This is a genomic window from Acinetobacter ursingii DSM 16037 = CIP 107286, assembly GCF_000368825.1.
Classification (GTDB): Bacteria; Pseudomonadota; Gammaproteobacteria; order Pseudomonadales; family Moraxellaceae; genus Acinetobacter; species Acinetobacter ursingii.
The window spans coordinates 179,458-237,128 of record NZ_KB849715.1 but is presented as its reverse complement, the minus strand read 5'-3'; the positions used below and the strand labels follow the sequence as shown (position 1 = coordinate 237,128).

The following is a 57,671-nucleotide window of genomic DNA, read 5'->3' as shown; positions in this document are numbered from 1 at the left end:
TACCGAGACCATGACGGCCGCCGATACGGTTTGCTTCTAGGATAAACTCAACAGGATCTTCGATACGCTGTCCATTCAGTGCAACAGGCATACCTTCTTCAAAAGTCACAGAAACCAGTTCAGGCTGAATCTCAACTCCATCTTTCCAGAATGCCACGCCCATGATTGGATCAACGATTTTGATACCTGCATCCAGATACTCAAGATCTTTGGCTTCATGCGTTGCACCGAGCATGTTTGAGTCAGTTGAATAGGCTTTTTCTTTTGACATTTTATAGTCAAAGCCGTTATCAATCAGGAATTGTGACATTTCTGCACGGCCACCCAACTCATCGATAAATTGTTGATCTAACCATGGTTTATAGATTTTTAAATTTGGATTTGTGAGCAAACCATAACGATAGAAACGTTCAATGTCATTCCCTTTATAGGTAGAGCCATCGCCCCAGATATTGACATCATCTTCTTTCATGGCAGTCACCAGCATGGTTCCAGTGACCGCACGACCAAGTGGCGTCGTATTGAAATAAGGAACACCGCCAGTGCTGATATGAAATGCGCCGCATTGAATCGCCGCAATTCCTTCTAAAGCCAGTTGTAAACGACAGTCTACAAGACGGGCTTTGACTGCGCCATATTGTTCAGCCTTCTTTGGAATGGCATCGTAGTCATCTTCATCAGGCTGGCCCAGATTTGCAGTATATGCATAAGGCTCTGCACCTTTTTGTTTCATCCACAATAAAGCTGCTGAAGTATCCAGACCACCAGAGAAGGCAATACCCACTTTTTTGCCTACTGGTACATGCTGCAAAATGGTTGCGTTATCAGTCATTGCTAATCCTAACTAACATTTGTAAAAAGACCTAAACCGATGGTCTTGAGAATTCAGAATGGCAGATATTGTAGCACTTTTTTCATTTTATTTTTTCTGATCGTTCAATATCCATCCCGAAAAATAAAAAATCGATGTCGATATTTTTAGAGGCGCTAAATTTTTCAATTTTAGTTTTTTAAGCCACTTTAACCTGATGGAAGCTTTGACTGTTTTGAAGAGTATCATTTAATCCAATAAATTGTTTCTCAATCGGGGTAAAGATATGGTCGCTACGTGCGATCAGATATAAACCAATATTGCGATATTGTTCAGGTATTTCCCGATAATATTGAATCTTATATTTTTCAATCAGTGATTTGGCCAGCATAGAAATGCCCATTCCAAGTTGCGTGAAATGAATCAAAGCTTCATGATCATAAATGTGGGTAAACTCACCTTTAGTTAAACCATAGTCTGCATAAATCTGATCCAGTGTTGTGGCATAACAGCATTCTTCAGATGCCAACAGAATATTTTGCTGATTCAAACAATCCTCAAGCCGTTCATGATTAATCACATTTTTTCCGATAATCACTAATTGGTCTTCAGCTTTTTGAATATACTGAATATTTTTTTGCTTAGGATGACCAAGCACATAAGCGATATCCAGATTTCCAGCTAATATTTCATCCTCAATAAAACCTGTTGCACCAGTTTTCATGGTAATCGAAAGCTCAGGGTAGGCCTGATAGAGTTGACTAAAAGAGGGATAAAAGCGCATGCCACCTAAACTGGTATTGGTGCCAAAGCGTAAGTTATTGTCTTGTTGATCGATTTTGTGTTCTGTTTCTTCCCATGTAAAAATCATTTTTTTGTATTGACTATAAAGATGTAATCCAGATTCAGTTAACTCAACGCCTTTGGGCTTGCGAATAAAAAGTTGACGTTTGTAATGGTTTTCAATTTTCTTGATTTTGGCGGTCATGTTGGATTGTAAATAATTAAGCTTATGCGCCGCTGCGGTAATGCTTTTTAATTCGGCAACCGTAACAAATGACCGGATATCGCTAATGTCAATATTCATAGAGATGCCTCAATCTGTGCAAAATAGCCAATTTAATCAGATCAATCAGACTCTTTTAAAAAGGCATTAAAAAAAATGATGTATCTATTAAAACATAGCATTATTCATGATGTCATTTGTTTTATACACTATCACCATATTATTTGATTTGTTGAGAGACGCTCGTGAATATTCGGGTCATCAGTGCGATCGCATTATTATGTCTGGTATGGGGATCTTTATGGGGACTGGTCAAACATAGCTTGCAGGTTTTTCCACCTTTTTTATTTACTTCGCTCCGTCTGATTTTGGCTGCTGTGACTTTAATGCTGCTTCAGTTGATTTTGAAGAAGTCGATTCTGCCTAAACGTGGCGAATGGAAATCCTTAATCATTTTAAGTGCGCTGGTGTGTCTGGGTTTCTATGCGACACAAATCTTTGCCATGCAATTTGTAGATTCTGGCTTGTCCGCCGTGTTGGTGTTTACCATGCCTATTTTTATTGGGATTTTGGCACACTATGTTTTACACGAACATTTAAACAGACAAAAGATCTTAGGATTAATTTTAGGAACATTAGGCCTGATTGCGATTCTTTGGCCACAACTGTTACATTTGAGCTGGAATTTGTCTTTAGCAGGTGAGTTACTTTTGATTGGATCGGGTTTTTTCTGGGCAATGGCAACGGTGTATATCAAAAAAAATTTTGCAACTTATGACAAAATTAAGCTAACAATCTGGCAAATGCTCATCGGTGGGATTGCGATTCTGATAGGTGCTTTAATATTTGAGCCTGTAGATATAACGGTATGGATGAATCCTTTAAACCAATCATTGCTTTTTTATATTGCTGTCATTGGAACTGGTTTTGCATTTGCCCTGTGGAACTGGATTGTGAGTCAGGTCGATACCTTTATCGCTTCGATTTCGATTATGTGTATACCTGTTTTAAGTTTATGTTTTGGTGCGTTAATCTGGCATGAACCTCTCACGATGAATATTCTGATGGGAGCTGCCTTGATTTGTTCAGGGATTGTGATGAGTTCGTTGAAATTAAAATCAAAAAATGCCCAATTTAATTATTGTTCTAAACAATCTCGATAAGAATGACCATTTCATATTGAAAGAAAGCGTTTTAACTTGGAAGCCATTTTTTTATGGCTTTTTTATTTTTTAGATTCTCAGATGAAGTACAGCAGAGATTCATTTAGGATAGGAATAAGATGGAATAACATTATTTAAGGATCGACCAAAGTCAAAGTTGTTCAATGAACTATAGTCATCATAACGGTATGGAGTTCATTAGAATTCCAGAATGAATAAACGCGTTGTTTCAGCAATTCATCTTTTGTAGAGAAAATAAGATATGCTTTAGTGATGATTGACAATTTCAACAGCTAAAAAAACATAACAAGCCATCCCAACCTATAAAAAAAGTATTAAAGTATTATGCAACAAGTTGCACCGCCAAATTCAACAAGGATTTCCTATGACTAGCTATGCACATATTTTAAAACCATTACATTTGGGTTTTACCACAATTAAAAATCGAGTTGTGATGGGATCGATGCATACGGGGCTAGAAGACCGTTTTTATAATTATCCCAAGTTAGCTGCTTATTTTGGCGAGCGGGCCAAAGGGGGGGTGGGCTTAATTATTACGGGAGGGATTTCACCGAATCGTCAAGGCTGGTTGTTACCTGCGGGTGGAACCATGAATTCATTGGCAGATATACCGCACCATCGACTGGTCACTCATGCGGTGCATAAACATGGCGGCAAGATTTTGATGCAAATTTTGCATGCGGGTCGTTATGGATATCAGCCTTTTGTGGTGTCAGCGAGTCCGATTAAATCCCCTATTTCTCCGTTTAAGCCTCGTCAAATGTCGGAAAAGAATATCCTTGAAACCATTGAGGATTATGCGCGTTGTGCCAGTCTTTCCAAAAAGGCAGGCTATGATGGTGTAGAAATTATGGGTTCTGAAGGTTATTTACTGAATCAATTTTTAAGTCGCCATGTCAATCAACGTACAGACCGTTGGGGTGGCTCAGTCGAAAATAGAATGCGTTTTGCAGCTGAAATCGTCAAAGCGATTCGTGAAAAAGTAGGCGAAAAATTTATCATTAGCTTTCGTTTATCCATGCTTGATTTGGTGCACGATGGCAATACCATGCAAGAAGTGATTACCATTGCTCAAGCATTGGAAAAAGTAGGCGTAACCATTTTAAATACAGGAATTGGTTGGCACGAAGCACGTGTTCCCACGATTGTAACTTCTGTGCCACGCGCTGCCTTCGTGGATTATACGGCGTATGTTAAACAGCATGTTTCAATTCCTGTGATCGCGTCAAATCGTATTAATATGCCTGATACTGCCGAAGAAATTTTGGCAGCAGGTAAAGCGGATATGGTCCAAATGGCACGTCCACTCCTTGCTGATGCATTTTGGGTCACTAAAGTCGCAACCAATCGTGTCGATGAAATTAACACCTGTATTGCGTGTAATCAGGCTTGTTTGGATCACACCTTCAAAAATAAACGAGCCACCTGTCTGGTTAATCCACGGGCAGCCTATGAAACAGAATTGGTTTATGTCAAAACAAAAAAACCGAAGAAAATTGCGGTTGTCGGTGGTGGTGTTGCAGGCATGTCTGCGGCAACAGTTGCGGCAAGTCGTGGTCATCAGGTGACGTTATTTGAAGCAAATTCTGAAATCGGCGGCCAATTTAATCTGGCGAAAGTGGTGCCAGGCAAAGAAGAATTTCATGAAACCATTCGTTATTTTAAAGTTCAAATTGAAAAAACGGGTGTGGATTTACGCTTAAACACACGAGTCAATCGTGAGCAATTAGAGCGTGAGGGTTTTGATGAGGTGATTGTTGCAACGGGTGTGATTCCTCGTCAGCTTAAAATTGAAGGGAGTCAATTACCACAAGTTTTATCTTATGCAGAAGTACTCAAAGGCGCTCCAGTCGGAAATAGTGTAGCGGTGATTGGTGCAGGTGGGATCGGTTTTGATGTATGTGAGTTTTTATTAAAACCAATACATCAACCTCAGCCGCAACCGTTAGTTGATTGGCAACGTGAATGGGGCATCGATCCTCAACCAGATTATATGACCGAAGGTGGTTTGCAAGCTCCGCAAATTGAAGCACCCATTCGTCAGGTTTATCTATTACAACGTAAAACGACGCCATTGGGTATCGGTTTAGGCAAAACATCTGGATGGGTACATCGTGCACAGTTGAAAAAACATGCAGTGCGTATGATGCGCGGTGTGCAATATAAAGCTGTGACTGATGAAGGACTGTGGGTTGAGCTTAATGGGTATGATCAGTTATTACGGGTAGATACTGTTGTCGTCTGCGCAGGGCAAGAATCGATTAAGGATTTGATGCCAAGTGAAAATGAAGCGACACTTGCGAATTATCATATTATTGGAGGTGCAAAATTGGCTGCTGAGTTAGATGCTAAACGCGCAATTCGCGAAGGTGCAGAATTGGCTGCCCAGCTTTAATTTTTGATGAAACAATATCCAATTGAATATCAGGCACTCAAATTTTTCTTGAATAAAATGAAGTGTCTTTGTATTCTTACGCACATGGAAGCGTGGCAGAGCGGTTTAATGCACCGGTCTTGAAAACCGACGAGGGTGCGAGTCCTCCGTGAGTTCGAATCTCACCGCTTCCGCCAAATATCAATGACTTAGCCCCGAATATCGGGGCTTTGTTGTTTTTGGGGTTTATGCAACGTAAGCCTGTAGTAAGCAATAAAGATAATTAGGAGGGGTAAATGGCATTAAATGAAAATTATATTCTTGAGGACTCAGATGCCTTGGGTAGCTTCGGTTTTATAACTTATACAGTTTCCTTAAAAGCTAAGGATAGAAGCTTCTTAATGAGGTTGAGAAATAAAGAAGACTTAGCGACTTTTGAAGAGTCGCTAACGACCTATTCTACAGCTATTCATGAGTATAGACATTATTATGATATGACCCATACTACTTATGGGATAGAGTATTTTTATAATTTAGACCAAGCACTTAGACAAAGATTTAAGCAGGAAAATGGTGATGAATATCATTTTCATAAAATTAAAAAGTTTGCAAATGAACTAAAAAAAATTAGATATCCTTCTTATTACAACCAACTTTGGCAAGATGATGATAGTAAAAAATGGGACTTAATACCTTCTATTGGTAAAGTTTTTGATTCATATGGTAATGTATCAGACAGACCAATTTTATTTGCACGTTATTTTAATGCTCAAGGTGAATCTTTAGCTAGACATCCTTTCTCTATGGTGAGTTTGCTTGAATGCTCAGCAACAATTGATGAATATATTAATTCAATGGGGAATATCGTTGGTTTACTTAAAGATGATGAAACGCAAAGAAATTTTTTAGCGACTAGGTTCAAACAAAATAGTTTAGATTATATCTATAATATTTATTTAACAGAATATTCAACTTGTTTTCATCTAATAGCAAACCATTTTAGAATTGAAAATTTAGATGATCTTTTTGATATAGCTAGAGTGTTACTAGATATCTGTTTGAACTTTACAGAAAAACATTTTGATTTATTTAATGATAGTAATGTTGTAGATAAATTATTTAAGCCCTCAGAAGGGTTTACGACAGAACAGTTAAATGATTATATTTATTTCAATGCTTCATTAAAAAATGGTCTTAAGTTTTTAGAAAGACCAATTTTATTCTATGTTTTGTTACAGCTAATGGAAAAGAAAAAATTTGAAAATAAACAAGAAGTAATTCAAGAAATTGATAGGATATTAAGTTCATGTGGTTTAAGTTGTAAAAGTATTATCATAGACGCAAGAAAATTAGTTAAAGATAAAGCAAATCTAATTATTCACTCAGATATAAATTATTTCGCAAAAATATCTCAAACAATTGGTTCTAACTTAGACAGGATTAGCAGGGCAGAAAATATTGATTCAGGATTTAATTTTTTCTTGAAATTTATTCAACATTTAGATTTACCTCTTTTAGAAATGGAGTCTGGTTTTGAAATCTTACTTCCTAGAGATGGTAATATATTGGCAGAGGTTAATTATCCTCAGGAAACAAAAGCAATCTTATTACTAAAAAATTGGGTGGATCAGTATGATGATGCATGTATTTTTTAAAAACAAAAGAAAGATAAACTTTTAATTCCTAGTATCGTCAACTAATTGTTGTTGATGTGGTACAGCAATAGCTTCCCACTCATCATAAGACAAAATAGGTGGAAAAGCGGCTACTAATTTAATAGTAGTCGCTTTGTTCTTTCTGTGGGTTTCGACTTTAGCTAAACGCTTTTGAAAGTCTTTTAAAACCTTAGCCATTATCGGTATGACCACAATTAGGGTTAGGGTATTGTACCCACGGTTGCCCCTGTAGCATGGTTTTAACCGTTACTGGTACTGTAGGAGGTACATAGTCGTGTTTGACACAGGTTTCAATAAGCGCAATACGTTTAAGGTTTAGAACAGAAAATTAATTATTTGTCGGAGGTTTGAACTGAATACGAAGACGTACTCGAATGCGCTTGTGCTTCAAGCCATGCCATTAAGGTTGAACGTAAATAGCGGACACGTGACTGGGTATCTGATCCCACTTTAATAAATTGTGGTCCTTTACCTTTAGTACGCCATATTTCAAGGGTGTTCTTTTTAAAGCCAAGTAATGAAGCGGCTTCTTTAGTCGTCAGTAAATCTTTATGATTGTTTGCTGAAATAGTCATGTCAAAAGTTCCTTTAGCAATGAGCTATCTGACATGCAATAAAAAAGGGACAGATAGCTCAAGTTTAAATTAACCTTGAAGCCTCTATCCCATGATAGATACAAGCTTAATAATGTAACCCATGTTACGTGAATATTAAGCGAGGTGTTTGCAGTTAAAAACAACTATATTATGTTTTATGTTAATGCACAAATGATTTTTTATGATTTACTTTTATTAATCCAATCAGCTACTTGCTGAACTTCGGGACGTAAATATTGCAAGTGTGTAGTTTCTAAATAATGAATTGCTGTAACCCCTTTAGGCACATGGTTTGTCAGCAATTCAACCTTGTTTAAATCAATACCACAATGTGCCACTCCTATTGTGGTAAACGTTCGTCTAAGGTCATGTGCTGTAATTGGTGTTCCAGCAACTTCACTCATACGTTTCAATGAATCTCTAGGGTCAATAATGTGTCCTGACTTTGACCATGAAGCAAAAACAAAAGGTGAGTCGTCTGTTCTTGGTCTAGCTTTGAGCAAGTCTATTGCTTGAATTGATAAGGGTAAATAGACTGGATTGTGGTTTTTAGGGTCGGGTATATGCCACCATGCTTCCTCTAAATTGACCCTATCCCAAGTTAAAGAACGAGCTTCGCCTAATCGTGCGCCTGTGAGCATTAAGAAAATGATTAAATCAATGCTTGCTAGAGTTTCACGGTTAAAAGCGGTTTCCCTTGTTGACCACAGATATTTCCAAACATTATTTACCTTAGAATCAGGAATACGACTGGTACGAGGTTTTAATTTCACCATTTTCTTTTTAAGAATATTAACTGGGTTCTCTTGGATTAATGGTGTGCCATCTTCCTTTCTATATTCGTCCATTGCGTAATTAATTAATGCTCGTAATACACTGAATGCTTGATTAGCTTGGGCAGGTGCAGGGGCATTACCACGTAAACCATGTTCTTTAAGTTGGTTGTAGCGTTTATTCACATCCTCACGGTTTATGGCTGCAATAGGAGTATCCTGCCATGCTTCAAAACTTGTGGTCACATGTCTACGAATTTCACTTTGCGAACTTGCTTTAAGCGACCTATCTTTAATGTAAGAGTCGCAGACTTCGCGTAACGTAATAGACATTAATGCATGTGCTTTTGCCTGCGCTGTTGGGCTTGTACCCATGCGCATTGTGCGTAAATGCTCGCGGGCAATGTCACGTGCTTGGTCAGGGGCAAAGACACCATACTGCCCGATAGTAATACGCTCCGAGCGACCATTAACACGGTTTTGCACAATAAAGCTAACGCGACCTTTAGGGGTAACTCGAATACCGAAACCTTTTAATTCAGTATCCCATTCAAATTTATCTTTGTTGATTGGTGCAGGGTATTTGTCGATGAAGCTCTTAGTCAACTTAGGCATGATAGAACTCCTCACCGACATTGTAGTTGGTGATAAATGTAGTATGATTCATTTGTTGTTTCCTAGTAGGGATATAACCACAGGCAAGGGCTATTGGCGTAGTCGCTTGCCTTTTTTGCACTGTAACTCGTAAGCAATTTGTAAGCGATACAGGGAAAGCATAAACAAGCTACATAAAACAAAATATAGCTTCAAGGCATTGTTTTGTAAAGGAATGTATGGCTTACTAAATGTTAATAAAGCCTAGTAAAGTGTAAGTCCCAATAACTTGAAAACCGACGAGGGTGTGAGTCCTCCGTGAGTTCGAATCTCACCGCTTCCGCCAAATATGTTAAACGGGATCAAATATATAGTTTGATCCCGTTTTTTATTCCAATTTTGTTATTCTCAATTTGAGTCATTATTTTCTCGTTCTTTCTTCTTTTATAATCCTATTAAATAAAATCTATAAACATCAACTTAGTATTGGTTTAATACTGAGATATATGCGATATTTTGATAAAACTTTGACCAGGAAAAGGTGAGATGTTTACAGCGTCTTGTTTATGCGGCGGCATTCAATTAAAAATATTGGCTCCTTTAAATTCTATCAATGTTTGTCACTGTAAACAGTGCCAAAAAGCCCAAGGCAGCGCATTTGCTGCAATTATACAGGTTGAAACCAAAGATCTGGAAATTGTGCAGGGTGAAGAACTTTTACAAGCTTATTTTGCAACACCAAATAAAAAGCGGGTATTTTGTAAACAATGTGGTTCACCAATTTATAGCGCACGTTTGGATAAACCTGAGGTCATTCGCTTACGTGCAGGATTGATCAACGAACCAGTCAATGTCAACGTGATTTCACATGCCTATATCAACTCGAAAGCGACATGGGACGTCATTGGTGATCAGGCTCCGCAATATCCAGAAGCTTTGCCTGCTACATTAGTTAAATAAAGGTATTTCTGGGTCAACAGCCTGTTTGTGATCCAGATCTAAACTTTCCAGAAGTGACTCGAGCAAATGATTATCGCGGTCGCTACGCCATGCCATGGCGGTAGTAATAAATTCTAGATGTTCTGCTAAAGGTAAAATGACGACATTGGGATATGAAAAGCGTGTAATAGAGTAGGGAACCAATGCAATGCCTTGTCCACATCCCACAAACGCAATTTGTGAGGCAACCGAGCGCACTTCATGAATGACTTTTGGAAAAAAACCTTGTTTACGGCACATTCCTGTCAAAATATCATAAGATAAAGGGCTAATTTTGCGCGCAAACATAATAAATTGTTCTTGGCTCAATTGAGAAAGAGAGACTTCCTGATGTGCTGCCAAAGGATGCTTTTCGGGGAGCGCAACGGCAAGATGTTCACGAATCAGGGGACGAGATGCAATATGATTCCCCAAATCACCTTCTAGACGGGCGAAAGCCAAATCAATATCGCCATTTTCCAGTGCGGGAATTGCTTCCACTGTATCAATTTCTTTGACATGAATGGTCAGATTGGGAAAATGCAATTTGGCGTGTTCAATAAATTTAGGTAAAACCTCAATAATCGAAGCACTAATTGCCCCAACAGTAATGGTTCCAATCTGACCTTGCGCCGCTTCTCGAACTGCAATTTCCAAATTTTCCAGCTGATCCGCCAGTTTTTTTACCGCAGGAAGAATGGCACGTCCAGCGGGTGTCAGTTTGGTGCCCCGTCGTGAACGTTCAAATAATTGTAAGTTTAAAGAATGCTCCAAAACCTTAATTTGCTCAGTCAAAGGAGGCTGTGACATTCCAAGTTTTTTTGCGGCTCGACCGAAATGTTGTTCTTCTGCAACAGTTAAAAATAACCATAAATGACGAATCAAACGAAAGTTGATCATAAATAGTAAAATAGTATGACAGTGATCTTAAAATTATATTTTACCTATCAGAGAAAGAACAGTACATTTATTATCAGCTTTAGGATGCCATTGATACACAACTGATCAAAGTCGGTTTTTTAACCCATCTTTTGTCAGAGATAAGCCAAGATTGAAAAGGGACTCAATACCATGATTTTAAATGCTGAATATCACACTTCACCGAACCCCGTGACTGAGATACCTGTTGTCGTGTTACACGGTTTATTTGGTAGCTTGTCAAATTTGGGGATGATTGCAAGAAAGCTCAATCAGAATCATCATGTGATTCAAATGGATTTGCGTAATCATGGTGGGTCGCCACATTCATCAGATATGAGTTATGAGTTGATGGCGCAGGATGTGGTCGAAACACTCGATCATTTACAGGTCAATCTTTTCTCTCTGGTTGGGCATTCTATGGGTGGAAAAACCTCGATGAAAATCGTCGGTTTATTTCCTGAACGCGTTGAGCAATTGGTCATTCTCGATGTCGCACCTGTGCCTTATGCAGGTGAGCGCCATGAAGGCATGTTTGCTGCGATTGATGCTGTGATTGAACAACACAATCCAAATTTAAGCCGTACTCAGGCGGCAGAAATCATGAGAAAGTATCTACCGCATGAGATGATTGTGCAGTTTTTACTTAAATCCTTTGTAAAAGGTCAATGGCTATATAATGTAGACGCATTTAAAGCCAATTATGGAAATCTTGTGGGATGGAATCCAATCCAGCCTTGGAATAAACCTTGTTTGTTTATCCGTGGTGGAAATTCGGAGTACATTTTGCCTCAATATCAAGCCGAAATAGAACAGCAATTTCCGCAAGCGCACATTGAAACTGTTGAAGGAACAGGGCATTGGTTGCATGCAGAAAAACCAGATATCGTTTTAGGTTTTATTCAAAATTATTTGAATCATGAGGTTGAGGTAAATGTATAAGTTGCAACCGCGATTGTTAAGTTCAATTGCCGCAAAATCCTATGGATTAATACATGTTAGCACCCCGCTTGAAGGCTGTGTTCAAACTAGCTGATCAAGATAAACCTTCTTTTTTCTCAGTCCTCCTCATTGGAATCGCACAGATTATCATATGGGGAGGATCTTTCTTTTTATTGGCAGTCATGGCGCGTCCAATTATGTCCGAAATGGGCTGGGGGCGTGAGCTGGTCTACGGCGCTTTATCTTTAAGCATTTTGGTTTCCGCATTTGCACTGCCTTATATTGGTCGCTTAATTTCCCGTCATGGTGGCAAGGAAATTCTGGCCATGAGCGGGATCATCACGGCTTTAGGATTGTTCATTCTGGCCTTTAGTTATCATCTGGCTTTTTTCTTTTTGGCGTGGATTGTGATTGGGCTAGGGATGGCGATTGGTCTCTATGACACGTTATTTGCAGTCTTGGGCAATCTCTTTGGTTTAAATGCCAAAGTTGCGATAGTGAGCGTTACGCTCATTTCTGGCTTTTGTACAACCATTGTCTGGCCTGTTCAGGCTTATGCAGTCTCGTTATTTGGTTGGCGAGCGACTTGTGTGTTTGGTGCAGTCTTGATGATTATTGTGATCTGGCCGATTTATCACTATGCATTGCCTAAACCTAAAAAAATCGCTGAACCGTCTGCGCTACAGCAAAAAAATAAAACCAACTCGATGAGCTTGCCCAAATCAACCTATCACTTAATATCGATTATTTTTATGATTACTTCAATTATCATGACAGTGATGACAGTGCAATTGATTGATATTTTGCAAGAAAATGGTCTGGCTTTAGCCAGCGCCATTGCGATTAGTGCTTTGATTGGGCCAAGTCAGGTGGCATCACGGATGCTGGATTTGGTGATTAAGTTTGATCATCCGATTAAATCGCTTTTGGTATCGGTTGTTTTAGTGGTGGTCGGGATTATTTTGCTGTGCATCTCACCGAAATATGCTGCACTTGCAATGATTATCTATGGCGCAGGCAATGGCTTACGTTCTATCGTACGTGGCACTTTACCGCTGACCTTGGTCAAAAAAGAGGAATATGCCTATCTTATGGGAAAATTGGCTCGTCCATCACTCATTGCACAAGCCATGACGCCGTTGATTGCTGGGTATATGATTGATGCGTTTGGTGCAAATACGGTACTTTATAGCATCGCGTTACTGGCGCTTTTAAATGTTATTTTCTCGATGATATTAATGAAAGAAATTCGACAGGGAAAAGTGATGACTCAAAGTTAAGGTTTCAAAAGGAAATTAAAAATAGAAAAAAATCCAACCCGACCCAGGGTTGGATTATAAAACTGGTGTCGTTTAAACCAGAGCTTTATATTAACCTTAATTATCTTGGATTTAAATTATTATTTATTAAAAAATGATCATATTATTTTATTGTTCTTATAAAAATAAATAATCGGATATGTGTGGTATTCTTTGTTAAAATATACTTGTGATTATAGCTGAGTTTTCAAAAATGGATTTGGAACAATTATCGATACATGATCATTTTTCTGGGAAAGATGTTTTGCTTGCTGATGTTGTTCGGGCGCATGTCTATCAATTGCTCAAACATATGGAAATACAGGATACATCGACAGATAGTAAGCTATATCCCTATTTTTTAAAAGAAATGGAAAAAGGCGTATTCTCTGCTGTACTGATTAATACACGAGGTAATCAGGCACAGGCATGTCAGTTTTTGGGTATTAGCCGTTTGTGCTTATATAAAAAATTAAAGAAATATAAGCGTTTGAGCTAGATACTGTTAAACAAATAAAACGACTAAACATGATATTGGTGATGGATTATTTTTATATTTTATTTCTATAGTTGTTATTGTTTTAATTTTTTATTACTTTTATTAATTATATAATATGAATTATTTTCCAAGATTATTTTTTAAATAAAAACCGAATAATTAAATTATCCGGTTTTTGTTTTGAGGGTATACATAGTAATAATAAGTTACTTATAAGCCTAATGCCTGTTGCACTAACTCAGCTTGTTGTTTGGCATGTAAGTAAGGTGAACCGCATGCGGGTGCAGCAGCAGTTTCTCTGCCTGCGTACTGTACATCAACCGTTTTGCCTAGTTTTGCCATGAGCTTATAGAGGCGTAAAACCATAAATAACCATGCACCCTGATTTTCTGGTTCTTCTTGTGCCCAAATCAATTGTTGCAGATTTGAATATTGGCGCAAGATTTCAGTTAAACGTGCTTCTGGATACGGATAAAGTTGTTCAATCCGCACCAGAGCGACATGCTCAAGCTTCTGCTCACGACGTTTTTCTAGTAAATCGTAGTAGACTTTACCTGCGCAGAGCACCACTCGCGTTACCTGTTCGGCATTGATATCATCTATTTCATCAATCACCGTCTGGAATGTCCCAGTCGCTAATTCATTCAATGTAGATGTAGCAAGTTTATGCCGTAATAATGATTTTGGTGACATCACGATCATCGGCTTACGGATATTACGTAGTGCTTGACGACGTAGTGCATGAAAAATCTGGGCAGGTGTCGTCGGCGTGATCACTTGAATATTATCTTCGCCACAAAGTTGTAAAAAGCGCTCTAGACGTGCCGAAGAGTGTTCAGGGCCTTGACCTTCAAATCCGTGTGGAAGTAATAGGGTCAGCCCACAGTTACGCTCCCATTTGGTTTCGCTCGATGCGATGAATTGATCGATCACTACCTGCGCACAGTTCGCAAAATCACCAAATTGCGCTTCCCAAACCACTAGACTTTTTGGTGTTGTGGTCGCATAACCAAATTCAAACGCCAAGACCGCTTCTTCGGTCAGTAATGAATCATACAGGGCAAAATTCGGTTGATTTTGTTTAATGTGACAATGTGGAATATAGGTCGTGCCATCGACCTGATGATGCAGTTTGGCATGACGATGTGAGAATGTACCACGGCCCACATCTTCGCCAGTAATACGGACTGGATAATCCTGATCAATGAGGGTTGCATAAGCCAGATTTTCAGCAGCGCCCCAGTTTAAGGCGAGTTCACCTGTCTGCATGGCCAAACGATCATCGACGGCTTTTTGAACTTGACGTTGCAACACAAAACCTTCAGGTACTGTATTTAAAATCACGCCCAATTGTTTGAGTCGATTGAGATCAAATGTGCTATCACACTCATCGCTATAACTTAGACCAATATACGGAGCCCAGTCGACATACATGCTTTGATCAGGGTCGAGCACCAGATTATCTGTGACATGTTGACCTGCATCCAAGCGATCTCGATATTCGCGTAGCATTTGATCCGCTTCAGCTTGAGTCAGGATTTTTTCATTGATCAATTGATTTAAGTAAAGGTTGCGCGTGGTCGGTAGTTGATTGACCACTTGATACATGAGCGGTTGAGTGCCTGATGGTTCATCAGCTTCATTATGACCACGACGACGGTAGCAATAGAGATCGACCACGATATCTTTACGAAATTCTTTACGGTAGTCATGTGCCAATTGAATTGCATAAATCGCAGCTTCTGGGTCATCCGCATTGACATGTAAAATGGGTGCCTGAACGGTTTTGGCCACGTCGGTACAGTATTCAGTTGAACGCGTATCTAAAATATTGGAGGTGGTAAATCCAACCTGATTATTGACAATCACATGCAATGTTCCACCGACATAGTAGGCACGGGTTTGTGACATTTGGAATGCTTCCATCACTACGCCTTGACCTGCAAAGGCAGCATCACCATGCACACTGACCGACAATACTTCATCGACATTTTGACGACGATCTTGACGGGCACGGGCAGACCCAACTGCAACAGGGGAAACGATTTCTAAGTGCGATGGATTGGGTTGAAGTGCCAAATGGACTTCACCGCCATCCGTCATGACATTAGATGAATAACCTTGATGGTATTTCACATCGCCTGAGCCTGAGTTGGTGAACAGCTTACCTTCAAATTCGGCAAACATTTCATTGGGATGCTTACCAAAGATATTGACCAGTTGATTCAGTCGACCGCGATGGCACATGCCAAGTGCAATTTCTTTAGTACCTGTTGCACCTGCACGTTGAATAATTTCGTGCATCAAAGGGACTAAAGTTTCTGCACCTTCTGCACCAAAGCGTTTTGCACCCACAAATTTGTTAGCCAGATATTTTTCCAGACCTTCTGCTTTATTGAGCAAATTAAAAATTTGTTTTTTCTTGTCTGCACTAAAATTAAAACGATTTTGAGTCTGCTCTAAGCGGCGTTGTAACCAGCGTTGTTCCTGAGTATTGATCAAATGAGTAAACTCGGTACCAATACTTTGGCAATAGGTATTTTCAAGGTGCTGAATGATCTCTTTTAAGCTTGCTTGTGGCTTGCCAATGGCCAGATCATCCGTAAAAAAAAAGGTAGCTAAGTCTGCTTGGGTTAAACCATGCGTGGCCAATTCTAGCTCAGCAATATGTTCACGTTTGGCCAAACCTAATGGGTCAAGTTTGGCTTTTTGATGACCACGATGACGATAAGCTGCGATCAGTTTAATTACTGCAATTTGACGCAGTTGTTGTTCTGGGCTGACCTCAGTTTTTTCAATGTTTTGACCACGATGTGCAGTACGTGCCAGATCCAGAAATTGTTGTTTGATCGGGCCGTGGGGTTGATCGCCCTGAGGAAATTGCCCGAAATACCGTTGCCAATCTTCACTTAGCGTTTCAGGTGCAAGCAGATATTGTTCATACAGCTCTTCAATGTAGGTGGCACTGTCGGCAGAAAGCGTCAGATCTGTACTGATTTTGCCGATCACCTCTTGCATCTGTGCTTTCATATCCTTTTGTATATACATAATCTGATGTCCTGCGATCAATAAAGATTATTGCTATCCATAATCTTTGTTTTTTAATACGATGTTAAAAGGACATTGACCATCTAATCGCTGATCATGCAAACCTGTGAAGCTCAAACATGCCATGCTAAAGAATGGGGCGAAATCATGGCAGGATCAGTTGAGGCAACATAGACAGGATGGTGATCTAAATGATGATGTCCTTTCATCAATGATTGGAATAAACATCGCACTTTGCTGCGCTGTTGTTTCTATTTTGATCATAAGAACAAAATACTGATTTTTAAAATACTAAGATTTAATAGCTGTGATACGAAAAGCATATAAGTGAAAACAGGGTATAAAAAAGGATTGCATTAAAAAAATACAATCCATTTTATTGATGAAAGTACGATTTAAATCACATGCTGTTGTTTAAGCAGATCAATCTCGTTTTGTGAGTAATTGAGTTCAGTTAAAATATCGGCACTATTTTCACCGAGATCTGGCACTGCTTTAATTATAAAATCCTGATCATCAGTTAAACCGACGGGCTTGAGAGTTGGAACTTTACCAATCGGTGTTTCGACTTCTGTCCAGCGATGACGCGCTTGAAGTTGAGGGTGATGCCAGACATCCTGCATTTCGTTGACACTGGCATTGGCAATTTTGGCTTTTTCCAGACGCTCAATCACTTGATCACGAGTCAGTTGACCGAAACATTCAATAATAATCTGTTTGAGTGCTTCACGGTTTTTAACACGCAAGGTATTGTTGATAAATTCAGGTTGATTTGCCGTTTCTGCCTGTTCCAACACGATCTGACAAAATGCTTGCCATTCACGTTCATTTTGAATACCCAGCATGACTTGACCATCTTGAGCAGGAAAAGGTCCATAAGGATAAATCGTGGCATGCGCTGAACCTGTACGGGGCGGTGGTGTGTCGCCGCGGAGGGTATAATACAATGGATAACCCATCCATTCGGTCATACTTTCGAGCATCGAAACATCGATACGTTTGCCTTTACCTGTTTGGCTGCGTTCAAGCAAAGCCGCTAAAATATTGCTATAGGCATACATACCCGCTGCAATATCGGCAATTGAACAGCCTGCTTTGACATAATCATCAGGTGTACCGGTAATGGATAAAAAGCCAGATTCGCTTTGAATCAATAAGTCATAGGCTTTTTTATTACGATAAGGACCGGGATGCTCATGATCATCGCCATAGCCTGAGATATCACAGACGATGATTTTAGGATTAATCTGTGAAAGTTCTTCATAGGACAAGCCTAAACGCGCCGCAGCACCGGGTGCCAGATTTTGTACTAACACATCGGCTTGCATAATCAACTTATGCAAAATATCTTTGGCAGGATCAGCTTTGACATCCAGCGTCAAACTTTCTTTGGAACGATTGGTCCAGACAAAATGTGAAGACATACCATCGACACGTTCATCATATTTACGGGCAAAGTCACCGACATTGGGACGTTCAACCTTAATCACCCGAGCGCCTAAGTCTGCCAGTTGACGCGTACAAAACGGTGCAGCAATGGCATGTTCAAGGGTAATGACCGTAATTCCTTCTAATGGTCGCATGAGATAACTCCCTTATTTAAAACTGACTTTTGCCTGCATGGCAGTTTGGCCATCGACATGTTCAATCCAGAGTTCACCGTCTTGCTCTTGAATATCGCCACAGACATAAAACTCATTAAAATCAAAAACAGGTTTAACTGCACGGAATTCGAAACTCTTGACCTGTTTGTCTGGGTATTCCTGTGTTAGGAAGTGTAATAACAGGGTGGCAAGCAAAGGCCCATGTACCACTAGACCCGGATAACCTTCTATTTGGGTACAATAAGAACGATCGTAATGAATCTTGTGACCATTAAAGGTCAATGCTGAATAACGGAATAAAGTCGGGGTGGTCACGGGATAACTTTTTTTATAGCTATAGTTTTTGGCAGGCAGCTCAGATTTTTCAGGCGCTTTGGGCTTTTCTGATGCTTGTGTAGAACCTTTATTTTGCAGATTACTGGTTGCTTCGCGGTAGACAATATCGTGTTCTTCCACAATCGCCAGCACATCATCGGCATAAATTGAATGCTGCACCGTCACAAAATATAAATCACCACTACGACCTTGCTTAAATTCAACTTTTAAAATTTCAGATTCGCGGCGCAGTTGCTGATTGACACAAATGGGTGAGTGAAACTTTAAGCGACCACCTGCCCACATCCGTTTTGGAAAAGGAATTGGCGGTAAAAAACTACCTTTGTGTGGATGTCCATCTTCAGCAAGTTCAGACTGGTTGACGACTGGCAAGAAATATAACCAATGAAATAAAAGTGGAAGTTCATCAATTGGTTGTCCATATTGATTGAGTAACGCTTGCATCATGCCTATCGGTTTATCATTACAAACATCATGATAGACTTCTTTTTTACCAATCCATGCTTCAAAATTATTCATTTTATTGATCCTGTAAAGTCCTTTACTCAACCGAAGCCTGTAACACCTGCTCGGCACGACGAATCACCGGCAAATCGATCATTTTGCCATCCAGACTAATGGCTTGACCTTGTGCTGCATTCACTGCATCAAGCACACGTTTGGCCCAGTCAACTTCGGCTGTACTTGGATGAAACACCTGATTCACCTGCTCAACTTGCAAGGGATGGATACAGAGTTTGCCTGCAAAACCTAAATTTTTGGCCTGCGTGGTTTCAAGTTTTAACAGTTCATCATTTTTAATATCGACTGTGACACCGTCAATCGGTGCTTCGATATTGGCTAGTTTAGACGCCAGCACAATTTCATTACGGAAATAGACCAGTTCTGCGTAGCCGCCATTCATGCCCATTTCCAGTTGGAAATCAATTGAACCAAACATCAAGGCTTTGACATACGCCGTTTTAGCAATGTCACGAACTTGCGCCAAACCAAGCGGCGTTTCAATGAGAGGGTAGACATCCACTGCTTTCACTTGTGTTACGGCTTCAACATCGGCTGGTGCCTCAGTTTTAGGCAGCACAATAGCAGAAACATTTGCATATTTGAGTAACGAAAGATCATCGTTAAACCATTGGGTTTGTCGAGAATTGACACGTAACATAACGACTTGATCAGGATGAGCTGCGAGCCAATCTGACAATAACTCACGTGCCTGAATTTTAAGTTCGACTGGAACAGCATCTTCAAGATCAATAATGACTGCGTCACTGCTTGCATTCAGCGCTTTTTCAAAGCGCTCAACACGGTTAGCAGGAACAAATAGAAACGAACGAGGTGTAGTTTTCATCAATTGTTCCCCTTGATCTTAGAATGAACGAGGTAAACCAAGCAAATGTTCAGACACATAACTTAAAATGAGATTGGTTGAAATTGGCGCAACCTGATACAAACGGGTTTCACGGAACTTACGTTCAATATCATATTCGTTGGCAAAGCCGAATCCACCGTGAGTTTGTAAGCAGGCATTGGCTGCTTCCCAACTGGCTTTAGCTGCAAGATATTTCGCCATATTGGCCTCTGCACCACATTTTTGATGGGCATCGAACAGTTCACAAGCGCGGAAACGCATCAGGTTTGCTGCTTCAATTTCAACAAAAGATTCAGCCAGTGGAAATTGTACACCCTGATTTTGACCAATCGGACGACCAAACACCACGCGGTCATTGGCATATTTCACAGCACGATCCATAAACCAGTAACCATCACCAATACATTCAGCCGCAATTAGCGTACGTTCTGCGTTTAAACCATCCAGAATGTATTTAAAGCCTTTGCCTTCTTCACCAATCAGGTTTTCTTCAGGAATTTCCAGATTTTCAAAGAACAATTCATTGGTTTCATGGTTGACCATGTTTGGAATTGGACGAACAGTCATACCGTGTTTGACTGCTTCCTTCACATCCACCATAAAAATTGACATACCTTCAGATTTTTTCTGAACTTCGGCAAGCGGGGTGGTACGTGCCAATAAAATCATCCAGTCACTGTGCTGAATACGAGAGATCCAGACTTTTTGACCATTGACCACATATTTATCGCCTTTTTTCACCGCAGTCGTGCGAATCTTGGTGGTGTCTGTACCGGCTGTAGGTTCAGTCACACCCATGGATTGTAAACGCCATTCACCACTAGCAATCTTTGGTAAATACAATTCTTTTTGCGCTTTTGAACCATGACGTAGCAACGTTCCCATGTTATACATCTGACCATGGCAAGCACCCGCATTACCGCCCGAACGGTTAATTTCTTCCATCACCACGGTTGCTTCGGCAAGACCTAAACCTGAACCGCCGTATTCTTCAGGAATCATGGCCGCTAACCAGCCTGCATGGGTAAGTGCATCCACAAATTCTTCTGGATAGCTTTTTTCTTCATCAATTTTACGATGATATTCGTCAGGGAATTGCGCACATAAGGCACGCACTGCTTCACGAATTTCAGAAAAATTATCGATAGTTGATTTCATGGGATGTCCTTATCAAAATGGAGCGTTTTAATGATCATATATTGTTATTGTTAAATTATTAAAATAGAATAATTTGATGGGTGTAATCTCAAAAGAGCATTGATATGGATATTAAGCAGTTAAGGGCATTTCTGACCATTTCAGAGACACGCAACATCACCAAAGCAGCAGCAATGCTGAATATTGTACAACCTGCGGTTTCTCGTCAAATTCATTTACTTGAGGAAGAACTTGGGGTTGAACTGTTTGAGCGTGGACGACACGGTATGAGTTTGACGCAGGAAGGTAAAGTTCTAGAAGACTATGCTCGACGCGCCTTAAAAGAAATTGAAGCTGCAAAAATGGAACTGACCTCAAAAGATGGGGCGCTTAAAGGCACGGTACATATTGGAATCTTAGCCAGTTTAAGTGAATTACTCTCAGTGGCTTTAATGCGGGTCATGAAAAAGAAGTTTCCTGACGTGAACCTAAAAATATCGGTGGGTTACTCAGGACATTTGAAAGAATGGCTAGAGGCAGGAGAGATTGATTTAGCCTTACTTTATGATTCTGTACCATCAAAGTTTATTGATAGTCATCAGATTGTGGCAGAACAATTATGGTTAATCGGACCTTATTCCTCTGATTTACATCAGTCTAAAGCTGTTGAATTAGCTGAAATTTCAGAATTACCTTTAATTTTGCCTTATTCGCCACATCAACTGCGGTTTTTAATTGATCATGGTTTTCAAATTGAGAAATTAGATTTAAAAATAGCGGCTGAAATTAATGATCTCAATGTACAAAAACAATTGGTGAAAGAGGGGCTAGGTTATACCATTTTACCTTTGGTCGCTGTAAAAAGTGATTTGCAGCAAAAGACCATCAAAGTCGCCCCTATCCAACATACAGAATTTTCACGAAACATCGCCATCGCATTACCCAACACCCGACATATTTCCAAGCTCGTGCATGTAATTGCAGGAGAAACATTTAATTGCTGCAAAATTGCGATTGAAACCAAAGCATGGCTCGGTGGTTCATGGATTTCTGATCGTTAAAGAAAATACCAGTACGTTTAAATAACTTTAATTTAAATAAATTTAGATATGGTAGTTAAAACTCTCAGTTGGACTCTGGGAGTTTTTTATTGCTTATATTTTATTCTGATCAGTTCCATCAGTTTAAATGATCGAATAATGAATAAATTTAATAAAAATAAATCAATAAAAAACAATAAATTATTTAATTTTAAAAGACCTTTATTTTTGAACTGACTTTTTTTCGCATTGTTTAATCAAACTGGCTTTGTTAACTATTACGCAAAATGATGGTTTAGGTAGAACTAGCTAGGGCTAACTGGTTCTAAACATGTAAATGGCTAAGGAGAAGCCAAATGAGTATCGATCAGGCGGTTGATAAAAAATTAAATGCGAATCTGGATCAGAAAACACGCATTAAGTCTATTTTGGGCGGTTCAGCAGGTAATCTAGTCGAATGGTATGACTGGTTTGCCTACAGTATGTTCACTTTATATTTCGCAAAATCTTTCTTCCCAGCAGGTAACCAGACCGTTGAGTTGCTTCAAGCAGCAGCGGTTTTTGCGGTTGGTTTCTTGATGCGCCCCATTGGCGCATGGATGATGGGTATCTTTGCAGACCGTAAGGGACGTAAAGCAGGTTTAACACTCTCTGTTACCTTGATGTGTATCGGTTCAATCCTGATTGCGATTGCACCAACGTATCAACAGATTGGGGTGATGGCTCCTGTTATTTTAATTATTGCACGATTGATCCAAGGCTTGAGTGTCGGTGGAGAATATGGTGCAAGCGCGACCTATTTGAGTGAAATGGCAGGAAAAAACCGACGTGGTTTTTTCTCAAGTTTCCAGTATATGACCATTATGGCTGGTCAGCTTCTGGCACTTGCAACTTTAATCATCTTGCAACAAGTGTTAACTGAAGCGCAATTGTACGAGTGGGGCTGGCGTATTCCATTCTTTGTCGGTTCAATTTTAGCATTGTCTGTCTTTATTATCCGTCGCGGTATGGTAGAGACTCAATCTTTCAAAAACGCGACGCAAGAAGTCAAATCAAGTGCATTTGCATTGTTTAAACATCATCCCAAAGAAGCATTAGGTGTTTTATTCTTAACTGCGGGTGGTACGATTTCATTCTATGCTTATACCACTTATATGCAAAAATTCATGGTGAATACGACTGGCTTTTCTAAAGAAGTCGCGACGATGGTTTCTGCTGTCACTATCTTTATCTTCATGCTTGCACAACCCGTGATGGGTTCTATTTCTGATAAAGTTGGTCGTAGAGCCGTCATGATCTTTTTTGGTATCGGTGGCGTTTTATTCACTTATCCAATTTTTAGTACTATCGCAACGACATCAAGTCCTGTGATTGCAGGTTTATTGATTCTGTTTGGTATGATGTTCTTATCTGGCTATACCTCAACCAGTGCAGTCATTAAATCTGAAATGTTCCCCGCTCATATCCGTGCGCTTGGTGTGGCACTTCCTTATGCGATTGCCAATACGATTTTTGGTGGTACATCAGAACTTGTGGCGCTACAGTTTAAAAACATCGGCCACGAAAATTTCTACTTTATCTATGTAACGGTGATGTGTGCGATCTGTCTGGTGTATTTCTTCCGCATGAAAGATCAACAAAAACATAGCCGCATTCTGGAAGATTAAATCAACTGTATAAATGATTTAATTTGCAAGAGAGGGGAAAGTAATTTTCCCCTCTTTTTTATTGAATAAAATCCAGAAATCAGTCACAAGAATACAAATCTTCAGCTTTAGCTATCCATTACAATTAATGCAGTTCGGCATATAAGTACCACTATGCAAGTATTTGAATCAGCAAAAGGTTTATGGTCTGCAATCCTCCAACAATTTCGTTGGGAGAGTCATACGCCCAAGCGTACACTGGATGAAATTGAAATTTTATGTTCAGTATTCCTTGCTATTTTATTTGCTCATTACTTTGGCGCAGAAAATATTGGATGGGCAGCCTTTAGTGGTTATATGGTATTGCGTTCACACATTGTCGATACCTGTATTCGTGGAATGCTGAGAATTTTGGGAACGGTAGTTGGCGCTTTATTGGCATGTTGGATTGAACTTTATATTTCTAAAAGCCTGTGGATGAACAGTCTGGTTTTGTCTTTTTTTGCTGCATTTTCGCTATATTTTGCCATGACTACACGGTATGGCTATGCATGGCTGTTTTTTGGTCTGACTTTTGCGATGGTGATTATTGATGGGTTAATGTATCCCTTTGTCGATATGAGCCAATTTGCCAAAACCCGAAGTATTGAAGTGATGGCGGGCACTGTAGCCTGTATGCTGGTTAGTCTCTTTTTTACCTACCTGATTCGTCCAAGATTTTCCTTAACGGCCAATAAAAGTGGTTTGGTCGAAATCGCAAAGTTTGAGGGTTACAGAAAACTGACGCTCATTCATACCGCACAAGCTGCTTTGGCAATTGCAGTCGTGCCTTTTTTAATTCAGTACTTTTCGGTAGATTTACTGACTCAAACCGCGATTACGATCTTAGCGGTTCTGATGATTCCGCTACCAGGGTTAAATAATAAAAAGTTGATATCAATGAGAAATTTATATCGATTATTTGGCTGTTTGTTGGGTGCTGGGTTGGCATTTATATTATTACCTTTGAGCGCGATAAATTATGCTTTTGCTGCATTGGCAATTGCACTTGGAATTGTTATTGGGCGGCATATTGAAAATAGTGGACAGAGTTTTGCCTATATAGGAACCCAATTTTCTTTGGTATATATCGTCGTGATGGTGCCTGATCAACTTAGTTTACTGAGCATGGATAATGGCTGGATTCGTTTGGCGGGCATTTTGTTAGGTATTATTCTCATTGAATTAACCCGACTGGTCTTTGTGCCGTTACAACATTGGTTGCTACAGGAACGTTTGCATTCTGAGTAAATGGTTAACGTCAAACGTCTTGGTGAAAACAGATTTAAAAAACCAATATTTGAAATTATAGCGTTTGAAAAAAAGCTCAACTTAAAAATGTTTAATTTTATAGAAATGGCTTTAATCCAATTTAGAATTTATAGAGGAATAGGCGAAAGCTAAAATAGCAGCTAAAAAAATAACCCTTTGTAGCAAACAAAGGGTTATTTCGATATTTGGCGGAAGCGGTGAGATTCGAACTCACGGAGGACTCACACCCTCGTCGGTTTTCAAGACCGGTGCATTAAACCGCTCTGCCACGCTTCCAATGGCGGCTATCATATAAATAAAAGCGTGTTTTGGCAAATTATTTCATCAAAAAAAAGAGTGAAAGCTCAAAATTAAAGCAATATCGTGGTGGCGAGGTTTTTTATTGTGATTTTATGGGGTTTGGTTTTTTAAACTTTACAAACCAGATCCCTGCTTAGAGTGATAGAGCTGGGTCAATGCTTAACTGAGAGGTTATTTATTTTATATTCTTTAACCAGAAAACTAGAGCTTATTTCTATCTTTTCAATTGTATATTTGCATAATTATCGATATATTTCTGAAAACATATTGAAAAAAGGCAATCATCATGTCGACTCATCACACAAAAAAAATAATAATTTCAATGCTATTCAGTTGTAGCGTAGGCTTAGCTATCCAAGCCCATGCAGCCAATGATGTCACTGTATATGCCGCTGCAAGTTTAACCAATGCAATTACAGATTTAGAAAAAGCGTTTGAAAAGCAAACTAAAATTGAAGTTAAAACGTCTTATGCAGGTTCTTCAACTTTAGCCAAACAAATCGAAGCTGGCGCACCTGCTGATGTATTTATCTCGGCAGATGAACAATGGATGAATTATCTGCAAAATAAAAAACTGATTGTGTCTAATCAGCGTATTAATTTATTGGGCAACAAACTGGTTTTGATTGCACCTAAAAATTCGACAATCAACACTATTAAGATGGATAAAAATGTCGATCCAAGTACAGCTTTTCAAGGGAAATGGTGTACAGGAGATACCAAAAGCGTTCCAGTCGGAAAATATGGAAAACAGGCACTTACTTCACTCGGATGGTGGCAAAAACTTCAGCCCAAATTAGTTGAAACAGAGGATGTTAGAGCTGCTTTAAATTTTGTTGCGCGTGGTGAATGTCAATTAGGTATTGTCTATGCAACTGATGCTGCCATTAGTAAAGATGTCAAAGTTGTGGGAGTATTTCCTGAAAATACCCACGCACCGATTATTTATCCTTTAGGCCTCATCAAAAATAACCCATCCGCCGTAAAATTTTATCAATTTTTACAGACAAAACAGGCAAATACCGTTTTTAAACAATACGGTTTTACTGTGTTATTACCAGCTAAATAATGTTTTTTTCTCTTTCGGCAGAGGAGCTTGAGGTTCTCAAGTTATCTTGTCAGGTGGCTGCTTTTAGTTTATTGGTGAATTTAATTCCAGCTTTATTTGTGGGCTGGTTATTGGCACGAAAAGAATTTTGGGGAAAATCTCTATTTGAGACTTTGGTTTTTTTGCCATTGGTTTTACCGCCTGTTGTTCCTGGATATCTGCTACTACAGGTTTTTGGTAACAATGGCATATTGGGACAGTATCTGAATGCTTGGGGTTTAAGTTTAGCTTTTAACTGGAAAGGCGCTGTTTTGGCTGCCGCAGTGATGGGTTTTCCCTTATTTGTACAGTCGATTCGGCTTGCGATTGAACTGGTTGATCAACGTCTGGAAATGGCGGCTAAAACATTAGGTGCATCGGGATTGGGCACATTTTTTAGCATCACTTTGCCATTAGCCAGTAGTGGGATTTTAGTAGGTGCAATTTTATGTTTTTGTCGTAGTTTGGGGGAGTTTGGTGCGACGATTACCTTTGTCGGTAATATTGCAGGTGAAACCCGAACTTTGCCTTTGGCAATGTATAGTCTAATGCAACAACCTGATACTGAACATCAAGTTTGGCGTTTGATTATTCTTTCTTTGAGCGTTGCTTTTTTTACGTTGTGGTTTGCGCAATGGTTTCATCGTTATCAAAAAAACAAGCGAGGCTAGAACAACGATGTTGAATTGTCATATCCAGTTGCAACTTGGAAAGTTTAGCCTAGATCAGACTTTTCAGTCGGATCAGCGTGTGATTGGTTTATTTGGCGCATCGGGTTCAGGTAAAACCAGTATTTTACATGCGATAGCTGGTCTTCATACACCAAAGGCAGGCTGGATTAGAGTGCAGGAGCATACATGGTTTGATGCTTCGCAAAAGATTAATTTAAGCACTCAACAACGCCGTGTGGGATTGGTATTTCAGGATGCCCAGTTGTTTCCGCATATGAATGTCAAAAAAAATCTATGCTTCGGGTTGAGGCGAATTGCACCTGAAAAAAGATATTTTAAAGAAGATTATATTGTTGACTTATTAAAGCTTGATCATCTGTTGAATCGTATGCCTGCTAAACTATCTGGTGGAGAAAAGCAGCGTGTCGCATTGGGGCGAGCTTTGCTGTATTCGCCGCAACTTTTATTATTAGATGAGCCTTTATCCGCTTTGGATGCAGCCCATAAAGCTGAAATTATTCCTTTTTTTCAAAAAATTAAACAGGAAATTCATATTCCGATGCTGTATGTCAGTCATGATATTAATGAGATTCAGCAATTAACAGACAGTATTTGGTATCTGTAAATACTCGATTTCATTCTTAAGTCCCTTTTATTTCTCCGTATGGAAAAAAAATAAACAGGGTTTAAACGATAATGAAAGAAGTCAATTGTTCTAAATGAACTTTTATCTTTTTTCCATAAAGAAAGGCAAAATGTTTATTTTTGCCTTTCTTGGAAAATTTAGACAACTGATTAATCAACGATTTCAATCGCAATCGCAGTTGCTTCGCCTCCACCAATACACAGCGCTGCAATACCTTTGCGTTTGCCCAGTCGTTTTAGCGCATGAATCAAAGTTACGATAATGCGTGAACCTGATGAACCCAATGGATGACCCAATGCACAAGCACCGCCATTGATATTGACTTTTTCAGGATCGAGTTTAAATGCATCAATCGCTGCCATGGTTACCATAGCGAAAGCTTCATTGATTTCCCATAAATCGACGTCTTCGGCAGACCAGCCGACTTTCTTGAGTAATTTTTCAATCGCACCTACGGGAGCAATCGTAAATTCTTCAGGTAATTGGGAATTGGTTGTATAAGCTTTGATCTCAGCCAAAACCTTTAGACCGCGCTGCTTGGCTTCCTGTTCAGAAGTAATCAGCAGTGCCGATGCACCATCGCTAATGGAGCTTGAGTTTGCAGCAGTAATGGTGCCATCTTTGGCAAATGCAGGTCGTAGGGTGGGAATTTTATCGATTTTGGCATTGCCCGGATTTTCATCGGTATCAACCACAATGTCACCTTGGCGAGTAGTGACCGTAACAGGCACAATCTCAGCTTCAAAATAGCCTTCCTGTATTGCTTTTTGTGCGCGAGTCAAAGAGCGAATTGCAAATTCATCCATTTGTTCTCGTGTATAGCTTTTCTTATCTGCCATGTCCTGTGCAAAGGAACCCATTGCACGTCCTGTATACGCATCTTCCAAACCATCCATAAACATATGATCGATGACTTGACCATGCCCCATGCGATAACCTGTACGGGCTTTCGGCAATAAATAAGGGGCATTGCTCATGGATTCCATACCACCCACCACAGCAATTTTAATACTGTCTGCTTTAATGGCATCGCTTGCCTGCATGGCAGCTTTCATACCAGAACCACAGACTTTGTTGATCGTAGTAGCACCGACATGATCAGGTAAGCCCGCTTTACGCATGGCTTGACGTGCAGGGCCTTGTTTAACGCCCGCAGGAAGTACGCACCCCATAATGACTTCGTCAATTTCATCGACGGGAATATTCGTCTGTTTGAGAGCAGCTTGAATGGCAACAGCCCCCAGATCAGGCGCACTTAAACCAGAAAGGCTGCCTTGAAAGCTGCCCATTGGTGTACGTGTAGCAGCGACGATCACAATTTTTGTCATGAAATGATTCCTTATAGTATCAGTTTAGCTTATAAGCTTGAACTTCATTATGATTGATTAAAATACGGGTGGGGTATAAGTCAAAGTTTGTCCTAATATCCACAATAAAAAAAGCACTAAAGGTAAATGTACAACCAATTGTGTCACGGTAAAACCAATCACATCCTTAGGTTTGAGTTTTAAAATACCGAGCATCGGTAACATAAAAAATGGATTGATTAAGTTGGGTAATGCTTCTGCTGCATTATAAATTTGTACCGACCAACCCAGATGATATTTCAAATCGTTGGCTGCTTGCATCACATAAGGTGCTTCGATAATCCATTTGCCACCGCCTGATGGTACAAAAAAGCCTAAAATGGCAGAATAAATTCCCATGACCACAGCAAAGGTATCATGCGAGGCAATTGAGACAAAAAAGTGTGCAATATAATGTGAAAGCGATAAATCTTGAGCATTGACCGCTTGAGTCATCATATAGGCAATACTGCCATACAGTGGAAACTGAATCAGCACTCCTGAAACCGCAGGAACCGCTTTACTGACTGCATTTAGAAAATTGCGTGGTGTGCCGTGTAATGCCAGACCAAGCATCAGGAAAATAAAGTTATAAGTATTGAGACTAGAAATCGCAATAATTGGATTGTTTTTAGAAAACTCCAAAATCATCCAGATTAAGCCTAAAGCCACCACTAAAATGGTCAGGATCGGTGAATTTTCTAACCAATCTCCCGGACGTTTCGATTTCGTTTGCTCCAGTTCCTGTTTTTCTTCTTCGTCAAAGTTCAGATTGAAATCTTGCATGGTTTTGACATTCTGACCTTTGGGTGCAGACAGGTAGGCAATGACAATCGAAACAATGATCAATATGGCAGTCATCACAATCGATTGCCACAAAAATATAGTTTCCGTAAACGGAATGACACCGGTCAGATTATAAATAGACTCAGGCAAACTGGCTTTATTGGCCTGTAATTGAGCCGCAGAAGAACTAATCCCCAGCGCCCATGTTGCTCCCATACCAATAATCGCTGCGGCCGCCGCCGCCCGATAATCCATATTGAGTTCTTTACGTTTGGCGAGGGCGATCACCAAAAGTGCAGTTAAGATGGTACTAATGGCCCAATTGACCAAAGAAATGAGCAAACTGACAGTGGCAACTAGCACAATGGCACTGCGTCCCGAATGTGGGATTCTGGCCATCTTCTGGATCAGTTTTCTCATAGGGCGCGATACGGAAACGACATAGCCCACAATAATTAGCATGGTCATTTGTAAGGTAAATGGAATCAGGCTCCAAAATCCATTGCCAAAAGAACTTGCGACTTCTTTGACTGGTGCGCCAATGAACAGTGCAGCAGTAGCCACAATAATCACGCCAAGTAATGCAAAAATATATGAGTCAGGAAACCATTTTTCTGACCAGTTACTAATACTAATCGCAAACCGTTCTAAAATTGCAGGTTGTTTATTCATGATCAAATTCCATCTGATATTAAAGGTGATCATTCATCCAAAAGTGATCACCGCTTTTTTCTAATTCACTTTGTATATGCCAGTATTTCGTTTAAAAGAATATTTAGATTGCTAGGGTCGTAATGAGTTTGACACCCGAGGCAGCCTGAATTTTCTCAACTGTTACACCATCTGCAAGTTCAATTAGTTCGATACCCTCAGCAGTAATATCCATCACGCCTAAGTCGGTAATGACACGATGTACTACAGCCTGACCTGTCAGCGGCAAACTGCATTCAGATACAATTTTCGGCGTACCATCTTTGGCACAATGTTCCATGAGTACCACCACACGTTGTACACCCACGACCAAATCCATTGCGCCGCCCATGCCTTTGACCTTTTTACCCGGAATCATCCAGTTGGCAAGATCACCTTTTTCAGAGACTTCCATTGCACCCAAAATCGCAATGTTGACATGTCCACCACGGATCATGGCAAAAGATTCACTACTGGAAAAAAATGCAGCGCCCGCACGTGCGGTGACCGTTTGTTTACCTGCATTGATTAAATCTGCATCCACCGTTTGTTCGGTTGGAAATTCTCCAATGCCCAATAAACCATTTTCGGACTGAAGCCAGACATCAACATTTTCTGGGATATAATTAGCGACCAGTGTGGGTAAGCCAATACCAAGATTGACATAAAAACCATCTTGTAATTCTTTGGCGGCACGTTGTGCCATTTGTTCACGTGTCCATGCCATGATTATGCTTCCTGTGCTTTTAGGGTTTTTTGCTCAATTCGTTTTTCTGGGTGCGCATTAAGTACAATACGTTGTACAAAAATACCTGCCAGATGGATTTCATCAGGATCTAACTCACCAATTTCCACCACTTGTTCAACTTCCGCGATGGTAATTTTTCCTGCCATCGCACATTCGGGATTGAAGTTACGTGCCGTTTTATGGAAAATCAAATTACCTGCTTTGTCCGCTTTATACGCTTTGACCAATGCAATATCAGCGGTTAAAGAAGGCTCCAAAATATAAGGTTTACCATCAAAATCGCGCTGTTCTTTGCCTTCTGCGATGAGCGTTCCAACACCAGTTTGAGTATAAAATGCTGGGATGCCTGCGCCGCCTGCGCGAAGTTTTTCTGCCAAAGTTCCTTGCGGCGTCAGTTCAACCTCAAGCTCACCATTAAGATATTGGCGTTCAAATTCTTTATTTTCACCGACATAAGACGAAATCATTTTTTTGATTTGTTTTGTTTGAAGTAAAATTCCCAAACCAAAATCATCTACACCTGCATTATTGGAAATACAGGTTAAACCAGTAACTTGGGTTTGTTTTAATGCATTGATCAGTGCTTCTGGAATACCACATAAACCAAAACCACCCACAGCAAGAGTCTGATTATTCTTAACAATATCCTGTAATGCGAGTTCTGCACTTGCATACACTTTATTCATTGTATTTACTCAACGTCCCTATGTTTTCTTATTATTAACATCTGTAATTTATTTAAGGAAGTTGAAAATTTTAAAGGATTAATGAGAAAAATTAATGAATCTGTTTAATGTGCGAATATCGTTTTTTGATCGTTGATTTTCTATGGCTACTAAAATTGAAGGATTTTTTCGTAAGGATAACTTGAAAGTGTCTGAATGAATTCGCTGGAAATATTTGAAAGTTCAGTGTCTTTTTTATAAATAATACCGACCGCTTGGTGTACCTGACTATTTTCAATTTCCAGTAACACATTATACTCTTTATCGATCGAATGTTGAAAATGGCGTGGAATTGCACTGACTCCAATGCCTAAAGCCACAAAACTTGAGAAAGTACTAATCTGGTGACACTCAACTTTTAAATCAAGCACCAGACCTAAGCGTGAGGCGTTTTGTTCAAGGAGGTAACGCACGATTGAAGGGTGTTGTAAGGTAATAAATGGATTGGCATATAATTCCTGCCAAGTGATGCTTTTTTTACTGGCTAGCGGATGTGTTTTGGGAATGAGTGCTAAAAAATCTTCATCAAATAAAGCTTTAAATTCCAACTGTTCATTTAGAATTGGCTGAAAGCAAATTCCAAGTTCAAAAATTCCGTCCAATACATTTTCAATAATTTTTTCATTGGGAATATCATGAATTGAAAAATTTAAATTAGGGTGGGCATTTGAAAAAGTCTGAATGACTTCGGGTAAAATTGCATGGGTAACAAAGGGCATTGAAGCAATATTTAAAGTACCGCGATTAAGTTTAAAACGTTGTTTTACATCATTTTCCATGTCTTCCCAGTTTGCCAGTAACTTTCTAGCATAAGGGATCAAAGATTTTCCTTCCTGAGTGAGTTCGACACGGCGAGTATTACGCTTAAATAGCTTTCCACCCAATTCCTCTTCTAATGATTTGATACTCAAACTCAAGGCGGACTGACTTAAATGAAGCTCAGTCGATGCATTGGCATAATTCAGAGTACGAGCCAGTGCCAAAAAAGCTTTGAGTTGCTTGAGCGTCATTTATAGATTCCATCCTAATCAAAAGTTTTTGATTTTAAAGAAAAATTATATCTAACTCTACGATTGATATACTTGTTTTTTTGTAAAATTAAATCAAGCTCAGTTTTATATTAAAAAAACAGTTTTTTAAAATGTGGCTGAAATGATCCAAATCAAAATATTAAAAGCAGAATTTTTTCATTAAATAGACTTCTTTCATAATTTTTAAACTCTCTTTATTTTTCTCCTATAGGAAGAAATAAAAGGGACTTATGAAAGAAAACTAATAATTAATGAGTTTTATTAAATAATTCATTTGTTTTTTAAATAAATAGATAAGTCGTTTTACTTAAATAAAAATCTTATATTTCAATGTTTAAATTTTTATTTAACAGTCTTTTAAATAATATTCTTGTATTTCGTAAAAATATTGATATTTTAAAATAAATATAAAATCTTATTTGCTAAGTATATTTAATGGCTCATTTTGGACAAATTGTATTTATTTATTATTAGGCAAACTGTTATCAAATATTAGGCACAATATTTGAGTTAAACCTAATCTATATTCTTCATAATGGAGTAAGAAAGAATATGTGGGATTTATTTGTTATTCTGCTGTCTTTAGTCTTACTGATGTACACCGCTTATCGCGGGTTTTCAGTCATCCTGATGGCACCGTTATGTGCATTATTGGCGGTTTTTTTAATCAATCCAAGTAATGTCTTGCCTTTTTACTCAGGCGTTTTCATGCCGAAAATGGTCAACTTTATCGAGGATTATTTTCTGGTATTTTTACTCGGTGCAATTTTTGGCAAAGTGGTTGAAATGTCAGGGATCGCTGAGTCGATTGCAAAAACTATTGTGAATTTGATTGGTGCAAAAAAAGCAATCTTGACCGTGGTGATCCTCGGCGCAATTTTGACCTATAGTGGTGTCAGTTTATTCGTAGCTGTATTTGCGATTTATCCATTTGCCAATCAATTATTTCAGCAAGCTAACATCCCTAAACGTCTAATTCCCGGCACGATTGCACTTGGTGCATTTACCTTTACCATGGACGCGCTACCGGGTACGCCACAAATTCAAAACGTGATACCAACCACTTTCTTTGGAACCAATATTTATGCTGCTCCATTTTTAGGGATTATTGGTGCGATTTTTGTATTGAGTACAGGTTTGTTATACCTAGAGTGGCGTCGACGTGTGGCTGCTCAAGCAGGGGAAGGCTATGCAGGTTTTGTCTCAGATAATTCTGCAAATAGTGTTGATTCTGATGTAAATCTTGTACAGGAAAATGCGCATGATAATGGTTCGGTTATTCGTCAGATTCTAGCCTTCGTTCCTTTAGTGTTAGTTGCTGTGATGAATAAATATTTATCGACAGCAATTAAAACATGGTACCCAAACGGTTTTGATTTTAATGCAATTGGTCTTGCAAATTATACGGTTGATGTTGCAAAAACGGGTGCGATCTGGGCGGTCGGTTTGGCACTGATGGTTGGGATTATCGCGGCTATCTTATTTGATTATGGTCGTGTGGCGAGCCAATTTAAAGAAGGTGTAAATGCCAGTATTGGCGGTTCGCTTTTGGCTGTCATGAACACCGCGTCCGAATATGGTTTCGGTGCGATTATTGCGGCTTTACCCGGTTTTGCTTTAGTGAGTCATGCATTGGGAACGGCATTTACTAATCCTTTGGTGAATGGTGCGGTGACCACAACTGTATTGGCAGGGATTACAGGTTCAGCATCAGGCGGGATGAGTATCGCTTTGAGTGCGATGGCAGAGCAGTATAATGCTGCTATTTTGGCTGCGGGTATTCCGCCCGAAGTGATGCATCGTATTGTGGCAATGGCATCGGGCGGCATGGACACACTTCCACACAATGGCGCAGTCATTACCTTACTCGCTGTAACAGGTTTAACACATAAGCAATCTTATAAAGATATTTTTGCAGTTACGATCATTAAAACAGTTGCAGTATTTGTGGCGATAGCTGCATTTACATGGTTCGGAATTGTGTAATTTTTTGATCAAAATAAGCTATGAACTTGTTTTGGTTTAAAAAACCAAGGCATTTTATAAATGAGGCAGGAGAAAGAACGTGACAAAACAACTCGATGGTAAGGTGGCTTTTATTACAGGTTCTGCGAGCGGAATTGGTCTGGAAATTGCGAAAAAATTTGCATTGGAAGGTGCAAAAGTAGTTATTTCAGATATGAATGCGCAAAAATGTGAAGAAGCTGCACAACAGCTCAAAAGCGAAGGTTTTACTGCTATTTCGGCGCCTTGTGATGTGACCAATGAACAAGCCTATCAAGCTGCAATTGAACTAACACAAGAAACATTCGGAACACTGGATATTTTAATTAATAATGCAGGGTTTCAACATGTGGCAGCAATTGAGGAATTCCCAACTGAAGTTTATCAAAAACTGATTGCGGTGATGCTAACAGGTTCATTTATCGGCATTAAACATGCTTTTCCAATTATGAAAGCACAAAAATCAGGTCGTATTATCAATATGGCATCGATTAATGGCTTGATCGGTTTTGCAGGTAAAGCAGGCTATAACAGCGCTAAGCATGGTGTGATTGGCTTAACCAAAGTCGCTGCACTCGAATGTGCACGTGATGGTATTACAGTAAATGCTTTGTGTCCTGGCTATGTGGATACACCTTTGGTTCGTGGGCAAATTGCAGATTTGGCTAAAACGCGAAATGTGAGTGAAACCAGTGCGTTGGAAGATGTGATTTTGGCGATGGTGCCGCAAAAACGCCTTCTTAGTGTTGAGGAAATTGCCGATTATGCGATTTTCTTGTGCAGTGATAAGGCAGGTGGAGTGACAGGACAAGCTGTAGTGATGGATGGCGGATATACTGCTCAGTAGTTTGTTCTGATAAAAAAGACCACGATGTGTGGTCTTTTTTATGACTTGTGTTTTGCATTTTAAATTTTCTCGGGTTCAGGTCGCCGCCAAACCCAGATAAAAACGAGCAGCATGCATACAATACATACAAGGTTAAACCAGAAATGAGGTACATGAAGTATCAAGATGCTGCTAGCAAGTGTCATACTAACAGCCATCATATATTTTGATTTTCTGGAAACCTGACGCTGATCTTGCCAGTTACGAATCATGGGACCAAATAATTTATGCTGGTAAAACCATCGATGTAATCTGGAAGAGCCTTTTCCTGCAAAAAAAGCTGCGAGTAATACAAACTCAACTGTAGGTAAACCCGGAACAAACAAACCAATCACACCAATACTCAGGCTCAAGCAAGACAGACCTATAAATACAATTCTTAAAAAGCTGGATTTAGATAAGCTTTCATGATGTATATTTTTAGATGTAGTGAGCTCGATCTGATCATGATTTAGGTGATCAGAGGTTGAGGGCAACTTGGACGGATGGGTGGGTACTGACATTTTACTGATCTGTATTTGCTGTGGTTAACAGCGATGCAAAGCGGGCAAAACCATCCATTGCACCTTGCACGACCTGATCTTGTTCAGTTTGACTTAAACCTGCATCATCGAGTGCCTGAACAAAGCGTTTCCAGACTTTTGCTCTGCCTTCAGGATAAGCCGCCAGATTTCGTGCGCCAAATTCTTCAGAAAGTTCCAGCTTGGTTTTGGCTTCCTTAAATAAAAACGCAGCTCCGAGCGTTGAACCTTCAGAAACGTAAATCCAGCCTAGCGCTTCAAGTGCATTGGCATCCTGACTCGCGATATTAAGATCTGTAGGTGAAACTCCTAAATCTTGTAAATCTTTAAACGCTGCGTCTGAGCGACCACGAACATCCAGATCAGGAATAAAATCAATGATTTCTGGATATTTAAATAAATCCTCAACATCACGCTGAAAATAATATTGAGCCAGTGTAAATTTTGCATAATGCATCCGACTTGCAAAAACATCTGCCTGAGCCATTAAGTGATGCATATGTTCATGTTCTGCTGCTGTTTCAGTTTTTAAGCGAAGTGATAGTGCCGAACTTATATGATGTTGAATGTCTGTTTTGCCAACGGATTGGTTCATATCGTTACCTAAATAAAGATGTATATTTGCGGAGTAAATAAAGGTCTATATACGCTATGACGAAGGAGGATAGAAAAAGACGCAATAAGGAATGCAGCTTTTTTATAGAAAATATCGTTCAGAAATAGTTTACAATAATCACATTAATAAATGATAATAATTCTTGTTTATATTATTCATTCAATATTTTGCTATGGATCAATCTTTCTCCCCAACTGCACAGAAACAATTCATTCATGAAATGTATCTGGATCATCATGATTGGCTTCAAAAGTGGCTTAGCTATCGCATTCGTTATCCTTTTAATGCAGCCGATCTGGTGCAAGATACTTTTGTTAAGTTATTACAAACTCGGCAAAAACTACTCGGAATTCAGGAACCAAGAGCTTATTTAGTCAATGTTGCCAAAAATGTACTGATTGATAAGCATCGACGTTATGTATTAGAGCAAAGCTATCTGGAAACTCTGGCAGGGGAGTTACAACTTCAAGAGATTGAATTATCAAATAATCAACTTGAAGAAGTGGTACAAATTTTAGATTTTTTAACAATCGCTTTAAACGAAAGCCCAGTATTTGCAAGAAAAGCTTTTCTGATGTATTACTTTGAAGGTTACAATCAAAGTGAAATCGCTAAACGGATTGGTAAATCTTTAAGGACGACGCAATCTTATTTAGCAGATTGTCTAAATCTATGTCTTGAAGCGCGAGAACAGTTGCTTGAGTCGGAACATGACTGACCCAAAAAAATTACAAAAAGAATTATCTTTATGGATTATTCGTTTAAACACAGATGATCCGATTGAACGTTCTCAAGCTCAAGTCGAATTTGAGCATTGGCAACGACAGCATCCCGAATATCATGATCAATTCGATAAAATTAGTCGCTTTTCTGACGAATTAAAACAACTTCAGGAAACACACCGTATTCATAGCCAGACCTTGCAAAAGTCGCTAAAACACACTCAACAAAGTCAACAACAGCTAAAAAAGGCTTTTGGTCGTGGGATATTGGGCATTGGTTTTATTGGGCTATTCAGTATTTTGACCTACCATTATTTTCCCTATGCTTATTACACCGCAGATTATAAAACTGCAACGGGAAGTATGCAGTCATTTGTACTTAAAGATGGTTCAAAAATTACGCTAGGAGCTAAATCTGCCATCAAATTGCATTTTAATTCACAGATACGTCAGGTTGAACTGGTTCAGGGTGAGATTTATGTGGATGTCGCAAAAGACAAACATCGGCCATTCATCGTGCAATCAAAGCAAGCCGATTACAAGGCATTAGGAACACGATTTATTGTGCATCAAAATCGTGAAAACAGCAGTATTAGCATGTTGCATTCAAGTGTTGAAGCAAGTGCGAAGCAGGTCAATCAACGTCAGCGTGTACATGCTGGTGAAAAGGTACAAGCTGACGCGCATGGCTTTGGACCGATTCAACCGATTGCAATTCAATCTACTGAATTTGCATGGCAACACAACCAGATTTTAGCCAATAATCTGGCTTTACCTGATTTACTAGAACGTCTAAATCGACAGCATCACGTTTATTTTATTTATCGCGCATCTGTACTTGAGTCATTCAAAGTCAACGGGGTGATTGATGCCCAACAGGATGTGGAGCAAACCTTAAGCTTAATCAAAGCTCAATATCCACAATTAAATATTCAAAAAATAGGAAGTCATGTTTTTATTATTCAGTTTGAAAGTTAGAAAATAACGACAAATTGCGTGTTTTTGGATGGTGGTGCGTCATATAGGGAAGAACAGCAATTATTTGCTAATTGGCTTGGTTAATGATTATCATTTATATGGGGCTATCGTTTTAATGCACATTTTATCTTCCCAATATTCCCTACAAAAAATAGCGTTGGCCGTTTCTCTGGCAATTTCTGTCAGTTGCGTTTCAGCCCCTATATACGCTGCAAATAGCAATAGTTCTGCGTACTTTCAAGTGGAGCGTGGTTCTCTGACTCAGGCACTCAATAGCGTTGCATTGCAAGCCAATGTTTCATTACTGATGGATGCAAAGAAAACCAATCGTTACCAAGTAAATGCGATAAAAGGCAATTACACCGTTGAGCAAGCATTTGCCAGATTGATTGAACATACACCGTTTCAGATGATGAAATCATCGGCAGGTTACTTATTGGTGGATAAGAAACTAGAGCATGAACAGTCTGATGAAAAAAATGTGGGGACTTCAAGTGCCATAAAAAAAGGGCAACTGAATTCATCTTCAATTTTCAATCAGGATAATCATCAGTTATACCAAATGCCAACCCTTTCTACGCAGGCAGAAAATTCAGATACGGTTCAGTTTGGGCAAAGCGTTTTAAATCAGACCGCGATTGATCGTTATCAGGCCAATAATGTTGCACAACTATTAGACACCATGCCAGGAGTATCTTCGGCTGGCTCTCCTAGACCCGGCGGACAAACGATTAATATTCTGGGTATGGGAGGAGTTGAAGATGTTCCCATTACACTGGATGATTCGGTCAAATCTTTTGATAAATATCGACAAGGGTCAGTCTTTATTGAACCTGAAATTTTAAAACGGGTCACGGTCGATAAAGGTCCGCATAATGTTGAAGTTGGTAATGGCGGTTTTGGCGGAAAGGTGACACTGGAAACCAGAGATGCGCAAGATCTATTAAAACAAAATAAAGATGTCGGCGCATTTCTAAAGTATTCGCGATTTAGTAATAACCAACAAAATACTTATACGGGTGCAGTGTATGGAAAAACTGAAAATAATCTGTTGGATGGGCTGTTTTACTATACCAAACGCGATAGCGGTAATGTAGAGCGTCCAGATGGAACCTCTTTTTTATATTCAGCTCAGGAACAGGACACATATTTAGCAAAACTGAATATTCGTCCAGATGAAAGCCAAAAGATTTCTTTCAATGCCATGCAAAGTAGCCATACAGGCTGGGAACCTTTTGCTGCAATGCGTGATCAGGATGCTGTTCCGAGTGCCGCAGATATTGCAAAGTATGGCTATGACGAAGCGTGGAAACGCCGTTTAGTCTATCGTGACCAAAAAGATACAAGCTATTCCGCTGGTTATGAGTTCAATCCTGCTGCGAATCCTTATATTAATTTCAAAGCAAATTTTTCTTATTCAAAAACCAAACAACATGATAAACGTTTGGAAGGGGTTTCTTTTTCAGCGGCCAATCTTGGCGATGAAAGCTGGGTGAACTATACCAATACAGCACTAAAACTTTTAAATATCAGTGATATTGATACGGCGTATGGTACACATAAGCTAAAAATCGGGGCACAATATTAAAAGATGAAGCAAAACTCTTTGATGCTGGTTCGCTCTTATCTGAATAATCCTCAATATAATTACGGACTCTATCAACCGAATTATATGCCCGCAGGTGATCAGCAAATGTATAGCGCATTTGTTGAAGACCAATATCAAATTGGGGCAGTCACGATTACGCCGTCTTTACGTTATGACAATATTATCAATCAGGGTTATGGCAATCTGGCTCCACGTTATAGCACGGCTGAAGCAGGTCATGATTATTCAGAAAAAAGTTATACAGGCTGGTCACCCCGTTTAGCGTTGGCATGGAAACAGGCAGATTACCTCACGTGGTTTGCTAATATTAGCAAAACATGGCGTGCGCCACGTGTTGATGAACAATATTATAATGATGGTCCAAGTTCTACGGTATCTGCGACCAGTCTGTATTTGCGTCCCGAAAAAATGTTGGCGATAAGACTTGGCAATGAAATGAATTTTGATCAGCTTTTGACAGATGATGATCATTTACAGATCCGTCTTAGCTATTATCATAACCGCGGTTCAGACGAAATTTTTCGTAATCGTTCAGTTTTCTGTCAGGCACAAGCCGAGATTATTGCACAGGGTGGAAGTGCGAATGCCAGTGTTTGTAATGGCCAATATGATCATGGTTTTTACAGAAATATTACTGATTACACCATCAAAGCTTATGAAGCAGAGCTATTTTATAATCAGCCCACCTATTTTGCAGGTTTAACTTATTCTTATGTGCGCGGTCAACGTGATAATTCTCCTGTTAATCCGTGGTTTAATCAAAAAACATGGATTGAACAAATACCTCCACGCAAGGCGACAGCTACGCTAGGTGTCAATGTTCCTGAACATGATTTGACCATGGGCTGGCGTGGAATTTTTGTAGACGCGCAAACCAGAAGTATTTTAAATACAGATCATTCAATTGGGGCTTCTGGTTTTTCATTGCCTCGTACTAAAGGCTATGCTTTGCACGGTATTTTTATCGATTGGCAGCCAGTCGGTGAAAATGGCCCTCAGTTGAATTTCTCTATTGATAACCTGTTTAATCGTGACTACAAAATGTATCTGGGAGAATATATGACAGGTACTGGACGTGACTTTAAGTTGAGTATCTCTCAGCGTTTTTAAAATTAAGTAATGAATGGTTTGAGAAAGAAAGCAACGGGTTTTCTTTCTCTTTTGTGGGTTCAACTGAAACTTAAAGCACCATAAAATTAGCTGTACTTCGTGCCAGCATTTTATGATTTTGCCATGCTTCACTTTCGATATTTAAAATAGATTTACCTTGCTTTACAAAGCGGCATTTGGTCTGCACGACACCGACCTGACATGGGCGTAGAAAATCTACTGTCAGATTAATCGTGGTGGCAGGTTGTCGATCATTCGCCAGAAATGCAAATAAGCCCATCACATCATCCAACATTGCGCAAATCATACCCCCTTCAACTGTACCTCTAGGGTTGGTAAAACTTTCTAATGCGACATAATCAATTTCAAGTTGCTGCGCTTGATCGTTCCATTGAATATGATGCCCGCCTAGCAAATAGTGAATAGGAGGAAGTTTGTCAGTCATATCCATTTTTTATTTTCCCTAAATTGAAGTAGGCTCCCGATGATTTAGAGCCTATCAGTGTTATTTAAATTTCCACGTATAATCAATATTGATACGGGTTTCGTTCACAGGTTTGATATTGGCGTTGGCCGACATGTTATTGTCATAGATGGCATAACGTGCGCGAAGTCCCAGATTTTTGAGCCAACCGTTTTGAATGGTATAGCCCAGATCAAAATCAGTTTCTCGTTCTTTTAAATTGGTTCCACCCAGATTGGGTGCATAAATATTACGACCCATGGTATAGCGTGTCATAAAGTGTAAACCCGGAACATAATCTTTAAAGTCATATTCATAGCGGAAACTATAAGCTTGTTCTTTGGGATTGAGAAACTCGCCTGGCCATGTATCAATCAGTAGTCCTGTTTCTCCACCACTTAAATAAGGAAACGCAGTTTCACCATGATGCTGAAACGTTCCAAAAATAAATTTATGATTTTGATGCTTCAGTTCAAAATGCGCATGATATAAGTCATTATCGACTAAGCCTGCTTTTGCATTGCCTTCATCACGACTTCGATAATAATGTAAATAACTACTCAATCGTGTGGTTGGGTTGATCTCCCATTTGTGTAAAAAACCTGTTGTCCATTGATCATAAAGATTATTCACATCCAGATAGAATAAACCTAAACGTAAACTTGGATTGACATTGTAATACCCGCCTGCATAGTACAATCCATCGGTTTCAGCATTTTTAAAACGTCCATTCACCGCTGAAATTCTGATATTCTCAAAATTAGTCGAATCACGTTGATTCACTTTATCAATATAAGCAGCCTGTAATTCAAAATCTTTTAAATCTTTAGATTCTAGTGAAATTCCACGATAAGTTTGTGGTAACAAACGGGCAGGAGAAGCGACTAAAACAGGATTCATCGGTCTAAGCGTTCCTATTTTAAGTTCAGTCTGACTAATTTTAGCTTTACCCGTGACACCGATTTCACCGTAACTTGATGCGGGTTCATTGGTGGCAGTGTCTCGCGGTAGATTTCCAGTTCCTGCATATTTGGCACTGGCATCCAGCTTAAAACCAGCGGTGGCGAGAATATCCAGACCAAAGCCCACTGTTCCTTCCGTATAGCCTGAATTTGCCTTGAAAATAAAGCCTTGTGTCCAGTCCTTCGCTGCTGGATATTTGGAAAGCTCCTGATAATCGCGGTCAAAATAAAAGTTGCGTGTAGTCAGTTCTACACTGCTGTTATCGACAAAACTTCCCGCAAATATAGAACCAGAAAACATAAGCGTGGAATACACCCATAATTTAGACATAGCATTTCATCCTGAAATATCATTGTTGTTTTAAGCAAGACCTGTTGGTTCTTTCTGCCTTGCTTCGCTGTTAAAATTTAAATTATTTTCCCAAGAGTTCACGCGCCACGATTTCTTTCATAATCTCGTTGGTTCCGCCGTAAATTTTTTGCACGCGGGCATCGACAAAGAAACGTGAAATTGGATATTCCTGCATGTAGCCATAGCCACCAAACAGTTGTAGTAATTGGTCAATCACATCACATTGGGTATCGGTGATAAAACATTTCAGTGCGGCGACGTGGTTGACGCTGAGTTGCTGTTGGCTATACATCTCAGCACATTGATCGACAAAGGCTTGTGCGGCTTTGGCTTTAATTTGCGCATTGGCAAGTACAAATCGGGTATTTTGCATTTGGCTTAAGGGTTGACCAAAGGCTTTGCGTTGTAAGACATAGTCTTTAGTCAGTTCAATTGCACCCAAAATTGACCCAAGTGCCATCATGGAAATGCTCAGACGTTCACGCGGTAATTCTTGCATTAAGTAAGCAAAGCCTTGTCCTTCATTGCCTAAACGTTGTGAAGTGGGAACTTTGACCTGATCAAAAAATAGTTCGGCGGTATCTTGGGCATGTAAACCAATTTTTTTCAGTGAGCGTCCTTTTTTTACACCTTCTAAATGAGCATCAACTAAAAACAATGAGATACCTTTGGCACCTGCCAGTGGGTTGGTTTTTGCCACCAGTACAATTAAGTCTGCATGTAAGCCATTGGAAATAAATGTTTTTGAACCATCAATCAGATAGTGATCATCTTCCAAAATGGCTTGTGTACGAATCGCCTGTAAATCAGAACCAGCATTGGCTTCAGTCATGGCAATCGCAGTGACCACTTCACCTGTGACCATTTTAGGAAGCCAATATTTTTTCTGTGCTTCAGTACCGATATTTTGAATATAGGGCGAAACTAATTCATTTTGCCCACCAATGGCCACTGCCAAAGAGGTAAATCCTGCCTGTGCAGTTTCTTGAACTAGCATCAGTGAGTAATGGATAGGTGCGCCATAACCGCCATATTCTTCTGGAACATCGACGCATAAAAAACCATTTTCACCCAGTTGATTCCAAAGCTTTCGTGGAATTAGGCCATCCTGTTCCCATTGTTCATAATAAGGAGCGACTTGTTCTTTTAGAAAACGTCGATAATTATCTCGAAATAGTTCAAATTCCGTATCGTGTTGCATATTTCACCTTTTTTAGGGCAAAACTAAGGAGGAAGCTCAAAAGTAAATTTGAACTTCTTATCTAATTTCAAAGGATTAGTGGTTTAGGACAGGAATCCGAATAATCAGGGGATTGTCCGTTTGCTTTTGATAAAGTTCTTCAATCAAATCCGCTCGACGCTTAGCGATGTTGCCCTGATTCAGATTTCCTTTATCGGTGACTTCTCCTGCATCAAGTTGTGGCGGTTCAGTCATTAAATACAGCATCGACACTCGATTAGAGCTTCCTGTTGCGTCTTTATTAAAATTTAATAAAAATTGGCGGAACCATTGCTGTACTTTGGGATGTTTTAAAATTTCTTCGGCAAGATGATCCTTAAAAGTTAAACCTGCATATTGTGCACAAGCGTCCAATTTTGGAAAAATCAGAAAACCAATGGCATTTAGGTTAGACCCTGTAATACAGACATCCTGAATCAGTAAATTGCCTTGAATCAGGACTTTATTCCGTAGGGTTCCAACATTAACAAAAGTACCAGTATTGAGCTTAAAGTCCTCTGCAATTCGTCCGTCATACATCAGGCCTTGCGTTGGATCATTGGGGGATACCAAACGCACGGCATCACCTGTATGGAAAAAGCCTTCATCGTCAAATACGATACTTTGTTGATCGGACTTTAAACGCCAATAACCCTGCATGACGTGTTTACCACGCACACAAAATTCCATTTTATCGCCGTGTGGCACCAGTTTAATTTCACAGCCAGGCGCAGGATAACCAATAAAGCCTGCCATGACTTTTGGCCCTGTGGTAAAGGCGCAAGAAGGCGCAGTTTCAGTCATACCGAGACCACTCATAATCCGAATTTTTTCACCGCAATGTGCTTGTGCAATTTTATCCAGACGATTCCAGCCTGCTTCGGACAATGCTGCACCTGCGAAAAATAGAATTTTGACATCTTTAAAAAAGCGATCACGTAACTCAGCATCTTTTTCCAAAGCATCCGTGAGTTCTTCCCAACCTTTTGGCACATTTAAATAGACTGTCGGGGAGATTTCTTTTAAGTTGCGAATGGTCTCATCAAACTTGCCTGCAACGGGTTTGCCATCATCGATATAAATTGTACCGCCGTTATACAGAGCGATGCCGACATTATGGCTACCCCCAAAAGTATGATGCCAAGATAACCAATCCAGTAATACAGGCGGGGTCTGCTCAAATTCTGGAAAGGTTTGTAATAACATCTGCTGATTCACACACAGCATCAAATGCGTGGTTGGTACAGCTTTAGGCAGTTTAGTCGAACCAGAGGTAAACAAAAATTTGGCAATCTGGTGTTCATCCAGTGTTTGATAAAACTCCTGAACATTGGTCACAGGGGTATCCAGCAAGGATTGAAAAGAGGTGCATTGCTGCTGCCCAACAATTCCCGTATTGGTAATGATTTCGATATCGGATGTTGCACACGTTTGGATCGCTTTGTTAAACGCCTGACCATCACTGGCATAGACCATGCCCGGAGTAAGGACTTCAAAGATATGTTTAAGCTTTCCGAAATCCTGAGAAATCAGAGAATAAGCAGGAGAAATGGCAGAGAATGGAACACCTGCCAACATTGCAGCCATTGATAAGGTTAAATGTTCAAGATCATTACCCGACAGAATGAGTAATGGTCGTTCCTGACTTAAATTACGTTGATGCAATGCCTGAGCAATGTGCCAAGCGCGTTGCAAGGTATCGGCATAACTCAATTTGACCCATTGACCCTGAGCATTACGTTTTGCAGCAAAAATATGATCAGGCTTATTTTTTGCAAAATGAATCAGGCGATCTGTAAGCTTTTGCGGATAGGGCTTTAATTGCTCTGTAGGTTGAATATAAAGGACCTGACCTTGATATTGATACTCAACATCATGTGATCCTAGTTGAACAAACCGTTCACGATCTTGTGATTGAGTGGCATTCATTTGCATTTCTTTCACTCCGTGGAAAGCGCATTGCTGCGCTTGTTTTGCATCATGCAATTTTTTTATTCATTCAATGTTTATTGTGGTTATTTAACCGCTTCAGTTAAATTGACCTTTAAATCGGATAGTGGCGTGATTGAGTTTGAACCGTAATCCATCTCAATTCGGTAAATTCAGCGATGGAAGCCTTACTACCAAAACGTCCATAACCGCTCGATTTGGTTCCACCAAATGGCATTTGTGCTTCATCATGTACAGTGGCACCATTAATATGACAAATCCCTGAATCAATCTGCTTGGCGACTTCAAAGGCTTGAGCAAAGTTTTGGCTAAATACAGCAGATGACAAACCAAACTCACTGTCATTGGCCAGTGCAATACCTTCTTCAAGCGTCTCAAAGCGTTGTACTGTACAGACTGGCCCAAAAGATTCTTCGCGGTATAGCAACATTTCAGGCTGAATATTCAGTACCAGCGTAGGTTGCATGGTGGTGTCTTGAACTTGAATGCCTAAAGGTAAATCTGCACCTTTGATTTTTGCATCTTCAAGTAAATGTTGAATACGCTCGGCAGCTCGACGGCTTTCTAACACACCCAACATATTCTGCTGATCAGTCGGATTGCCAGCTTTTAGTGATTTGGTTTTTGCAATGAGTTTTTTAATAAACTGATCGGCTATACCCTGTTGCACTAACACTCGTTCAGTCGACATACAGATCTGACCCTGATTAAAAAAGGCACCAAATGCAACGGCATTGACTGCTTCATCCAGATCAGCTTCATTTAAGATGACAACAGGTGCTTTACCACCAAGTTCTAGCAACACTGGTTTTAAATATTTCGCCGCAGTTTCTGCAATGATTTTCCCAACTTTGGTGGAACCCGTAAAATTAATTCGTTTTACCGCAGGGTGTTCGATTAAACGCTGAACAATCTGTGGCGCATCTTCTGGGGCATGGGTAATGACATTGACCACGCCATCACCTAATCCAGCCTCATTTAAAATCTGTCCAATTAGACGATGCGTGGCAGGGCAGGCTTCAGATGCTTTTAATACGACGGTATTACCACAGGCAAGCGGCATTGCTAAAGCACGAGTGGGTAAAATCACAGGTGCATTCCACGGTGCGATTCCAACCACCACACCGCATGGAACACGAATCCCCATCGCCAGATTACCCGGGACATCCGAGGGAATCAGACTGCCATCAATCTGGGTGGTCATGGCAGCAGCTTCACGCAGCATATTGGCGGCAAGATGCACATTAAACCCATACCAAGTCGCAGTCGATCCTGTTTCTTGCATCCCAATCTGAATAAATTGATCAGTATGTTGATCCATTAAATCTGCTGCTTTTAATAAGCGTAAACGACGTTCAGTTGGAGACAGTTTTGACCAAATCTGAAAAGCTTGTTGCGCCGATTCAATGGCACGGTCAACATCTTCAAGCGTTGCGGCAGATGCAATACTAGCAACCTGACCGTTAATCGGGCTGATGCGTTCAAAGCTTGCGCCATTAGATGCGTCAAGCGATTGACCGTGGATGAGTAACTGTACATTTTGCATGGGTTGTGTCCTTACATAGCCAATAAAAATCAAAAGTTAACCAGTACGCTTATAGCTCTGTAAACCCGGTTTAATCGATTTTTCGTCCAAGAATTGTTTCAGTCCTTCTTCACGACCACCTTCTGTATCACGGTGGTTACACTGATCCAGTTTGGCATATAAATAGTCTTCGTTTTGATCCCAAGTCAGTTCACGGCAACGTTTAAAACCATTTTTGGCGGTACGCAATACTACAGGATTTTTCTCAAGCAGGCAGTTTGCCAATTCAGTGACTTCCGCTTTAAGTTGAGCTAATGGAACGCTTTTATTAATTAATCCCATTTGCTCGGCTTCTTTGCCACTAAAGGTTTTACCAGTCATGATGTAATATAACGATGCACGGTGTCCGACAGTATCTGCCATTGCTTTACTCACAAGGTTGCCCGGTGGAATACCCCAGTTAATTTCAGATAGTCCAAAAGTTGCTTCATCTGCTGCAATCGCAAGATCACACGCCACTAATGGAGAGAAACCGCCACCAAAACACCAGCCATTCACCATCGCAATCGTGGGTTTTGAGTACATTCTGAGGAGTTGCCATTGCCAGCGACATGAATCACGGCGAATACGTTCTTGAAAAATTTCAGGTTGTGTATCTACTTCACGGAAGTATTCTTTTAAATCCATTCCCGCAGTCCAAGAATCACCAGCACCTGTTAAAACTAAAACTTTGGCATTTTGATCAAGTTCGAGTGTTTCAAGTACATCAATCATTTCACGGTTAAGGGTTGGACTCATGGCATTTTTCTTTTCGGGACGATTTAAAATGACCCATGCGATACCATTTTCAAGTTGTACATCAACGGTTTCCCAGCGTTTTTCATATGTCATGTGTATTCTCCTTGAATGACAATGGTGTTGTTCTGGATTTAATTTAATATCAGTTAAACTTACATTCAAGTCTTTTTTGTGAAATATTTTATATTTTTTATAATTGAATGAAAAATATAAATAAAAAAATTAAATTAAAAAATATTTATAAAATACTATTGATTTTTTTATAAGCTTAACTGATATTTTAGCGGTGTTATTTAAACACTACACAATAAAAAATGTCATGGAAATATGGTCTAAATAAGGAAAGGACTATGGATAAAGTATTGAATCCGTCAGGAAGGGCGAAACTGACTTTACTACTGTGTTTTGCCATCGCAATCTTTGAAGGTTTTGATCTTCAATCAATGGGTGTAGCAGCGCCACGTATGCGTGCGGAGTTTATGTTGGATAATGCTCAAATGGCTTGGGCATTTAGTGCTGCTATTATTGGAACCTTGCCTGGTGCAATTATTGGTGGACGACTTGCCGATATTATTGGACGTAAGAAAATTTTAATTCTGAGTATTCTCATTTTTGGTGTGATGTCTTTACTCACCGCCTATGCCGAAAATTATACTTTGCTTTTACTTATCCGTTTTTTTACAGGGTTGGGTATGGGCGGCGCTTTACCGATGATGATCACTTTGGCTTCTGAAGCTGTTGCTGAAAATCGAAAAGCGACCGCAGTCAGTATTATGTATAGCGGGATCCCTTTTGGTGGATTGCTGACTTCGGTGGTTGCAATGTTGTTAGCAGGCGATAGCGAATGGCGACATATTTTCTATGTGGGCGGTATTGCGCCTATCTTGTTAATTCCGTTATTGATGAAGTATCTACCCGAGTCAAAAAGTTATTTGCAACAAAAAACACAAGCACCAACGCCTTTTTTTGAAGTGCTATTTGCCAAAGAAAGACGTATGTCGACCTTGCAAATTTGGGTCAGTTTCTTCTGTACACTCGTAGTTTTATATTTCTTGCTGAACTGGTTGCCGCTACTCATGGGCGCACAAGGACTCTCCAAACTAGAAGCTAACTATGTACAAATGGGCTATAACATTGGGGGGATTTTCGGATCAATCCTGATGGGGATGTTATTGGATCAAATGCGCATGGCAACGGTCATCAAATTTATTTATGCAGGAATCTTGATCGCGCTTTGCTGTTTATCGATTTCTCCAACAGTCGCTTTATTGGCACTTTCTGCGGTGGGTTGTGGTTTGTTTATTGTAGGTGGTCAATCTGCACTTTATGGACTAGCTGCGATGTATTATCCAACCGAAATGCGAGGTACAGGTGTTGGTGCTGCGGTTGCGATTGGGCGAATTGGTTCATTTGCAGGGCCATTGTTTGCAGGATTTTTATTATCATTAGGGCAAAGTGCCACAATCGTCATTGGTTCAAGTATCCCTGTGATTTTGATTGCTGCAATTTCTGCGTTGCTGCTTGTCAGAAAGCCTAAACAGGCAGTACAGTTAGCACATAGCCAAAGTACAACTTAAGTAAAATGAAAAGTATGGGGCAGGGCTTCATACTTTCTTTAAATTTTGATGATCAAACATGATGCCAAACTCAAGTTCAGTTGAAAAAAAACGAGAAGATGAACCAAGACTCAGCTATATGATTGCCCGTGTGGATCGAATCATTAGTAAACATCTCACCGAACATCTCAAAGATTTAAATATTAGTTTGCCGCAATTTACTGCTTTATCAGTTTTGGCAGCAAAGCCGAATCTTTCAAATGCCCAATTAGCAGAGCGTTCTTTTATTAAGCCGCAATCTGCCAATAAGATTTTACAAGATTTGCTGGTCAATGACTGGATCGAAAAAACACCAGATCCAACGCATGGTCGTCGTATTTTATTGACCGTCACTGGAAAAGGTCTGGAAAAATTGGCAGCGTGTAATCAAATTGTTGAAAAACTCGAACATCAGATGTTACAGGGTGTCGATATTCATTTGGCGTATTTAATTCGCAATAATCTGGAAATTATGGTGAAAAACCTAAGTACCACAGTCGACGATCGCCAAACGTGACACTTTCGTTTAGCGTTCACTTTTTGCCAGTTCGACATTGATGTAGCTCATAATCATGGTTTTTAAACCCTGCACCAATTCATCAAAGGTAATATAGGGGTTTGGCAAAATTAAATGGCGGGCAATATTAAAGATTCCGCTATTGATGCTGACATAGGCTGTGACCGCCAGATTGTTTACTTTCAGATATTTTGGATTATTCATCATGTATTTCATGACAATATTCATCAGTTCACGTTCAATCTGATTGATATATTTGTCATATTTAAGCTCACTTGCATAACGTAAACAGATCAAATAACGTTCATTGTTTTGAGTCAATAAATCGCGAAAGGTATAGAAAATAAGTTCAATGACCGATTCTAGCTCCATATCCATAATGATCGGAGTGAGATTTTGAATCATCTCCAGAATTTCCTGCACAAAAGAATGTGCCATCGCATCGTAAATTTCTTCTTTGTTTTTAAAATATTCGTAGAGTGAACCCACACTCACGCCTGCAATGTCTGCAATATGTCGAGTCGTTGTACCACTGGTGCCATGCAAGGCCACAGAGATAAAACCTGCTTCGATAATGGTATCCACCGTGACTTTAGCGCGAGTCTGGCGCGGTTTGCGTGTACTCAACATCACATCCTTGAAATCCGAATATTTATTCAAGTTATCATGTCGGGCCATATTTACCAAATTAAAAAACATAAATCCGAACAGCAAAAAATTCTGAATTTTATCCAATTTTATCAAGATAAATAAATGCATGATGTCATTTGCTTAAAAGCTCATTATTGCGATTATTTTTTGCTAATTTATAATTTTGCTCTTAATAAAAACAATATGTTATGGAGATTTAACTGGGGTATTCAATTTAATCGCTTCGGTTTTTACAGATAAGCTCAGCCATTTAGACCCGAATTGAATCCGAACATAAGATCAGATTAGGATGAAATGGTTAGTAAAGTGCGAACAATATTTCAGTTTGCATCATTGAGCTTCGTAAATATTGAATGTTGTAACAAATTGAATGCTTTAAGTAGGTGTCGCCATGATCACGACCGCAGTAAAAAAATCAGTCCAAGCTTTCAAATCATCGCCTAAATTTGAACAACCTGATTATGCTTTGAAACAGACCATTCCAATTCGTCATTTAGCCATTGGATTTGAAGGTCAGGAAATTGATATGTCATTTTATATGAATAATCAGTTTGCCACGATTTTTTTCGCCACGCTTTCTGTATTTTTGACTTATGGTGAAGACTTAGTTATTGAAACAGCTCGTTTTCACCGAGATATGGTAAAAGATCCTGTTCTCAAACAGCGTGTAACTTCTTTGATTGGACAAGAAGCGATTCATTCCAAATTACACAATGAGTTTAATGATGCGATTGCACACGAAGCCATTAATTATCCAGTCGCTTTATATCGCTTTCTGGGCGAAAAATTCTTTGACAATATTTTCTTAAAGTTTCCACAGCCGCTTAAGCTTTCCATGATGGCGGGAATTGAACATTTTACCGCAGTGCTTGCCGAATACATGATGAAGCATGAAAAGAATTTTTATTATTCTGATGATGCTAAAACACGTGCCATGTGGATGTGGCATATGCTGGAAGAATCGGAACATAAAGATATTGCCTACGATGTTTATCAGCTGCTCAATGGTAATTATTCACTTCGTGCTGCTGGATTCTTTATCGCATTGGGGACGATTTTAGGTTTAATTCCATTTTCGACTTTATTTGTACCTTTATTTCGTAAGCCAAAAGATGTGCTGACCCGAAAGTTCTGGAAAGATGCAGGTCGGGGTGTGAGCCTCATTTTTAGTCCTAAAGATGGTGTATTTGGTAGCACTATAGGGCAGATATTTGATTATTTACGTCCCGATTTTCATCCGAATGACCATGACACATCGGCTTATCTCGAATATTACAAAGACAAACTTCTCTCCGAAGGCGGGGCGATTGCGCCTTATCTGGTGAAAACATTTACACCACCAGTACGTCATTAAGTCCTACGTTATTCAACAAAGAGATGTTCAGTCAAGATGCTGACAGGAAAAAGGATATGCCATGAAATTATTTGGCTCAAAAAATAAAAAGCCAAGCCAACAGTCTTATGCTGTTGTAACAGGCGCAGGCAGTGGTATTGGACGTAGTTTTGCACTAGAGCTTGCCCGTCGTGGCGGTACTGTGGTGTGTTCAGATATCAATCTAGAGGCAGCTCAAGCAACAGTGAGTCTGATTGAACAACTGGGCGCGACTGCATTTTCTGTGCAGTGTAATGTAGCGAAAGCTGAACAGGTATCGGAACTGGCTGAACAAGCCGAGAAGTTACTGAAAAATCCAGTCACTCTGGTCATTAATAACGCTGGTATTGGTTTGGGTGGTAAGTTTGATGAAATGACGATGGAAGATTGGCAATGGTGCATGGATGTCAATTTATGGGGCGTGATTCATGGCTGTCGTGCATTTGTGCCTAAGTTTAAGCAACTTGGATATGGCGCGATTATCAATGTGGCCTCAGCAGCTTCTTATACTGCGGCGCCAGAAATGACAGTGTATAACGTCAGTAAAGCAGGGGTTCGAGCATTATCAGAAACATTGTCTGCTGAGCTTAAAAAGTTTGATATTAAGGTGAATGTACTGTGCCCAACCTTAGTACCCACCAACATTATAAAAAATGGGAAAGTACCGCATAAAGGTATTTTAGATTATGCATTGACTCATTTGGCATTTACCACCAGCGATAAAGTCGCAAAATTGACACTGGATCGTTTGGATAAAAATCAGCTTTATACCATTCCACAGTTCGATGCCAAGCTTTTCTGGTTGATGAAACGTACAGCACCCAATCTTTATGCAAAATTTCTAGGGACTTCCTACAGATTAATGAAATAACCCACGATGAAATTTAGATAGGAATTCGGTCAAATGCCGTTTTAAAAGATCTATTTTTCAAGTACAAGGATATTGTAAATGACAGCTCAAGCAAAAAAATTAAACTCGGCTGAAAGCAAAGCATTACCCCAGCATATTTATGACACGTTTATTGTCGGTGCTGGTATTTCAGGAATTGCAGCAGCGATTCGACTCGACCAAGTCGGTTATACCGATTACAAAATTATTGAAAAAGCAGGTCGTGTAGGCGGAACATGGCGTGAAAATACCTATCCGGGTTGCGGTTGCGATGTACCATCAGCTTTATATTCTTATTCATTTGCACCCAGTGCTAAGTGGAGTCATCTATTTGCGCGTCAACCTGAAATTCTCAGTTATTTAGAAGAAGTGAGCCACACATTCAATGTTCATGAAAAAATTGAATTTGAAACTGAACTTGAAAAAGCAGCTTGGGACAATCAACGCAATGTCTGGGTACTCGATACCAATAAAGGACAGTATCTTTCTCGTACTGTCGTGTTTGCGACAGGACCCATTACCGAAGCGCAAATTCCAAAATTAGAGGGCATCGAAACCTTTACAGGCGAGATGTTTCATTCAGCAAAATGGAAGCATGACTATGACTTAACCGATAAACGTATTGCCGTGATTGGGACAGGTGCTTCAGCGATTCAATTTGTGCCACAAATTCAACCTTTAGCAAAAGAACTCTTTGTTTTTCAGCGTACTGCGCCTTGGGTCGTGCCAAAACCAGATATGCAACTGGGTGAGTTTGGTAAATCTGCGATTGAAAAATTTCCACTGATTCAATCAACATGGCGTAAAACCGTAGCACAATCTTTGAATGCGATTAACTTTGGTTTACGTAATCCTTCTGTATTAAAGCCTGTCGGTGAAGTATTTAAACAAGTACTAAAAGTTCAGGTAAAAGATCCTGAGTTATTAAAAAATGTGACGCCAGATTTTACCATTGGCTGTAAGCGTCTATTATTTGCAAATAATTACTATCCAGCATTACAAGCTGAAAATACGCATTTAATTCCACATGGTTTGGTCAAAGTAGAAGGCAATACGGTCATTGCTGCCAATGGTGAACGTCATGAAGTTGATATCATCATCTGGGGAACAGGCTTTGAAGTCTCTCATCCTCCTATTGGTCGCCGTGTTTATAATGACAAAGGGGAATGTTTAAATGATCTTTGGAAAAGTAGTTCTCCTGAAGCGTATTTAGGAACCAATATTGAAAATGTACCGAATGCATTTTTGGTACTCGGGCCAAACGTATTGGTTTACGATTCATTTATTGGCTTAGCCGAAGCGCAATTAGATTATATTGTCGATGGTTTGCAAAAAATCAAAAAACATAATATTGCCAAATTAAGTGTTAAACCCCAAGTCATACATGCGCATAATGAATTGGTGCAAAAGCATTTAAAAACCACAGTATTTAATGCAGGCGGCTGTAAAAGCTATTATTTGGATGCAAATGGGCGTAACTTTGCCGCATGGCCGTGGTCGTTAAAAAAATTAAAACAGCGTTTAAAAACTTTGAACCTACGCGATTATGAAGTGACTTACAGAGGTGGATCAGGAAATTTGAACAACACTTATAAGTTATATTTTGCTCCCCAAATGATGTTATAAACATCAATATATGGAGTATTTTATGGCACGTAGACCAAGAAGAAATCATTCAAATGATTTTAAAGCTAAGGTAGCACTTGCTGCGATTAAAGCAGAAAAAACACTTGCTGAATTGAGTGCTGAATTTGATGTTCATCAAAACCAAATTATCGACTGGAAAAATCAACTGATTTCAGCTTCCTCGCAAGCTTTCGATCAATCAAAAGCTCCAACAGAACCACCCATCGATCTAAAAAAACTACATGCAAAAATCGGTGAGCAGGCATTAGAAATTGATTTTTTAGAAGGTGTGTTGAAGAAACTGGGCCGCTTCAACCACAAAAGTTAATCGATGACTCACTTCAGATTTCAGTATCTAAGCAAGCTCAGCTGCTGAAAGTCTCCCGTGGTTGTTATTACTATCGCCCAAAACCTGTGAGTACATCAGATCTGAAGCTGATGCGGTGTATGGATGAGTTACATATGCAATACCCTTTTGCAGGTAGCCGTATGATGCGTGATTTGTTGAATCGTCAAGGACATCATATAGGACGACGTCATACACGTACTTTAATGAAGAAAATGGGCATTAATGCGTTATATTGCAAACCAAATTTAAGCCAGGCTAATCAAGCTCACCGCAAATATCCATATCTGCTCAAAGGATTGGCTATTCAGCGCAGTAATCAAGTGTGGTCTACGGATATAACGTATATCCCTATGGCAAAAGGCTTTGTTTATTTATGTGCTGTGATTGATTGGCATAGCCGCAAGGTACTTGCGCATAGAGTATCGATTAGTATGGAGGTTACATTTTGCATAGAAACATTAAATGAAGCTATTGAAAAATATGGTCGACCTGAAATATTTAATACAGACCAAGGCAGTCAGTTTACCAGTGATGCATTTATTGATGTATTGAAATCAAATGGCATTCAAATCAGTATGGATGGTAAAGGTCGATGGGTTGATAATGTGATGGTTGAACGATTATGGCGGAGCGTTAAATATGAAGAGGTGTATCTCAAAGCCTACAGCAATGTTTTGGATGCGAAGAAGCAATTAAACGCATATTTTGAATTTTATAATTTGAAACGACCTCATTCGAGTCTGGACAAAATGACTCCAGATGAGTTTTACTATGACCAGCTACCACAACAAAATAAGGTAGCTTAACTAGAGCAGAGTATCACTTATAAATAAGCTTTTAGTTGTTCAAACATGTGGGACCACCTCTATATTAGTCAAACCACGAATACATTGGCTGGTGACCAAGGAAATAATACTTTAAATGGCACTGCAAATAATGATTTGATCAGGGGTTATGCTGGAAACGATATTTTGAATGGAAACGATGGAAATGATATTTTAATTGGTGGTGCAGGAAATGACACTCTTAATGGTGGGGCAGGTTACGACTATCTATATGGTGGTGTTGGCAATGACACTCTTAATGGCGGTGCTGGTAACGATACTTTAACTGGTGGTACAGGCAAAGATACTGCAATCTATAACGTATTGAACTCGGCTAATGCGACTGCTGGCAATGGTGTTGATACGTGGACAGATTTCCATGTCGGCAATACGACAAGTGATGTAAATGCTGATGTCATCCAATTCTCAACAACATTCTTTACAGGCTTAACACAGGCTATTCTAGCGACAGACAATGCAACGACCGTTGGTAAATATATTTCTGTGACTTATGATGCTGATAAGGATACTGCAACTATTAAAGTGGATCGAGATGGTGATGGTACAGCATTTACTACGCATGAAACATTATTGGTATTAACTAATCAGACTTCTGAAGTTACTTTACAGACACTATTGAATAATGACCAAATCATTATTGGCTAAGTTCTATTAAAAGCATTGAATAAAACTGCTTCAGTCATGAAGCAGTTTTTTTAATGGTGAAATAAAATTTAGTGAAATGATAAAATTGTACTTGAAATCAAGTACAATTTTTGACTTGAATATTAAGTTCAAATTCTGGAATAAAAGAATGAACAAATGGCGGCATTTTATAAGAATTCCTCTTTATTTATTATGTGGTTTTTATAGAGGTGGTCCCACATGTTTGAACAACTAAAAGCTTATTTATAAGTGATACTCTGCTCTAGTTAAGCTACCTTATTTTGTTGTGGTAGCTGG

50 protein-coding genes, 2 tRNA genes and 1 pseudogene (1 of these 53 running past the window's edge) are annotated in these 57,671 nt (G+C 39.5%); 26 read left to right on the top strand and 27 right to left on the bottom strand.

What is annotated here, in order from left to right; all coding sequences use genetic code 11:
* Positions 1–832 carry the 5' portion of an argininosuccinate synthase gene (argG, locus tag F944_RS04185; protein ID WP_004987266.1) on the bottom strand. 509 nt of this gene lie to the left of the window's left edge, so the window shows 832 of its 1,341 coding nt (coding positions 1–832); its start codon is at positions 830–832; its stop codon lies off the left edge, out of view.
* Between the two features lie 178 nt (positions 833–1,010).
* Positions 1,011–1,898: a LysR family transcriptional regulator gene (locus tag F944_RS04180; protein WP_004987262.1), complete on the bottom strand. Its 888-nt coding sequence runs from the start codon at positions 1,896–1,898 to the stop codon at positions 1,011–1,013.
* A gap of 164 nt (positions 1,899–2,062) precedes the next feature.
* Between F944_RS04180 and F944_RS04175 the strand changes: the two genes are divergently transcribed.
* The 4 genes from F944_RS04175 (at position 2,063) to F944_RS04160 (ending at position 7,030) form a co-directional block, all read left to right on the top strand.
* Entirely contained in the window at positions 2,063–2,980 is a 918-nt protein-coding gene (locus tag F944_RS04175; RefSeq protein ID WP_004987261.1) for a DMT family transporter, read from the top strand.
* Between the two features lie 385 nt (positions 2,981–3,365).
* Entirely contained in the window at positions 3,366–5,396 is a 2,031-nt protein-coding gene (locus F944_RS04170) for an NADPH-dependent 2,4-dienoyl-CoA reductase (protein WP_004987260.1), read from the top strand.
* Between the two features lie 86 nt (positions 5,397–5,482).
* Positions 5,483–5,572, top strand: a tRNA-Ser gene (locus F944_RS04165).
* A 99-nt stretch (positions 5,573–5,671) separates the two neighbouring features.
* The gene (locus F944_RS04160; protein WP_004987259.1) at positions 5,672–7,030 is read left to right on the top strand and encodes a hypothetical protein; all 1,359 of its coding nucleotides are present in this window, start codon (positions 5,672–5,674) and stop codon (positions 7,028–7,030) included.
* Positions 7,031–7,051: 21 nt separating this feature from the next.
* Here the strand turns inward: F944_RS04160 and F944_RS17060 are convergent, their stop codons facing one another.
* The 4 genes from F944_RS17060 to F944_RS17370 form a co-directional block, all read right to left on the bottom strand.
* Positions 7,052–7,228, bottom strand: coding sequence for a hypothetical protein (locus F944_RS17060; protein ID WP_004987258.1), 177 nt, complete (start codon positions 7,226–7,228; stop codon positions 7,052–7,054).
* 155 nt (positions 7,229–7,383) lie between these two features.
* Positions 7,384–7,626 carry a helix-turn-helix transcriptional regulator gene (locus tag F944_RS04155; RefSeq protein ID WP_000155629.1) on the bottom strand — a complete coding sequence of 81 codons (243 nt, stop codon included), beginning with the start codon at positions 7,624–7,626 and terminating at the stop codon, positions 7,384–7,386.
* Positions 7,627–7,826: 200 nt separating this feature from the next.
* Positions 7,827–9,035 carry a tyrosine-type recombinase/integrase gene (locus F944_RS04150; protein ID WP_004987255.1) on the bottom strand — a complete coding sequence of 403 codons (1,209 nt, stop codon included), beginning with the start codon at positions 9,033–9,035 and terminating at the stop codon, positions 7,827–7,829.
* Entirely contained in the window at positions 9,028–9,156 is a 129-nt protein-coding gene (locus F944_RS17370; protein WP_265102590.1) for a hypothetical protein, read from the bottom strand. Before F944_RS17370 ends, F944_RS04150 begins: the two co-directional genes overlap by 8 nt.
* A gap of 404 nt (positions 9,157–9,560) precedes the next feature.
* Between F944_RS17370 and F944_RS04145 the strand changes: the two genes are divergently transcribed.
* On the top strand, positions 9,561–9,974 hold the full coding sequence (locus tag F944_RS04145; protein ID WP_004987252.1) for a GFA family protein: 414 nt from the start codon (positions 9,561–9,563) through the stop codon (positions 9,972–9,974).
* On the opposite strand, the gene F944_RS04140 is transcribed toward F944_RS04145, so the two are convergent.
* On the bottom strand, positions 9,963–10,892 hold the full coding sequence (locus F944_RS04140; RefSeq protein WP_004987248.1) for a LysR family transcriptional regulator: 930 nt from the start codon (positions 10,890–10,892) through the stop codon (positions 9,963–9,965). The genes F944_RS04145 and F944_RS04140 overlap by 12 nt on opposite strands.
* Before the next feature lie 171 nt (positions 10,893–11,063).
* Here F944_RS04140 and F944_RS04135 point away from each other — a divergent pair, with 171 nt between their 5' ends.
* The 3 genes from F944_RS04135 (at position 11,064) to F944_RS04125 (ending at position 13,649) form a co-directional block, all read left to right on the top strand.
* Entirely contained in the window at positions 11,064–11,852 is a 789-nt protein-coding gene (locus F944_RS04135; RefSeq protein ID WP_004987246.1) for an alpha/beta fold hydrolase, read from the top strand.
* 53 nt (positions 11,853–11,905) lie between these two features.
* The gene (locus F944_RS04130; RefSeq protein WP_004987242.1) at positions 11,906–13,132 is read left to right on the top strand and encodes an MFS transporter; all 1,227 of its coding nucleotides are present in this window, start codon (positions 11,906–11,908) and stop codon (positions 13,130–13,132) included.
* Between the two features lie 232 nt (positions 13,133–13,364).
* Complete coding sequence (locus F944_RS04125; protein WP_004987239.1) at positions 13,365–13,649, top strand: helix-turn-helix domain-containing protein; 285 nt, start codon at positions 13,365–13,367, stop codon at positions 13,647–13,649.
* 210 nt (positions 13,650–13,859) lie between these two features.
* On the opposite strand, the gene F944_RS04120 is transcribed toward F944_RS04125, so the two are convergent.
* The 5 genes from F944_RS04120 to F944_RS04100 all read right to left on the bottom strand — a co-directional run bounded on the left by F944_RS04120 (position 13,860) and on the right by F944_RS04100 (position 21,164).
* Positions 13,860–16,667, bottom strand: a complete 2,808-nt coding sequence (locus tag F944_RS04120) for a 2-oxoglutarate dehydrogenase E1 component (RefSeq protein WP_026039957.1) — start codon at positions 16,665–16,667, stop codon at positions 13,860–13,862.
* 425 nt (positions 16,668–17,092) lie between these two features.
* Positions 17,093–18,280, bottom strand: coding sequence for a CaiB/BaiF CoA transferase family protein (locus F944_RS04115; protein WP_004987236.1), 1,188 nt, complete (start codon positions 18,278–18,280; stop codon positions 17,093–17,095).
* 12 nt (positions 18,281–18,292) lie between these two features.
* Entirely contained in the window at positions 18,293–19,156 is an 864-nt protein-coding gene (locus F944_RS04110; RefSeq protein WP_004987234.1) for an HTD2 family dehydratase, read from the bottom strand.
* 22 nt (positions 19,157–19,178) lie between these two features.
* Positions 19,179–19,985, bottom strand: a complete 807-nt coding sequence (locus F944_RS04105; protein WP_004987232.1) for an HpcH/HpaI aldolase/citrate lyase family protein — start codon at positions 19,983–19,985, stop codon at positions 19,179–19,181.
* A gap of 18 nt (positions 19,986–20,003) precedes the next feature.
* Positions 20,004–21,164 (bottom strand): acyl-CoA dehydrogenase family protein, encoded by a 1,161-nt coding sequence (locus tag F944_RS04100; protein ID WP_004987230.1) that lies wholly within the window; start codon positions 21,162–21,164, stop codon positions 20,004–20,006.
* A 104-nt stretch (positions 21,165–21,268) separates the two neighbouring features.
* Between F944_RS04100 and F944_RS04095 the strand changes: the two genes are divergently transcribed.
* From F944_RS04095 to F944_RS04085, 3 genes are all read left to right on the top strand, one after another.
* On the top strand, positions 21,269–22,204 hold the full coding sequence (locus F944_RS04095; RefSeq protein ID WP_004987227.1) for a LysR substrate-binding domain-containing protein: 936 nt from the start codon (positions 21,269–21,271) through the stop codon (positions 22,202–22,204).
* Between the two features lie 335 nt (positions 22,205–22,539).
* On the top strand, positions 22,540–23,850 hold the full coding sequence (locus tag F944_RS04090) for an MFS transporter (protein ID WP_004987226.1): 1,311 nt from the start codon (positions 22,540–22,542) through the stop codon (positions 23,848–23,850).
* Positions 23,851–24,003: 153 nt separating this feature from the next.
* Positions 24,004–25,119, top strand: coding sequence for an FUSC family protein (locus tag F944_RS04085; protein WP_004987225.1), 1,116 nt, complete (start codon positions 24,004–24,006; stop codon positions 25,117–25,119).
* Positions 25,120–25,326: 207 nt separating this feature from the next.
* On the opposite strand, the gene F944_RS04080 is transcribed toward F944_RS04085, so the two are convergent.
* Positions 25,327–25,416: transfer RNA gene (locus F944_RS04080), tRNA-Ser, on the bottom strand.
* 346 nt (positions 25,417–25,762) lie between these two features.
* Here F944_RS04080 and modA point away from each other — a divergent pair.
* Genes modA through modC form a run of 3 tightly spaced genes read left to right on the top strand, consistent with a single transcriptional unit; the run spans position 25,763 to position 27,823 of the window.
* Positions 25,763–26,509 (top strand): molybdate ABC transporter substrate-binding protein, encoded by a 747-nt coding sequence (gene modA / locus F944_RS04075; RefSeq protein WP_010588858.1) that lies wholly within the window; start codon positions 25,763–25,765, stop codon positions 26,507–26,509.
* Positions 26,509–27,198 carry a molybdate ABC transporter permease subunit gene (gene modB, locus F944_RS04070; RefSeq protein WP_004987223.1) on the top strand — a complete coding sequence of 230 codons (690 nt, stop codon included), beginning with the start codon at positions 26,509–26,511 and terminating at the stop codon, positions 27,196–27,198. Before modA ends, modB begins: the two co-directional genes overlap by 1 nt.
* Positions 27,199–27,205: 7 nt before the next feature.
* The gene (gene modC / locus F944_RS04065; RefSeq protein ID WP_004987222.1) at positions 27,206–27,823 is read left to right on the top strand and encodes a molybdenum ABC transporter ATP-binding protein; all 618 of its coding nucleotides are present in this window, start codon (positions 27,206–27,208) and stop codon (positions 27,821–27,823) included.
* A 170-nt stretch (positions 27,824–27,993) separates the two neighbouring features.
* Here the strand turns inward: modC and F944_RS04060 are convergent, their stop codons facing one another.
* The 5 genes from F944_RS04060 to F944_RS04040 form a co-directional block, all read right to left on the bottom strand.
* The gene (locus tag F944_RS04060) at positions 27,994–29,172 is read right to left on the bottom strand and encodes a thiolase family protein (RefSeq protein WP_004987220.1); all 1,179 of its coding nucleotides are present in this window, start codon (positions 29,170–29,172) and stop codon (positions 27,994–27,996) included.
* Positions 29,173–29,229: 57 nt separating this feature from the next.
* Complete coding sequence (locus F944_RS04055; protein ID WP_004987218.1) at positions 29,230–30,648, bottom strand: short-chain fatty acid transporter; 1,419 nt, start codon at positions 30,646–30,648, stop codon at positions 29,230–29,232.
* A 103-nt stretch (positions 30,649–30,751) separates the two neighbouring features.
* Positions 30,752–31,393, bottom strand: coding sequence for a 3-oxoacid CoA-transferase subunit B (locus F944_RS04050; protein ID WP_004987217.1), 642 nt, complete (start codon positions 31,391–31,393; stop codon positions 30,752–30,754).
* Between the two features lie 2 nt (positions 31,394–31,395).
* A complete protein-coding gene (locus F944_RS04045; RefSeq protein ID WP_004987215.1) occupies positions 31,396–32,100 on the bottom strand; it encodes a CoA transferase subunit A in 705 nt (234 codons plus the stop codon).
* A 149-nt stretch (positions 32,101–32,249) separates the two neighbouring features.
* Positions 32,250–33,149 (bottom strand): LysR family transcriptional regulator, encoded by a 900-nt coding sequence (locus F944_RS04040; protein ID WP_004987214.1) that lies wholly within the window; start codon positions 33,147–33,149, stop codon positions 32,250–32,252.
* A 573-nt stretch (positions 33,150–33,722) separates the two neighbouring features.
* Here F944_RS04040 and F944_RS04035 point away from each other — a divergent pair.
* On the top strand, positions 33,723–35,156 hold the full coding sequence (locus tag F944_RS04035) for a GntP family permease (protein WP_004987212.1): 1,434 nt from the start codon (positions 33,723–33,725) through the stop codon (positions 35,154–35,156).
* A gap of 79 nt (positions 35,157–35,235) precedes the next feature.
* Positions 35,236–36,021, top strand: coding sequence for a 3-hydroxybutyrate dehydrogenase (locus tag F944_RS04030; protein ID WP_004987210.1), 786 nt, complete (start codon positions 35,236–35,238; stop codon positions 36,019–36,021).
* Positions 36,022–36,080: 59 nt separating this feature from the next.
* Here the strand turns inward: F944_RS04030 and F944_RS04025 are convergent, their stop codons facing one another.
* Complete coding sequence (locus tag F944_RS04025; protein ID WP_004987204.1) at positions 36,081–36,563, bottom strand: YbaN family protein; 483 nt, start codon at positions 36,561–36,563, stop codon at positions 36,081–36,083.
* Between the two features lies 1 nt (position 36,564).
* The gene (locus F944_RS04020; RefSeq protein ID WP_004987202.1) at positions 36,565–37,176 is read right to left on the bottom strand and encodes a biliverdin-producing heme oxygenase; all 612 of its coding nucleotides are present in this window, start codon (positions 37,174–37,176) and stop codon (positions 36,565–36,567) included.
* A 193-nt stretch (positions 37,177–37,369) separates the two neighbouring features.
* On the opposite strand from F944_RS04020, the gene F944_RS04015 reads away from it, so the two are divergent.
* The 3 genes and pseudogenes from F944_RS04015 to F944_RS04005 all read left to right on the top strand — a co-directional run bounded on the left by F944_RS04015 (position 37,370) and on the right by F944_RS04005 (position 41,616).
* Positions 37,370–37,915: a sigma-70 family RNA polymerase sigma factor gene (locus F944_RS04015; RefSeq protein ID WP_004987201.1), complete on the top strand. Its 546-nt coding sequence runs from the start codon at positions 37,370–37,372 to the stop codon at positions 37,913–37,915.
* Complete coding sequence (locus tag F944_RS04010) at positions 37,908–38,897, top strand: FecR family protein (RefSeq protein ID WP_004987200.1); 990 nt, start codon at positions 37,908–37,910, stop codon at positions 38,895–38,897. The genes F944_RS04015 and F944_RS04010 overlap by 8 nt, the downstream gene beginning before the upstream one ends.
* 28 nt (positions 38,898–38,925) lie before the next feature.
* Positions 38,926–41,616, top strand: a pseudogene (locus F944_RS04005) (TonB-dependent hemoglobin/transferrin/lactoferrin family receptor).
* Between the two features lie 70 nt (positions 41,617–41,686).
* Here F944_RS04005 and F944_RS04000 read toward each other — a convergent pair.
* The 6 genes from F944_RS04000 to F944_RS03975 all read right to left on the bottom strand — a co-directional run bounded on the left by F944_RS04000 (position 41,687) and on the right by F944_RS03975 (position 48,984).
* Positions 41,687–42,067 carry a PaaI family thioesterase gene (locus F944_RS04000; RefSeq protein WP_004987194.1) on the bottom strand — a complete coding sequence of 127 codons (381 nt, stop codon included), beginning with the start codon at positions 42,065–42,067 and terminating at the stop codon, positions 41,687–41,689.
* Positions 42,068–42,121: 54 nt separating this feature from the next.
* Positions 42,122–43,372 carry an OprD family porin gene (locus F944_RS03995; protein ID WP_004987188.1) on the bottom strand — a complete coding sequence of 417 codons (1,251 nt, stop codon included), beginning with the start codon at positions 43,370–43,372 and terminating at the stop codon, positions 42,122–42,124.
* Positions 43,373–43,454: 82 nt separating this feature from the next.
* Positions 43,455–44,594, bottom strand: coding sequence for an acyl-CoA dehydrogenase family protein (locus F944_RS03990; RefSeq protein WP_004987186.1), 1,140 nt, complete (start codon positions 44,592–44,594; stop codon positions 43,455–43,457).
* Between the two features lie 75 nt (positions 44,595–44,669).
* The gene (locus F944_RS03985) at positions 44,670–46,556 is read right to left on the bottom strand and encodes a feruloyl-CoA synthase (RefSeq protein WP_171063251.1); all 1,887 of its coding nucleotides are present in this window, start codon (positions 46,554–46,556) and stop codon (positions 44,670–44,672) included.
* Between the two features lie 100 nt (positions 46,557–46,656).
* The gene (locus tag F944_RS03980) at positions 46,657–48,108 is read right to left on the bottom strand and encodes an aldehyde dehydrogenase (RefSeq protein ID WP_004987182.1); all 1,452 of its coding nucleotides are present in this window, start codon (positions 48,106–48,108) and stop codon (positions 46,657–46,659) included.
* Positions 48,109–48,144: 36 nt separating this feature from the next.
* Positions 48,145–48,984: a p-hydroxycinnamoyl CoA hydratase/lyase gene (locus F944_RS03975; protein WP_171063250.1), complete on the bottom strand. Its 840-nt coding sequence runs from the start codon at positions 48,982–48,984 to the stop codon at positions 48,145–48,147.
* Between the two features lie 251 nt (positions 48,985–49,235).
* Here F944_RS03975 and mhpT point away from each other — a divergent pair, with 251 nt between their 5' ends.
* Together mhpT and F944_RS03965 are read left to right on the top strand one after the other, a co-directional pair.
* Entirely contained in the window at positions 49,236–50,462 is a 1,227-nt protein-coding gene (gene mhpT, locus F944_RS03970; protein ID WP_004987178.1) for a 3-(3-hydroxy-phenyl)propionate transporter MhpT, read from the top strand.
* A gap of 61 nt (positions 50,463–50,523) precedes the next feature.
* Positions 50,524–50,997, top strand: a complete 474-nt coding sequence (locus tag F944_RS03965) for a MarR family winged helix-turn-helix transcriptional regulator (protein ID WP_026039959.1) — start codon at positions 50,524–50,526, stop codon at positions 50,995–50,997.
* Between the two features lie 9 nt (positions 50,998–51,006).
* Here the strand turns inward: F944_RS03965 and F944_RS03960 are convergent, their stop codons facing one another.
* On the bottom strand, positions 51,007–51,624 hold the full coding sequence (locus F944_RS03960) for a TetR/AcrR family transcriptional regulator (RefSeq protein WP_010588861.1): 618 nt from the start codon (positions 51,622–51,624) through the stop codon (positions 51,007–51,009).
* Positions 51,625–52,039: 415 nt separating this feature from the next.
* Between F944_RS03960 and F944_RS03955 the strand changes: the two genes are divergently transcribed.
* The 5 genes from F944_RS03955 (at position 52,040) to F944_RS03930 (ending at position 57,374) form a co-directional block, all read left to right on the top strand.
* The gene (locus F944_RS03955) at positions 52,040–53,002 is read left to right on the top strand and encodes a metal-dependent hydrolase (RefSeq protein WP_004987169.1); all 963 of its coding nucleotides are present in this window, start codon (positions 52,040–52,042) and stop codon (positions 53,000–53,002) included.
* 61 nt (positions 53,003–53,063) lie between these two features.
* On the top strand, positions 53,064–53,891 hold the full coding sequence (locus F944_RS03950; RefSeq protein WP_004987166.1) for an SDR family NAD(P)-dependent oxidoreductase: 828 nt from the start codon (positions 53,064–53,066) through the stop codon (positions 53,889–53,891).
* A 78-nt stretch (positions 53,892–53,969) separates the two neighbouring features.
* Positions 53,970–55,535, top strand: a complete 1,566-nt coding sequence (locus tag F944_RS03945) for a flavin-containing monooxygenase (protein WP_004987164.1) — start codon at positions 53,970–53,972, stop codon at positions 55,533–55,535.
* A 10-nt stretch (positions 55,536–55,545) separates the two neighbouring features.
* Positions 55,546–56,690 (top strand): IS3 family transposase gene (locus F944_RS16685; RefSeq protein ID WP_126624276.1). Its coding sequence is split into 2 segments (ribosomal slippage): positions 55,546–55,810 and positions 55,810–56,690, totalling 1,146 coding nucleotides; the frame shifts between segments, so codons are not numbered across the junction.
* Positions 56,691–56,735: 45 nt separating this feature from the next.
* Positions 56,736–57,374 carry a calcium-binding protein gene (locus F944_RS03930; protein ID WP_004987161.1) on the top strand — a complete coding sequence of 213 codons (639 nt, stop codon included), beginning with the start codon at positions 56,736–56,738 and terminating at the stop codon, positions 57,372–57,374.
* Positions 57,375–57,671 lie beyond the last annotated feature (297 nt).

Coding starts and splice junctions, on each gene's coding strand:
- F944_RS04180 (WP_004987262.1), bottom strand. CDS start 1,898: ATGAATATTGACATTAGCGATATCCGGTCATTTGTTACGGTTGCCGAA.
- F944_RS04170 (WP_004987260.1), top strand. CDS start 3,366: ATGACTAGCTATGCACATATTTTAAAACCATTACATTTGGGTTTTACC.
- F944_RS04160 (WP_004987259.1), top strand. CDS start 5,672: ATGGCATTAAATGAAAATTATATTCTTGAGGACTCAGATGCCTTGGGT.
- F944_RS17060 (WP_004987258.1), bottom strand. CDS start 7,228: ATGGCTAAGGTTTTAAAAGACTTTCAAAAGCGTTTAGCTAAAGTCGAA.
- F944_RS04155 (WP_000155629.1), bottom strand. CDS start 7,626: ATGACTATTTCAGCAAACAATCATAAAGATTTACTGACGACTAAAGAA.
- F944_RS04150 (WP_004987255.1), bottom strand. CDS start 9,035: ATGCCTAAGTTGACTAAGAGCTTCATCGACAAATACCCTGCACCAATC.
- F944_RS04145 (WP_004987252.1), top strand. CDS start 9,561: ATGTTTACAGCGTCTTGTTTATGCGGCGGCATTCAATTAAAAATATTG.
- F944_RS04140 (WP_004987248.1), bottom strand. CDS start 10,892: ATGATCAACTTTCGTTTGATTCGTCATTTATGGTTATTTTTAACTGTT.
- F944_RS04135 (WP_004987246.1), top strand. CDS start 11,064: ATGATTTTAAATGCTGAATATCACACTTCACCGAACCCCGTGACTGAG.
- F944_RS04130 (WP_004987242.1), top strand. CDS start 11,906: ATGTTAGCACCCCGCTTGAAGGCTGTGTTCAAACTAGCTGATCAAGAT.
- F944_RS04125 (WP_004987239.1), top strand. CDS start 13,365: ATGGATTTGGAACAATTATCGATACATGATCATTTTTCTGGGAAAGAT.
- F944_RS04120 (WP_026039957.1), bottom strand. CDS start 16,667: ATGCAAGAGGTGATCGGCAAAATCAGTACAGATCTGACGCTTTCTGCC.
- F944_RS04115 (WP_004987236.1), bottom strand. CDS start 18,280: ATGCGACCATTAGAAGGAATTACGGTCATTACCCTTGAACATGCCATT.
- F944_RS04110 (WP_004987234.1), bottom strand. CDS start 19,156: ATGAATAATTTTGAAGCATGGATTGGTAAAAAAGAAGTCTATCATGAT.
- F944_RS04105 (WP_004987232.1), bottom strand. CDS start 19,985: ATGAAAACTACACCTCGTTCGTTTCTATTTGTTCCTGCTAACCGTGTT.
- F944_RS04100 (WP_004987230.1), bottom strand. CDS start 21,164: ATGAAATCAACTATCGATAATTTTTCTGAAATTCGTGAAGCAGTGCGT.
- F944_RS04095 (WP_004987227.1), top strand. CDS start 21,269: ATGGATATTAAGCAGTTAAGGGCATTTCTGACCATTTCAGAGACACGC.
- F944_RS04090 (WP_004987226.1), top strand. CDS start 22,540: ATGAGTATCGATCAGGCGGTTGATAAAAAATTAAATGCGAATCTGGAT.
- F944_RS04085 (WP_004987225.1), top strand. CDS start 24,004: ATGCAAGTATTTGAATCAGCAAAAGGTTTATGGTCTGCAATCCTCCAA.
- modA (WP_010588858.1), top strand. CDS start 25,763: ATGCTATTCAGTTGTAGCGTAGGCTTAGCTATCCAAGCCCATGCAGCC.
- modB (WP_004987223.1), top strand. CDS start 26,509: ATGTTTTTTTCTCTTTCGGCAGAGGAGCTTGAGGTTCTCAAGTTATCT.
- modC (WP_004987222.1), top strand. CDS start 27,206: ATGTTGAATTGTCATATCCAGTTGCAACTTGGAAAGTTTAGCCTAGAT.
- F944_RS04060 (WP_004987220.1), bottom strand. CDS start 29,172: ATGACAAAAATTGTGATCGTCGCTGCTACACGTACACCAATGGGCAGC.
- F944_RS04055 (WP_004987218.1), bottom strand. CDS start 30,648: ATGAATAAACAACCTGCAATTTTAGAACGGTTTGCGATTAGTATTAGT.
- F944_RS04050 (WP_004987217.1), bottom strand. CDS start 31,393: ATGGCATGGACACGTGAACAAATGGCACAACGTGCCGCCAAAGAATTA.
- F944_RS04045 (WP_004987215.1), bottom strand. CDS start 32,100: ATGAATAAAGTGTATGCAAGTGCAGAACTCGCATTACAGGATATTGTT.
- F944_RS04040 (WP_004987214.1), bottom strand. CDS start 33,149: ATGACGCTCAAGCAACTCAAAGCTTTTTTGGCACTGGCTCGTACTCTG.
- F944_RS04035 (WP_004987212.1), top strand. CDS start 33,723: ATGTGGGATTTATTTGTTATTCTGCTGTCTTTAGTCTTACTGATGTAC.
- F944_RS04025 (WP_004987204.1), bottom strand. CDS start 36,563: ATGTCAGTACCCACCCATCCGTCCAAGTTGCCCTCAACCTCTGATCAC.
- F944_RS04020 (WP_004987202.1), bottom strand. CDS start 37,176: ATGAACCAATCCGTTGGCAAAACAGACATTCAACATCATATAAGTTCG.
- F944_RS04015 (WP_004987201.1), top strand. CDS start 37,370: ATGGATCAATCTTTCTCCCCAACTGCACAGAAACAATTCATTCATGAA.
- F944_RS04010 (WP_004987200.1), top strand. CDS start 37,908: ATGACTGACCCAAAAAAATTACAAAAAGAATTATCTTTATGGATTATT.
- F944_RS04000 (WP_004987194.1), bottom strand. CDS start 42,067: ATGGATATGACTGACAAACTTCCTCCTATTCACTATTTGCTAGGCGGG.
- F944_RS03995 (WP_004987188.1), bottom strand. CDS start 43,372: ATGTCTAAATTATGGGTGTATTCCACGCTTATGTTTTCTGGTTCTATA.
- F944_RS03990 (WP_004987186.1), bottom strand. CDS start 44,594: ATGCAACACGATACGGAATTTGAACTATTTCGAGATAATTATCGACGT.
- F944_RS03980 (WP_004987182.1), bottom strand. CDS start 48,108: ATGCAAAATGTACAGTTACTCATCCACGGTCAATCGCTTGACGCATCT.
- mhpT (WP_004987178.1), top strand. CDS start 49,236: ATGGATAAAGTATTGAATCCGTCAGGAAGGGCGAAACTGACTTTACTA.
- F944_RS03965 (WP_026039959.1), top strand. CDS start 50,524: ATGCCAAACTCAAGTTCAGTTGAAAAAAAACGAGAAGATGAACCAAGA.
- F944_RS03955 (WP_004987169.1), top strand. CDS start 52,040: ATGATCACGACCGCAGTAAAAAAATCAGTCCAAGCTTTCAAATCATCG.
- F944_RS03950 (WP_004987166.1), top strand. CDS start 53,064: ATGAAATTATTTGGCTCAAAAAATAAAAAGCCAAGCCAACAGTCTTAT.
- F944_RS03945 (WP_004987164.1), top strand. CDS start 53,970: ATGACAGCTCAAGCAAAAAAATTAAACTCGGCTGAAAGCAAAGCATTA.
- F944_RS03930 (WP_004987161.1), top strand. CDS start 56,736: ATGTGGGACCACCTCTATATTAGTCAAACCACGAATACATTGGCTGGT.